This window comes from Frigoribacterium faeni, from assembly GCF_007988805.1.
Lineage (GTDB): Bacteria > Actinomycetota > Actinomycetes > Actinomycetales > Microbacteriaceae > Frigoribacterium > Frigoribacterium faeni.
This window is the reverse complement of sequence record NZ_BJUV01000006.1, coordinates 1-55434: the sequence shown is the minus strand read 5'-3', so window position 1 is coordinate 55434 and position 55434 is coordinate 1. Positions and strand designations below refer to the sequence as shown.

Below are 55434 nucleotides of genomic sequence, written 5' to 3'. Positions count from 1 at the left end.
CGACCTGGTACTCGACGCGGAACGGGTTCTTGAACCCGCGCAGCTTCGGCGTACGCATGTGGAGCGGCATCTGGCCACCCTCGAAGCCGACCTTGACCTGGTACCGGGCCTTCTGACCCTTGGTGCCACGTCCGGCGGTCTTACCCTTCGAACCCTCACCGCGTCCCACGCGGGTCTTCGCCGTCTTGGCACCGGGAGCCGGGCGAAGGTGGTGCACCTTGAGCACCTGGGGACGGGCGACGTCGTCGGACGACTTCGCGGTGGGAGCGGCCTTGGTGGTCGAACCCGTCGAAGCGGCAGCCTTGTCGGCGGCCGGCTTCTTGGCAGCCGCCTTGGGGGCAGCGGCCTTGGTGGTCGTCGCCTTGGTGGCGGCGGCCTTCTTCGGAGCGGCCTTCTCGGCCGTCTCCTTCTTCTCGTCAGCCATTAGTCAATCTCCTCGACCTTCACGAGGTGAGCGACCGTGTTGACGTAGCCGCGGTTCTGCTTGGTGTCCTCACGAACGACCGACTGGCCGATTCGCTTGAGGCCCAGGCTCCGCAGCGTGTCACGCTGGTTCTGCTTCTCGCTGATTACGGACTTGATCTGGGTCACCTTGAGGTTGGCGGCCATCAGGCACCTGCCTTCTCGGTTGCGGCGGTACGCGCTGCCTGCTCTGCACGGACCATGAAGGCCGGCATGACAGCGTCGATGTCGAGTCCACGACGGGCGGCGACGGCTCGCGGCTCTTCGAGCTGCTTGAGCGCCTCGACGGTCGCGTGGACGATGTTGATCGTGTTCGACGAACCGAGCGACTTGCTCAGGACGTCGTGCACTCCGGCGCACTCGAGGACGGCGCGGACGGGACCACCCGCGATGACACCGGTACCGGCCGAGGCCGGACGCAGCATCACGACGCCGGCAGCGGCTTCGCCCTGCACGGGGTGCGGGATGGTGTTGCCGATGCGGGGGACGCGGAAGAAGTTCTTCTTGGCCTCTTCGACGCCCTTGCTGATCGCGGTCGGGACCTCGCGGGCCTTGCCGTAGCCGACGCCGACGAGTCCGTTGCCGTCTCCGACGACGACGAGCGCGGTGAAGCTGAAGCGACGACCGCCCTTGACGACCTTAGACACGCGGTTGATGGTGACGACGCGCTCCAGGAACTGGCTCTTGTCGTCACGGTCACCGCGGCCACGGCCGCCCTGGTTGCGGTCTCCGCGACCCTGGCCGCCACGGCGGTCGGTGCGACCACCCTCGCGGTTGTTGGACTCGGAGCCTGCAGCCGTCTCGACGGGACGCTCGACGACGGCCTCGGCCGGAGCCTTGGTCGCCTCGGGCTCTGCGGGGGGTGTGGTGTTCGTAGCGTCGCTCACAGGTTCAAACCAGCCTCTCGGGCGCCTTCGGCGATGGCCGCGACGCGTCCGGCGTACTTGTTGCCGCCGCGATCGAACACGACGGCCTCGATGCCCGCGGCCTTCGCGCGCTCGGCGACGAGCTCGCCGACCTTGCGGGACTTCGCGGTCTTGTCACCGTCGAACGTGCGCAGGTCGGCCTCGAGGGTCGATGCGCTGGCGACGGTGAAGCCCTTGCTGTCGTCGACGACCTGCACGAAGACGTGACGGGCCGAACGGGTGACGACGAGACGGGGGCGCTCTTCGGTGCCCACGACCTTCTTGCGCAGGCGGGTGTGACGGCGCTTGGTGGCGGCCGACTTGCTCTTTCCTCGTGTACCGAGACCCATGATTACTTACCTGACTTTCCGGCCTTGCGGCGGACGACCTCGCCGGCGTAGCGCACGCCCTTGCCCTTGTAGGGCTCGGGCTTGCGCAGCTTGCGGATGTTGGCGGCGACTTCGCCGACGGCCTGCTTGTCGATTCCGACGACCGTGAGCTTGTTGTTGCCTTCGACCGTGAAGCTGATGCCCACGGGCGGCTCGACGGTGATGGGGTGCGAGTAACCCAGAGCGAACTCGACGTTCGAGCCCTTGGCCTGGACGCGGTAACCGGTACCGACGACCTCGAGACCCTTCGTGTAGCCCTGCGTCACACCGATGATCTGGTTGGCGATGAGGGTACGGGTGAGGCCGTGCAGCGAACGCGACTCGCGCTCGTCGTCGGGGCGGGTCACGACGACCGTGCCCTCTTCGAGCTTGGCTTCGATGGGGCTCTTCACGACGAGCGACAGCTCACCCTTGGGGCCCTTGACGGTGACGGCCTGGCCGTCGATCTTCACGTCGACCCCGGCAGGGATCGAGATGGGGAGTCTTCCGATTCGTGACATGACGAATTACCACACGTAGGCGATGACTTCTCCGCCCACGCCCTTCTTCTCGGCCTCGCGGTCGGTCAGAAGACCGGAGGAAGTCGACAGGATGGCGACGCCGAGGCCGCCCAGAACCTGGGGGATCTCGGTCGACTTGGCGTAGACCCGGAGTCCGGGCTTCGACACGCGCTTGATGCCCTTGATGGAGCGTTCGCGGGCGGGGCCGTACTTCAGGTCGATCGTGAGGGTCTGTCCGACGCGTGCGTCTTCGACCTTCCACGACTCGATGAAACCCTCGCGCTTGAGGATCTCGGCGATGTGGGACTTGAGCTTGCTGCTCGGGAGCGACACGGTCTCGTGGAAGGCCGAGTTCGCGTTGCGCAGTCTGGTCAGCAGGTCTGCGACCGGATCTGTCATCGTCATGCGATTGATCTCTTTCTCATCCGGTTTCGACATCCGGTACACCGGGTGCCGACCTGGACGATCGGTTGGTCGTGGAGCGAATCTCCACGACCTCAGGGGAACGGCCGGCAACTCGACGTGCGAGTTGCCGACCGGACGATCTTAGTTGGCCGAGTCGGCCGAACGGAACGGGAAGCCGAGCGCCTTGAGCAGCGCGCGACCCTCGTCGTCGTTCTTGGCGGTGGTCACGACGGTGATGTCGAAGCCACGCACGCGGTCGATGCGGTCCTGATCGATCTCGTGGAACATGCTCTGCTCCGTGAGGCCGAACGTGTAGTTGCCGTTTCCGTCGAACTGGCGGTCGCTCAGACCACGGAAGTCGCGGATGCGGGGCAGTGCGAGCGACAGCAGCCGGTCGAGGAACTCCCACGCGCGGTCGCCGCGAAGCGTGACGTGGGCGCCGATGGGCTGACCCTCGCGCAGCTTGAACTGGGCGATCGACTTGCGGGCCTTCGTGACCTGCGGCTTCTGACCGGTGATGGCGGTGAGGTCCTTGATCGCGCCGTCGATGATCTTGCTGTCGCGGGCGGCCTCGCCGACACCGGTGTTCACGACGATCTTGACCAGGCCGGGGACCTGGTGGACGTTCGTGAAGCCGAAGTCGCTCTTCAGCTGCGGAAGGATCTCCGCACGGTACTTGGCCTTCAGACGGGGCAGAGCCGGCGTCGTGGTGGTGGTGTCAGTCATCAGAGGTTCTCTCCCGACGCCTTGGCGAAACGGACACGGACGGTCTTGGTGACGCCGTCCTTGGTGACCGTCTCTTCACGGAATCCGACGCGGGTCGGCTTCTTGGTCTTGGGGTCGACGATGGCGACGTTCGACACGTGGATCGGTGCCTCGTGCGTCTCGATGCCACCGGTCTTCGTGCCGCGCTGAGTCTGGCCGACGCGGACGTGCTTGGTGACGAAGTTGACACCCTCCACGACCACGCGGTTGCGCTCCACGAGCACCTCGAGGACCTTGCCCTGCTTGCCGCGGTCTCCGCCGCGGGCCTGCGTGGCGCCGCTGATGACCTGAACCAGGTCACCCTTCTTGATGTTTGCCATGACTTAGATAACCTCCGGCGCCAGCGAGATGATCTTCATGAACTTCTTGTCGCGAAGTTCGCGACCGACCGGCCCGAAGATGCGGGTACCACGGGGGTCCCCATCGGCCTTCAGGATCACTGCGGCGTTCTCGTCGAACTTGATGTAAGAGCCGTCCGGACGACGGACCTCTTTCTTGGTGCGAACGATGACGGCTTTGACGACGTCACCCTTCTTCACGTTGCCGCCGGGGATGGCGTCCTTCACCGTCGCGACGATGACGTCACCGAGACCGGCGTAACGGCGGCCGGAGCCTCCGAGGACGCGGATGGTGAGGATCTCTTTCGCACCGGTGTTGTCGGCGATCTTGAGGCGGGATTCCTGCTGAATCACTTGTGTCTCCTTCTACGCAAGCAGGCCGCGAGGCCTACTTCGCCTTCTCGAGGATCTCGACCAGGCGCCAGCGCTTGGAGGCGCTGAGCGGACGGGTCTCGCTGATCACGACGAGGTCGCCGACGCCGGCCGCGTTGGCCTCGTCGTGCGCCTTGACCTTGGACGTGCGGCGGATGACCTTGCCGTACAGGGGGTGCTTCACGCGGTCCTCGACCTCGACGACGATGGTCTTCTCCATCTTGTCGCTGGTCACGTAGCCGCGACGGGTCTTGCGGTAGCCGCGGACCTCGACAGCTGCCGAGTCGACCTCGGTCTTGTTCTCGGTAGCCATTACTTCTCCTCGGCGGTCTCGGCGGTGTCGGCGGCAGGCGCCTCGTCGGCGGCAGCCTTCTTGGTCGACTTCTTGGTCGCCTTGGGGGCGGCCTCGACCGGGGCGGGGGTGGCACGGATGCCGAGCTCGCGCTCACGCAGGACCGTGTAGATGCGAGCGATGTCGCGCTTCACGGCACGCAGGCGGCCGTGGCTCTCGAGCTGGCCGGTGGCCGACTGGAAGCGCAGGTTGAACAGCTCTTCTTTGGCCTTCTTGAGTTCGTCGACCAGACGCTCGTCTTCGAAAGTGTCGAGCTCGGTCGGACGGAGCTCTTTGGATCCGATCGCCATTATGCGTCGCCCTCCTCGCGCTTGATGATGCGTGCCTTGAGGGGCAGCTTGTGGATCGCACGAGTGAGTGCCTCGCGCGCGATTTCGTCACTGACGCCGCTGAGCTCGAAGAGCACGCGACCCGGCTTGACGTTGGCGACCCACCACTCGGGCGAGCCCTTACCGGAACCCATGCGGGTCTCGGCGGGCTTCTTCGTGAGGGGGCGGTCGGGGTAGATGTTGATCCAGACCTTGCCGCCACGCTTGATGTGACGCGTCATGGCGATACGAGCGGACTCGATCTGACGGTTGGTCACGTAAGCGGGCGTGATGGCCTGGATGCCGTACTCACCGAAGCTGACCTTGGTGCCACCAGTGGCCTGGCCACTGCGACCGGGGTGGTGCTGCTTGCGGTGCTTGACACGACGGGGAATAAGCATGGTTACGCCTCAGCTCCTGTGGTGGCGGGTGCCTTCTGCTCGCGGGGAGCGCGGTCGCCCCCGCCGCGACGGGCACCGTCACGGTCGTTGCGGCGCTCGGGGCGAGACGACTTCTGGTTCGCCTGCTCGCGCGCGAGCTCCTTGTTGGTGATGTCGCCCTTGTAGATCCAGACCTTCACACCGATGCGACCGAACGTGGTCTTGGCCTCGTAGAAGCCGTAGTCGATGTTGGCGCGGAGCGTGTGCAGAGGGACGCGGCCCTCGCGGTAGAACTCCGAGCGGCTCATCTCGGCGCCGCCGAGGCGACCCGACACCTGGATGCGGACACCCTTGGCGCCGGCGCGCTGAGCGCCCTGCAGGCCCTTGCGCATCGCACGACGGAACGCCACGCGAGCAGCGAGCTGCTCGGCGATGCCCTGTGCGACGAGCTGAGCCTCGGCCTCGGGGTTCTTGACCTCGAGGATGTTCAGCTGGATCTGCTTGCCCGTGAGCTTCTCGAGGTCGCCGCGGATGCGCTCGGCCTCGGCGCCACGACGCCCGATCACGATGCCCGGACGGGCCGTGTGGATGTCGACGCGGACGCGGTCGCGGGTGCGCTCGATCTCGATCTTCGCCACACCGGCGCGGTCGAGCGAGGTCTTGAGCAGCGTGCGGATCTTGACGTCTTCGGCGACATAGTCGCTGTAGCGCTGTCCCGGCTTGGTGCTGTCGGTGAACCACCGCGACACGTGGTCGGTGGTGATGCCCAGACGGAAGCCGTACGGGTTGACTTTCTGGCCCATTACTTGCTCGCCTTCTTCGTAGCGTCGGCAGCCTCGACCTCATCCGGCGTCGCGAGGACGATCGTGATGTGGCTGGTGCGCTTCAGGATCTGGAAGGCGCGGCCCTGTGCACGCGGCTGGAACCGCTTGAGGGTGGCGCCCTGGTCGACGAATGCACGGCTCACGTAGAGGTCCTGCTCGTCGAGGAAGCTGTTGTCCTTGTCCGCCTTGACTCGTGCGTTGGCCATGGCCGACGCGACGAGCTTGTAGACGGGCTCGCTCGCACCCTGGGGCGCGAACTTCAAGATGGCCAGTGCCTCCTGGGCCTGCTTGCCGCGGATCAGGTTGACGACGCGACGGGCCTTCATGGGGGTGACGCGGATGTGACGCACGCGTGCGATCGACTCCACCATTTCTCTCCTCCTTACGCCGCCGCGTTAGCGGCGACGACCCTTCTTGTCGTCCTTCACGTGACCACGGAAGGTGCGGGTGGGCGCGAACTCACCGAGCTTGTGGCCGATCATGCTCTCGGTCACGAACACGGGGATGTGCTTGCGTCCGTCGTGCACGGCGATGGTGTGTCCCAGCATGTTCGGGATGATCATCGATCGGCGCGACCAGGTCTTGATGACGTTCTTGGTGCTGGCCTCGTTCTGCGAGACGACCTTGCGAAGCAGGTGGTCGTCAACGAAGGGGCCCTTCTTAAGACTGCGTGGCATCTTCTACAACTCCTACTTACGCTTCTTGCCAGCGTTACGACGACGGACGATGAGCTTGTCGCTCTCCTTGTTGGGGTGGCGCGTGCGGCCTTCTTTCTGGCCCCACGGGCTGACCGGGTGGCGACCACCGGAGGTCTTGCCCTCACCACCACCGTGCGGGTGGTCGACGGGGTTCATCGCGACACCACGGACGGTCGGGCGGACGCCCTTCCAGCGCATGCGGCCGGCCTTGCCCCAGTTGATGTTCGACTGCTCGGCGTTGCCGACCTCGCCGATCGTGGCGCGGCAGCGGGCGTCGACGTTGCGGACTTCACCCGACGGCAGACGGAGCTGCGCGTAGGGGCCGTCCTTGGCGACGAGACGGACCGAGGCACCGGCCGAGCGGGCCATCTTCGCGCCGCCACCGGGCTTGAGCTCGATGGCGTGGATGACGGTACCCACGGGGATGTTCTTGAGCGGCAGGTTGTTGCCGGGCTTGATGTCGGCTCCGGGACCGGACTCGACGATGTCACCCTGCGACAGCTTGTTCGGCGCGATGATGTAGCGCTTGGTGCCGTCCACGAAGTGGAGCAGCGCGATGCGCGCGGTGCGGTTGGGGTCGTACTCGATGTGAGCGACCTTGGCGTTGACGCCGTCCTTGTCGTTACGACGGAAGTCGATCACGCGGTACTGGCGCTTGTGGCCACCACCGATGTGACGCGTCGTGATACGGCCGGCGTTGTTGCGCCCACCGGACTTCGACAGCGGACGGAGCAGCGACTTCTCAGGCGTCGAGCGTGTGATCTCGGCGAAGTCGGCGACCGACGAACCGCGGCGGCCCGGGGTCGTGGGCTTGTAGTTACGAATAGCCATGTTTTATCCCTCTGCTCCCTAGCCGACAGCCGTGAAGATGTCGATGGAACCGGACTTGAGCGTCACGATGGCGCGCTTGGTGTCCTTGCGCTTGCCGGTACCGAAACGGGTGCGACGGGTCTTGCCCGTTCGGTTGAGCGTGTTGATGCTGTCGACCTTGACGTCGAAGATCTTCTCGATGGCGAGCTTGATCTCGGTCTTGTTCGACCGCGGGTCGACGATGAAGGTGTACTTGCCCTGGTCGATCAGGGAGTAGCTCTTCTCGGAGACGACGGGCGCGATGATGACGTCGCGGGGGTCTTTTCCGTAGCCGCTCATGCGGAGGCCTCCTTCTTGGTCTTCGAGGCGACGAAGCCGTCGAAGGCGCTCTTGGTGAAGACGATGTCGTCGCTGACCAGCACGTCGTAGGCGTTGAGCTGGTCGTACGTGATCACGTGGACCGTGGGCACGTTGCGGACGCTCTTGCGGGTCAGCTCGTCGTCGCGGTCGATGACGACCAGGACGTGCTTGCTGGACGCGATCGTCGCGAGCAGGTCGAGCGCGACCTTGGTCGAGATCGTGTCGGCCACGAAGCCCTCGACGACGTGGACGCGGGCACCGCGGGCACGGTCGGAGAGAGCCCCGAGGAGCGCGGCGGCGATCATCTTCTTGGGGGTGCGCTGCGCGTAGTCACGCGGCTGCGGACCGTGGACGATGCCACCGCCGGTCATCTGAGGGGCGCGGATCGAGCCCTGACGAGCGCGACCGGTTCCCTTCTGCTTGAACGGCTTGCGGCCGGCGCCGGAGACCTCGCCACGACGCTTGGTCTTGTGGGTTCCCTGACGAGCGGCGGCCTGCTGGGCGACGACGACCTGGTGGATGAGCGGGACGTTGGTGACGACGTCGAACAGCTCGACGGGCAGCTCGACCGTGCTGGTCTTGGCGCCCTTGGCGTCGACGACGTCGACCGAGGTGGCCGATGCGGTAGTGGTGGCCATGAGCTACTTCCCCTTCACGGCGGTACGGACGAAAACGATGCGGCCACGAGCGCCGGGGACGGCGCCCTTGACGAGCAGCAGACCCTTCTCGGCGTCGACGGCGTGCACCGTGAGGTTCAGGATGGTGACGCGGTCCCCACCCATGCGACCGGCCATGCGCATGCCCTTGAAGACACGGCTGGGGGTCGACGAAGCACCGATCGAGCCGGGCTTGCGGTGGTTGCGGTGTGCACCGTGCGAGGCGCCGACGCCCTTGAAGTTGTGACGCTTCATGACACCGGCGAAGCCCTTGCCCTTGGAGGTGCCGACGACGTCGACCTTCTGGCCGGCCTCGAAGGTGTCGACCGTGAGCTCCTGGCCGAGTGCGTACTCGGCTGCGTCGGCGGTGCGGACCTCGGTGAGGTGACGACGGGGCGTCACACCGGCGGCGTCGAAGTGACCGACGGCGGGCTTGGTGGCCTTGCGGGGGTCGATCTGGCCGGCGGCGATCTGGACGGCCGTGTAGCCGTCCTTCTCGAGCGAGCGGACCTGGGTCACGACGTTCGGGGCGATCTCCACGACGGTGACGGGGATGAGCTTGTTGTTCTCGTCCCAGACCTGGGTCATGCCGAGCTTCTTGCCGAGCAGGCCCTTGACGTTCTTGGTGGTGCTGATGGTCATGGTCGCCTCCCCTAGAGCTTGATCTCGATGTTGACGTCGGCAGGCAGGTCGAGACGCATCAGCGAGTCGACGGCCTTCGGCGTCGGGTCGACGATGTCGATCAGACGCTTGTGCGTGCGCTTCTCGAAGTGCTCGCGCGAGTCCTTGTACTTGTGGGGCGAACGGATCACGACGACCACGTTCTTCTCGGTCGGCAGCGGCACGGGGCCGACCACCGTAGCGCCCGCGCGGGTGACCGTGTCGACGATCTTGCGCGCGGAAGTGTCGATGACCTCGTGGTCGTACGACTTAAGTCGGATGCGGATCTTTTGTCCCGCCATGTGTGACTCTCTCTCATTCGGACGTCGCGCACCTCGAGGGCCGCCTGACGCTGTTTGCTGGGCAAACATCTGGCACTACGTGTCTCTCGCGTACCGCTGTTCTTGTGTCAATCCATCTCGGATTCCCGACGATGGCCGCAGAGAAGACCCGGGGAGGGCAATCATCTTTGTCATCGCCGTGCAGAGCTTCGCCCGTGAGGGCCAGCGTCGCTGGGGATTCCGTTGTGAGATGTGTCCTGCTACCCGCGGCCCAGACGTCTTGCGTCTGTGCACTGCCTGGCAGTGATCCGTGGTCGCGCCCGAGGCGCAACTCGAAATGTTGAACTAGACGATTTTGCCACACGCCTGCATTTGCTGCAACCCGGGCGTGTCGCGACTTTTCCGGGATGCCGCGCGCGCCTCCTCGGCCGACGCGGCACCCCGTCGATCAGGCCTGCTCGACGGGCGAGGGCCGGAACCAGGGCGGGTACACCGCGACGCGCGGCGCGTGTCCGCCGGCGTCGGCGATGAGGCTCTTGACCGCGTCGCGGACCTTGTCGTTCGGCACGCCGACGAGCGTGACGGCGTCGAACGCGACGCGGGTCGGGACGAGCACCTCGGGCTCGAGCAGATCGGGGTCGGCCAACGAGAACCGCCGCACCATGCGCGAGGCGTCGTCGAGGCCGGCTGCGGCACGGACCCCCTGGACGGCCGCGTCACCCTCGGTGATCACGAACTCCTCGCCGAGGGCCGATACGGGCACCACGAGCATGACGAAGTCGGTGGCCTTGGCCGTGCGAGCGGCATCGGACCACTCGTAGCCCTCTGCACCGGTGCGGAGGGTGTCCCAGGCGGAGGCGTGCGGGGACAGCGAGAACGGGACGTGGTCGGCCACCGGCGCTCCGGAGGCGGCGGTCACGGAGGCGCGCAGGGCCCGGGTGGCCTCGGAGCTGACGTCGAGCACCGGGGCGGCGCCCGCGGTCAGCTCGCCGGACTCGAGGATGGCGGGCAGGTTGGAGACGTGCGTCCAGTGGTACACGCGCTGCTGAGCGAACTCGGGCACGGGGGTCATGGCCGACTGCGCCGCCACCGCGGAGGCGGCGGAGTCGCGGGCCAGGGCCGGCGTGCTGCGCAGCGACTCCGGCTTGCGCGAGGCGGCGCGGCGCTTGGTCGGGAGGGTCTTCACCTGCCCGTCGGCGTCGACCTGGGGCTCGCGTTTGCGAGGTGCGCAGATGTCGCAGAGCTCCCTCTCGAATCCGTGGATGCACTCGTCCATCACTGCAGTAGTTCCTCTCGGGCGTCGGACTCGATCCGACGCAACCCTCAACGGTACGTCATCCAGCCATGCGGATGTGAACGCGTCCGGTCGACTCAGCGGTAGAGCAGCGCCCTGACCTCGGATTCCGCGGAGCCGAGCCGCGACGGGTCGATGGTCTCGCCGTGCTCGTACGCGTCGACGAGACGGGGATCGACGTACGACGACCGCGCGACCGTCGGGGTGTTGCCCAGGACCTCGGCGGCCGCCGCCATCGCCCCGCTGAGCGCCCGGCGCCGCGCCGGCGGCCTGTCCTGCGGTCCGGTGCGCGCGAGACTCACCGCCGCGGCCACGGTGCCGTGGAGGGTGCGGAAGTCCTTGGCGCTGAAGTCGCCGCCCGTCTGGTCCTTCACGTAGTCGTTGATCTCGGACGCGTGCAGAGGGCGCCAGCGGTCACCGGGCTCGGGTCGCCAGGCGAGGAGTCGGGCCCGTCCCCCACGCGTCTTGAGTCCGCGCACGACCCCGGCCAGGTCGGCATCGACGATGCGGGACTCCCAGGCCTGACCGCTCTTCGCCGGGAAGGCCAGCGAGACCACGTCGCCCGACACCGAGACGTGCGCGCACAGGAGCGTCGACAGCCCGTGGCTGCCGTGCTGCTCGGCGTACCGCTCGGAGCCGACCCGCAGGGAGCCGGTGTCGAGCATGCGGAAGGCGGCGGCGAGAGCCCGGGCCCGCACGGGCTCGTCGAGGTGGAGGTCGCGGGTGACGCGGCTTCGTGCCGTCGGCAGCGACTCGGCCAGCGCCATGGCCCGGTCGAACTTGAGCCGGTCCTTCTGCTCGCGCCAGGTGGGGTGGTAGATGTACTGTCGGCGTCCGGCCGCATCGACGCCCGTCGCCTGCACGTGCCCGTTCGGGTAGGGGGCGATCCAGACGTCCGTCCAGGCCGGCGGGATGCCGAGGTGCTCGATGCGCGTGCGCAGGTCCGGATCGCCGACGGTGACACCGGCTTCGTCGACGTAGGTGAAGCCCCGACCGGAACGGCGTCGTCGGATGCCCGGAGCGCTGGAATCGGATCGACGGAGGCGCGGCATCGTTCGAGTCAACACCGCCTGCGGTCGGTGCTCCCCGGAAAACAGGAGGAGGCGGTCCGCATCGGTGCGGACCGCCTCCTGATCGCCTGGGCTACTGGTTGCCGATCTTCTTGTCGGCCTGCTGCTTCGCCTGCTCGATCTTGTCGCTGTGCTTGCCGCCGGTCGCCTTGTCGGCGGCCTTGGCGACGGCGTCGAGGATGCCGTCGCTGACACCCTCCGCCTTCTCGCTCTTGAGGGCGTCCTGCACCTTGCCGTCGTTGAGGAAGGCCTGGGCCTTCTTGCTGATGTCGTCGAAGCCTGCCATGAGTCCTCCTGTCGATGCCGGTGGATCCGGCGTCGCCCCATGGTGCACCCGGAGACGAGAAAGAGGCCGGACCCCGGGGGGTCCGACCTCTCTCGAGATCAGCAGTGCTGGAGAACCAGTACTTACTTGACGATCTTGGTGACGGTACCGGCACCCACCGTGCGGCCACCCTCGCGGATGGCGAAGCGGAGGCCCTCTTCCATGGCGATCGGCTGGATCAGCTGGACGGTGATCTCAGTCGTGTCGCCGGGCATGACCATCTCGGTGCCCTCGGGCAGCGTGATGACGCCCGTGACGTCGGTGGTGCGGAAGTAGAACTGCGGGCGGTAGTTCGCGTAGAACGGGTTGTGACGCCCACCCTCGTCCTTGGACAGGATGTAGACGTTCGCCTCGAACTCGGTGTGGGGCGTGATCGAGCCGGGCTTGACCACGACCTGGCCGCGCTCGACGTCCTCGCGCTTGGTACCACGGAGCAGGAGGCCGACGTTCTCACCGGCGCGCGCGTCTTCGAGGGTCTTGCGGAACATCTCGATGGCGGTGACGGTCGTCTTCGACGACTTCTCCTTGATGCCGACGATCTCGACCTCGTCGTTCGGCTTCAGGATGCCGCGCTCGACACGACCGGTGATGACGGTTCCACGACCGGTGATCGTGAAGACGTCTTCCACGGGCATGAGGAAGGGCTGGTCCGTGGCACGGACGGGCTCGGGGACGTTCTCGTCGACCTGGTCCATCAGGTCGGCGACCGTGGCGGCCCACTTCTCGTCGCCCTCGAGGGCCTTGAGAGCGGAGACCTGCACGACGGGAGCGTTGTCGCCGTCGAAGTCCTGGCTGGAGAGGAGCTCGCGCACCTCGATCTCGACGAGCTCGAGGATCTCCTCGTCGTCGACCATGTCGGACTTGTTCAGGGCCACGACGATGTAGGGCACGCCGACCTGGCGGGCGAGCAGCACGTGCTCACGCGTCTGGGGCATCGGGCCGTCGGTGGCGGCGACCACGAGGATCGCGCCGTCCATCTGAGCCGCGCCGGTGATCATGTTCTTGATGTAGTCGGCGTGACCGGGAGCGTCGACGTGAGCGTAGTGACGCTTCTCCGTCTGGTACTCGACGTGCGAGATGTTGATCGTGATGCCGCGCTGCTTCTCTTCGGGCGCGTTGTCGATCTGGTCGAAGGCCGACGCCTCGTTGAGGGTCGGGTACTTGTCGTGCAGGACCTTGGTGATCGCCGCGGTCAGCGTGGTCTTGCCGTGGTCGACGTGACCGATGGTTCCGATGTTGACGTGCGGCTTGGTCCGCTCGAACTTGGCCTTAGCCACTGTGGGTCCTCCTCAGGACTCGGTTGCAGTGGAGCCGGGGGCCGGGTCGATGACCCGGCCTACCGGACACTGCGGATTGGTGTGTGTACATGTTACGCGGTCGAGGTTCGGCCGCGTGGTTCGGGACTATTCGCCCTTGTTCTTCTGGATGATCTCCTCGGCGACAGCCGAGGGGACTTCCTGATAGGACTCGAACGTCATCGAGTAGACGGCACGACCCGAGGTCTTCGACCGAAGGTCACCGACGTATCCGAACATCTCCGACAGCGGCACGCTGGCCCGAACGACCTTCACACCACTGGCGTCTTCCATCGACGAGATCTGCCCGCGTCGCGAGCTCAGGTCGCCGATGACGTCGCCCATGTATTCCTCGGGCGTACGGACCTCGACCGCCATGAGCGGCTCGAGGAGAACGGGCTGGGCCTTGCGAGCCGCCTCTTTGTAGGCGATCGACCCAGCGATCTTGAAGGCCATCTCCGACGAGTCGACGTCGTGCGCCGCACCGTCGAGGAGCAGGGCCCGGACACCGACGGTCGGGTAACCGGCGAGGACACCGACCTGCATGGCGTCCTGGATGCCGGCGTCGACCGAGGGGATGTACTCGCGCGGGACGCGGCCACCGGTGACCTTGTTGACGAACTCGTACGTCGACTCGGCCGTGACCTCGAAGGGCTCGAGCGCGATCTGGACCTTGGCGAACTGACCCGACCCACCGGTCTGCTTCTTGTGGGTGTAGTCGTACCGCTCGATGCCCTTCTTGAGGGTCTCGCGGTAGGCCACCTGGGGCTTGCCGACGTTGGCCTCGACGTTGAACTCGCGCTTCATGCGGTCGACCAGGATGTCGAGGTGCAGCTCGCCCATGCCCTTGATGACCGTCTGGCCGGTCTCGGCGTTGAGCTCGACGCGGAACGTCGGGTCCTCTTCGGCGAGCTTCTGGATGGCCAGCGAGAGCTTCTCCTGATCGGCCTTGGTCTTGGGCTCGATGGCGACCTCGATGACGGGCTCGGGGAACGTCATCGACTCGAGCACGATCTGCTCGGACGGGTCGCACAGCGTGTCGCCGGTGGTGGTGAACTTCAGACCGATGACGGCGTAGATGTGGCCGGCGGTGACGCTGTCGACCGGGTTCTCCTTGTTGGAGTGCATCTGGAAGATCTTGCCGATGCGCTCCTTCTTGTCCTTGGTCGAGTTGATGACCTGAGCACCCGACTCGATCGACCCGGAGTAGACGCGGACGTACGTGAGACGACCGAAGAAGGGGTGCACCGCGACCTTGAACGCGAGAGCCGAGAAGGGCTCCGACGACTCGGGCTTGCGGATGATGATCTTCTCGGCGTCGCGGACGTCGTGGCCCTCCATCGGAGGCACGTCGAGGGGCGAGGGGAGGTAGTCGATGACCGCGTCGAGCATCGGCTGCACGCCGCGGTTCTTGAAGGCCGAACCGCAGAAGATCGGGTAGAGCTCGGAGTTGACCGTCATCTTGCGGACGGCGCCCTTGATCTCGGCGATCGTGAGCTCTTCGCCGCCGAAGTACTTCTCGAGGAGCGCGTCGTCGGACTCGGCGACGGTCTCGAGGAGCTTGGCGCGGTACTCCGCCGCCTTCTCCTTGAGGTCTTCCGGGATCTCCTCGATCTCGTACTTGGCGCCCAGCTCGACGTCACCCTTGGCGTCGCCGCGCCAGGTCAGCGCGCGCATCTCGACCAGGTCGACGACGCCCTCGAAGGAGCTCTCCGAACCGATCGGGAGCTGCATGACCAGGGGCTTCGCGCCGAGGCGGTTGATGATCGTGTCGACCGTGAAGTAGAAGTCGGCGCCGAGCTTGTCCATCTTGTTGACGAAGCAGATGCGCGGGACGTCGTACTTGTCGGCCTGACGCCAGACGGTCTCGGACTGGGGCTCGACGCCCTCCTTGCCGTCGAAGACGGCGACGGCGCCGTCGAGCACGCGCAGCGAGCGCTCGACCTCGACGGTGAAGTCGACGTGACCGGGGGTGTCGATGATGTTGATCTGGTTCTTGTTCCAGAAGCACGTCGTCGCGGCCGAGGTGATGGTGATGCCGCGCTCCTGCTCCTGCGCCATCCAGTCCATCGTGGCCGCACCGTCGTGGACCTCACCGATCTTGTGGGTGATGCCCGTGTAGTACAGGATGCGCTCGGTCGTCGTCGTCTTGCCAGCATCGATGTGAGCCATGATGCCGATGTTGCGGACCTTGTTCAGGTCGGTGAGCACGTCCTGTGCCACGGGTTCCTCCGAAGGGGTAGGTGGGGAAGTTGGGGGGCCGAGGAGGCGCGGGGCGCGGGGTGCGCGACCCGTGCCTCCTCGGACCGGTTACCAGCGGTAGTGCGCGAAGGCCTTGTTCGACTCGGCCATCTTGTGCGTGTCCTCGCGACGCTTGACAGCGGCGCCCAGACCGTTCGAGGCGTCGAGGATCTCGTTCATGAGACGCTCGGTCATGGTCTTCTCGCGACGAGCCTTGGCGTAGCTGGTGAGCCAGCGGAGGGCCAGGGTGTTGGCGCGGTGGGGCTTGACCTCGACGGGGACCTGGTAGGTCGATCCACCGACACGACGCGAGCGGACCTCGAGCGTGGGGCGCACGTTGTCGAGCGCCTTCTTCAGCGTGGCGACGGCGTCCTGGTCGTTCTTGGCGGCGACGCCGGCGAGAGCACCGTAGACGATGCGCTCGGCGAGGCCCTTCTTGCCGTCGAGGAGGATCTTGTTGACGAGCTGGCTGACGATCGGCGCACCGTAGACCGGGTCGGCGACGACAGGGCGCTTGGGAGCGGGTCCTTTACGAGGCATTACTTCTTCTCTGCTTTCGCTCCGTAGCGGCTGCGAGCCTGCTTGCGGTTCTTGACGGCCTGCGTGTCGAGGGCGCCGCGGACGATCTTGTAGCGAACGCCGGGGAGGTCCTTCACACGACCGCCGCGCACGAGCACCATCGAGTGCTCCTGCAGGTTGTGGCCCTCGCCGGGGATGTAGGCGGTGACCTCGGTGCCGTTCGAGAGCTTGACACGAGCGACCTTGCGGAGCGCCGAGTTCGGCTTCTTGGGGGTGGTGGTGTACACACGGGTGCACACGCCACGCTGCTGGGGGTTGGCCTTCAGGGCGGGGGCCTTGGTCTTGACGACCTTCGGCGTGCGTCCCTTGCGGACCAGCTGCTGAATAGTTGGCACTGGTTCTCCTCGTTGGATCTCGACGTGGACGTTCGGCCACGGCGAGTCGCGCTGCTCTCGCATCGCTCTGCTCTGTCCGGCGGGTTCGCCGGCATCCTCGTCTCGATGACCGAGACGGTCTGTACCCGTCTCGACCCGGAGGCCGAGGGGGATTTTTCGGGCGCGCGGCTAAGCGCACACCCGCTAGAGCATATCTTCCACAGGGGGGTTAATCAAATGATCGCGGGGTCGTCGACACGCCCGGAGCGAACACGGTCCGGGCCTCGCGGGCTCCGCCGGCGGGGCTCAGCGAGGCGGCTCGATCCGCGAGACGGCCACGGTCCCGGCCACGACGAGGGCCGCCCAGAGGGCCGATCCGAGCACGAGCGGCGAGACCGCGTACCGGGCCGCGAACAGCGGCAGCCAGACCGCGCCCTCGCGGACGAGGGAGTATCCGACCGACCCCACGACGAGCATCGCGAGGTAGACGGCGACGCCGGTGCCGACGGCTCCGGGAAGCAGCCGGGGAGGCGCGTCACGGCCCGCCGACGTCCCGTCGCCTCCCGCCGGACCCGGTCGCCGAGGAGACGGCTCGGCGGGTTGCGCGGGGAACGCCCCGAGCATCGTGGGCGCATCGCCGTCGGCCGCGTCGGCCAGGGCCGCGGAGCGGAGCAGCGAGAGCAGGACGACGAGGACGGCGACCGCGAACATCGCCGGCCCGAGCAGAGTGCCCGCGTCGGTCTCGGAGATGACGTCACGGTCGAACAGGACGCTCTCGAACGCGGCGGTGGTGATGATCAACGCCGCGTAGAGGACGGTGCCCATCACCGCGTAGACGGCTCGCGACATCCTCCGAGGCTACGCCGGAGCGTGGCCCCGCGCCGCCTCGGACGCGGTCGCCTCCGACTCGGCCTGCTGATCGCGGGCGTGCTGGACGGCGGCGAACGTCACGACGGCCAGCGCGGCGGTGATGACGGGGACGGACTCGGCGAGGGGCGCGACCGGAGCGGACGGGGTCGGGGCCGCGAAGGCGGTGAGGGCGAGGGGGGCGACGGCCCGTGCCTCCTCGGCTCGACGGGCCGCCCGACGGCGACGGGACATGCCGACCAGGACGACGACGGCGATCACGGCCCAGATGGCGTTGACGATCGCGGAGGGGTACGCGCCGTGGCTGGCGACGTTGACCGAGATGCACAGCGCGCCGATCAGATTGGCCCACTGGTAGAGCGGACCGTTCGCCAGACGGCCGAGTGAGAACAGGCCGTAACCGGCGAGGATGACGACTGCGCCGACCCATCCCAGAACCTCGAAGACCACGCCGTTTCCTCCTGATGATCGCGCAGCGGACGATCGATCATACGGCCCGCCCCTACCCGTCCGACACCATGCGCGACCACCCCAGATCGGGGGTCGACCGAGGCGCCCGGATCAGCCGAGGAGGCGGTGGTACAGCACGTGGTCCTCCCACCTGCCGGCGATGCGCAGATAGCTCGCGGCGTAGCCGTACTCGACGAAGCCCGAGCGGCTCAGCACGGCCCGTGAGGCGGCGTTGCGCGGGAGGGCCCCCGCCTCGAGGCGGTGCAGGCGGAGGGTCTCCGCGGCGAAGTCGGCGACCGCCGCGACCGCCGCCGAGGCGAGTCCACGGCCGACGTGCTCGTGGTCGACCCAGTAGCCGACCGTCGCGCGTTGGGCGGGTCCGCGGACGATCTGGTTCAGCGAGATGCCGCCGACGATCTCGTCGCCCTCGACCAGGTGGAACGGCTGCCCCTCCCCCGCCGCCGCGTTCGCCAGACGGGCGGTGAGGAGGGTCCGCTGACCGTGCTCGCTGAAGAAGGACGGCGGGCGCTCCGGGTCCCACGGTGCGAGGTGCTCGCGGTTGCGCGTGTAGGCGGAGGCGAGGGGCGCGGCGTCGTCGACCCGCGCCTCCCTCAGGTGGACCGTGTCGGAGAGCGGACGTTCGTAGCGCACGCCCTCGACCCTAGCCGCCGGGCGGGCGGGTCCGACGGCCGGGTACGACGAAGGGCCCCCGCCCACGCGCGAGGCGTGGGCGGGGGCCCTTCGTCGATCGGGAGGCGCGGTGCGGGATGGACCCTCACCGCGCCTCCGCGGATCAGTTGTAGGTGCCGGGGGTGAAGTCGTCCGACGAGAACGAGTCGAAGTCGACGAAGCTGAGGTCAGCCTCGTTGAACGACGCGTCGTCCGTGAAGACGCGGTTGGGGTACCGCTCGGCCTTCGCCTCCTCCGTCGCCTCGACCGAGACGTCGCGGTAGCGCGACAGACCGGTTCCGGCGGGGATCAGCTTTCCGATGATCACGTTCTCCTTCAGACCGACCAGCGGGTCGCTCTTGCCTTCCATGGCGGCCTGCGTGAGCACGCGGGTCGTCTCCTGGAAGGACGCGGCCGACAGCCACGACTCGGTCGCCAGCGAGGCCTTGGTGATGCCCATGACCTCTTGACGAGCGGACGCGGTCCGCTTGCCCTCGGTCAGCGCCGCACGGTTGATCTCGTTGTACTTCGACCGGTCGACGAGCTCACCGGGGAGCAGGTCGGTGTCGGCGTGGTCGACGACGGTGACCTTGCGGAGCATCTGACGGACGATGACCTCGATGTGCTTGTCGTGGATCGGCACACCCTGCGAGCGGTAGACGTCCTGGACGCCGCCCACGAGGTGCTGCTGAACCGCACGGACGCCCTTGACTCGCAGGACCTCCTTCGGGTCGACCGCACCCGCGATGATCTGCGCGCCGAGCTCGACGTGCTGACCGTCCTCCACGAGGAGGGTCGAGCGCTTGAGCACCGGGTAGATGACCGGTTCGTCGCCGTTGTCGAGGTTGAGGATGACGCGGCGGGCCTTGTCGGTGTCCTCGATCGTGATGCGACCGGCACCGTCGGCGATCGGGGACGCACCCTTGGGGGTACGAGCCTCGAACAGCTCCGTCACGCGGGGCAGACCCTGCGTGATGTCGTCGGCCGAGGCCGAACCACCGGTGTGGAAGGTGCGCATCGTGAGCTGCGTTCCGGGCTCGCCGATCGACTGCGCCGCGATGATGCCGACGGCCTCGCCGATGTCGACCAGGTTGCCGGTGGCCAGCGAACGGCCGTAGCACTGGGCGCAGACGCCGACGGCGGCCTCGCAGGTGAGGACGGAGCGGACCTTGATGGTCTCGACACCGGCCGCCACGAGCTCGTCGATCAGGACGTCTCCGACGTCGGCGCCGGCCTCGGCCAGCACCGTGCCCTCGGCATCCACCGCAGCCGCCGCGAGCGACCGTGCGAACACGGTGTTCTCGACGGTCGCGTCGCGCACCATGACGCCGTTGGCGTCGGGTGCGGCGATCGGCATCTCGAGTCCACGCGAGGTACCGCAGTCGTCTTCACGGATGATGACGTCCTGCGACACGTCGACGAGTCGACGGGTCAGGTACCCCGAGTCGGCCGTACGGAGGGCCGTGTCGGCCAGACCCTTGCGGGCACCGTGCGTCGCGATGAAGTACTCGGCGACCGACAGACCCTCGCGGTACGAGGAGATGATCGGGCGCGGGATGATGTCACCCTTCGGGTTGTTCACCAGGCCTCGCATGCCGGCGATGTTGCGCACCTGCAGCCAGTTACCACGAGCACCCGAGGTCACCATGCGGTTGATGGTGTTGTCGACCGGGAAGTTCGCCCGCATCTCGGCGGCGACCTCGTTCGTGGCCTCCGTCCAGATCTTGATCAGGTCGGCGCGACGCTCCGCGTCCGAGATCAGACCCTTGTCGAACTCGGACTGCACCGCGGCGGCCTGCTTCTCGTAGCCCGCGACGATCTCGGGCTTGCGGGGAGGCGTGAGGACGTCGGACAGGGCGACGGTGACACCGGACCGCGAGGCCCAGTAGAAGCCGGCGTCCTTGATGTTGTCCAGAGCTGCGGCGACCGCCACCTTGGGGTAGCGCTCGGCGAGGTCGTTGACGATCGTCGAGAGCATGCCCTTGTCGGCGACCTCCTGCACGAAGGGGTAGTCGGCGGGGAGGTTCTCGTTGAAGCGAGCGCGGCCCAGCGTGGTCTCGAGCAGGATGTCCTGGCCCACCTCGTAGCCCTCGGGCGCCTGGCCCTCGGCGAAGTGCACACCGTTCATCCGGATCTTGACCATCGCGTTGAGGTCGAGCGAGCCCTGGTCCATGGCCATGATGGCCTCGGACACCGACGAGAACGAACGGCCTTCGCCGGTCGCGCCGGGGGTGACCGTCGTCAGGTAGTGCAGACCGATGATCATGTCCTGCGCGGGCAGGGTGACCGGACGGCCGTCGGACGGCTTCAGGATGTTGTTCGACGCGAGCATCAGGATGCGCGCCTCGGCCTGGGCCTCGACGGACAACGGCAGGTGGACGGCCATCTGGTCGCCGTCGAAGTCGGCGTTGAACGCCGCGCAGACGAGCGGGTGCAGCTGGATGGCCTTGCCCTCGACGAGCTGGGGCTCGAACGCCTGGATGCCGAGACGGTGCAGCGTGGGCGCACGGTTCAGCAGCACGGGGCGCTCGCGGATGATCTCCTCGAGGACGTCCCAGACCTGCGGGCGCGAACGCTCCACCATGCGCTTGGCCGACTTGATGTTCTGAGCGTGGCTCAGGTCGATCAGGCGCTTGATGACGAAGGGCTTGAACAGCTCGAGGGCCATCTGCTTGGGCAGACCGCACTGGTGCAGCTTGAGCGTCGGGCCGACGATGATGACGGATCGACCCGAGTAGTCCACGCGCTTGCCGAGCAGGTTCTGGCGGAAGCGACCCTGCTTTCCCTTGAGCATGTCGCTCAGGGACTTCAGGGCGCGGTTGCCGGTACCCGTGACGGGGCGGCCGCGACGACCGTTGTCGAACAGCGCGTCGACGGCCTCCTGCAGCATCCGCTTCTCGTTGTTCACGATGATCTCGGGGGCGCCGAGATCGAGCAGACGACGGAGGCGGTTGTTGCGGTTGATGACGCGGCGGTAGAGGTCGTTCAGGTCGGACGTCGCGAAGCGGCCACCGTCGAGCTGCACCATCGGGCGCAGCTCGGGCGGGATCACCGGGACGACGTCGAGCACCATCGCGGCGGGCGAGTTGCCCGTGGCGAGGAAGGAGCTGACGACGCGCAGACGCTTGATCGCGCGGATCTTCTTCTGACCCTTGCCCTCCGAGATCTGCAGGTGCAGGTTCTCGGCCTCGGTGGTCAGGTCGAAGCTCTCGAGACGCTTCTTGATCGCCTCGGCGCCCATGTGGGCCTCGAAGTAGATGCCGAAGCGGTCCTGGAGCTCGTGGAAGACGGCGTCCTCGGGCTTGAGGTCGCCGACCTTGAGGCTGCGGAAGTCCTCCCACACGCGCTCGAGGCGGTTGATGTCCTCGTCGAAGGACTTGCGCGTCTGCGACATCTCCTTCTCGGCGCCGTCTTTCGCACGGCGCTTCTGGTCGCTCTTCGCACCCTCTTCTTCAAGAGCGGCGAGGTCCTCTTCGAGCTTCTGCAGGCGGTCCGCGATGCGGGTGTCGCGCTGCGACTCGAGCTGCTTGATCTCGAGGCGGAGCTCGTTCTCGAGGCCGGGCATGTCGGCGTGACGGCCCTCCTCGTCGATCGAGATGACCATGTAGGCGGCGAAGTAGATGACCTTCTCGAGGTCCTTCGGCGCCATGTCGAGCAGGTAGCCCAGACGCGACGGGACGCCCTTGAAGTACCAGATGTGCGTGACGGGCGCGGCCAGCTCGATGTGACCCATGCGCTCACGGCGCACGGACGACTTGGTGACCTCGACGCCGCAGCGCTCGCAGACGATGCCCTTGAATCGGACTCGCTTGTACTTGCCGCAGGCGCACTCCCAGTCGCGGGACGGTCCGAAGATCTGCTCTCCGAAGAGGCCGTCCTTCTCCGGCTTGAGGGTGCGGTAGTTGATGGTCTCCGGCTTCTTGACCTCGCCGTGCGACCAAGCGCGGATGTTGTCGGCCGTTGCGAGGCCGATCCGCAGCTCATCGAAAGTTGTTGCTTCGATCAATGTTTATCCCTTTGTGAAAAAAGTGTCGACGTCGTCTGGGGAGGGCTTAGATCTCGTCGACGTTCGACGACTCGAAGCGGGAGGAGATGTTGATGCCGAGCTCTTCGGCGGCACGGAAGACCTCGTCGTCCGTGTCGCGGAGGCTGACCGTCTGTCCGTCGGCCGAGAGGACCTCGACGTTCAGGCAGAGCGACTGCATCTCCTTGATGAGCACCTTGAAGCTCTCGGGGATGCCGGGCTCCTGGATGTTCTCACCCTTGACGATCGCCTCGTAGACCTTGACGCGGCCGAGGATGTCGTCGGACTTGATGGTCAGGAGCTCCTGCAGCGCGTACGCGGCGCCGTAGGCCTCGAGGGCCCAGACCTCCATCTCACCGAAGCGCTGGCCACCGAACTGCGCCTTACCACCCAGCGGCTGCTGCGTGATCATCGAGTACGGACCCGTCGAACGAGCGTGGATCTTGTCGTCGACGAGGTGGTGCAGCTTCAGGATGTACATGTAGCCGACCGAGATCGGGTTCGGGAACGGCTCACCCGAACGACCGTCGAACAGGCGCGCCTTGCCGGACGAGCCGATGAGGCGCTCCCCGTCACGGGTCGGGAGGGTCGAGTCGAGCAGACCCTCGATCTCGCGCTCGGCGGCGCCGTCGAACACCGGGGTGGCGACCTTCGTGCCGGGAGCGGCGCTGAGCGCCTCCGGGGGCAGGTTCTTGGCCCACTCCTGGATGCCCTCGACGTTCCAGCCCTGCGCGGCGATCCATCCGAGGTGGATCTCGAGCACCTGGCCGAAGTTCATTCGACCGGGCACGCCCAGCGGGTTGAGGATGATGTCGACCGGCGTGCCGTCCGCGAGGAAGGGCATGTCCTCCACGGGGAGGATCGTCGAGATGACGCCCTTGTTGCCGTGACGGCCGGCGAGCTTGTCGCCCGCGGTGATCTTGCGCTTCTGCGCGATGAACACCACGACGCGCTGGTTGACGCCGGAGCCGAGCTCGTCGTCGCCGTCCTGCGAGTCGAACACCTTGACGCCGATGACGGTTCCCTGCTCGCCGTGAGGCACCTTGAGGGACGTGTCGCGGACCTCGCGGCTCTTCTCGTTGAAGATGGCGCGCAGCAGGCGCTCCTCGGCGCTGAGCTCGGTCTCGCCCTTGGGCGTGACCTTGCCGACCAGGATGTCGCCGGGACGGACCTCGGCGCCGATGCGGATGATTCCGCGCTCGTCGAGGTCGGCCAGCAGGTCGGGGCTCACGTTGGGGAGGTCACGGGTGATCTCCTCTTTACCGAGCTTCGTGTCGCGGGCGTCGACTTCGTACTCTTCGATGTGGATCGACGAGAGCGTGTCGTCCTTGATGAGGTTCTGCGACAGGATCATCGCGTCCTCGTAGTTGTAGCCCTCCCACGGCATGAACGCGACGAGCAGGTTCTTCCCGAGCGCGAGCTCGCCGTTCTCGGTCGCGGGTCCGTCGGCGATGACCTCGCCGACCTCGATGCGCTGACCGGCGTCGACGATCACACGGTGGTTGTAGCTGGCGCCCTGGTTCGAGCGGTCGAACTTGCGGAGGTAGTACTCCTGCGTTCCGCCCTCGTCGAGCTGCACGACCACGACGTCGGCCGAGACCTCGGTGACCACGCCGGCGGCGTCGGCGGTGACGACGTCACCGGCGTCGATCGCGGTGTAGCCCTCCATGCCGGTGCCGACCAGCGGGCTCTCGCTGCGGACCAGCGGCACGGCCTGACGCTGCATGTTCGCACCCATGAGGGCGCGGTTCGCGTCGTCGTGCTCGAGGAACGGGATGAGCGACGTGGCGACCGACACCATCTGGCGCGGCGAGACGTCCATGTAGTCGACCTCGTCCTTGCCGACGAGCTCGACCTCTCCGCCCTTCTTGCGGACCAGCACCTTGTCGTCGACGAAGTCGAACTTGTCGTCGAGGGGGGCGTTGGCCTGCGCGACGACGAACTCGTCTTCTTCGGAGGCGGTGAGGTAGTCGATGGTCGTGGAGACGTTGCCCTTGACGACGCGACGGTACGGGGTCTCGATGAACCCGAACGAGTTGATGCGCGCGAAGGACGCGAGCGAGCCGATCAGACCGATGTTCGGGCCTTCAGGGGTCTCGATCGGGCACATGCGGCCGTAGTGCGAGGGGTGGACGTCGCGGACCTCGACGCCGGCACGCTCACGCGACAGACCACCGGGGCCCAGCGCGGAGAGACGACGCTTGTGCGTCAGACCCGACAGCGGGTTGTTCTGGTCCATGAACTGCGAGAGCTGCGAGGTTCCGAAGAACTCCTTGATCGCGGCGACGACGGGGCGCACGTTGATCAGGGTCTGCGGCGTGATCGCCTCGATGTCCTGCGTGGTCATGCGCTCGCGGACGACGCGCTCCATGCGCGACAGACCGGTGCGGACCTGGTTCTGGATCAGCTCGCCGACCGCACGGATGCGACGGTTGCCGAAGTGGTCGATGTCGTCGACGTCGAGGCGGAGCTCGACGGCCTGGCCGTCGCGCGTGCCGTCGATCGTCTTCTGCTCGGCGTGCAGCGAGACGAGGTACTTGATCGTCGCGACGATGTCGTCGACGGTCAGGACCGAGTCGCCGAGGGGCGCGTCGATGCCGAGCTTGCGGTTGATCTTGTAACGACCCACCTTCGCCAGGTCGTAGCGCTTCGGGTTGAAGTAGAAGTTGTCGAGGAGCGCGCGCGCGGCCTCGGCGGCGACCTGCTCGCCCGGACGGAGCTTGCGGTAGATGTCCTTGAGCGCCTCCTCCTTGGTGAGGATGGCGTCCTTCTCCAGGGTCGCCTCGATCGACGCGAAGCCCTTGAACTTCTCGGTGATCTCCTCGCTCGTCAGGCCGAGGGCCTTGAGGAACACGGTGACGCTCTGCTTGCGCTTGCGGTCGATGCGGACGCCGACCTGGTCGCGCTTGTCGATCTCGAACTCGAGCCAGGCACCGCGGCTCGGGATGACGCGAGCCGAGTAGATGTCCTTGTCGGAGGTCTTGTCGGAGGCGCGCTCGAAGTACACGCCCGGGCTGCGGACGAGCTGCGACACGACGACGCGCTCGGTGCCGTTGATGATGAAGGTGCCGCGCTCGGTCATGAGGGGGAAGTCGCCCATGAAGACCGTCTGGGTCTTGATCTCACCGGTGAGGTGGTTCATGAACTCGGCGTTCACGTAGAGCGGCGCGGCGTAGGTCTTGCCGCGCTCCTTGCACTCGTCGATCGAGTACTTGGGCTCTTCGAGCTCGGGAGCCGTGAACGACAGCTGCATCGTCTCGCCGAGGTCTTCGATCGGGGAGATCTCCTCGAAGATCTCCTCCAGGCCGGAGTGGAGGGCGAGGTCGGTGCGACCCTGCTCGGTCGCCTCGGCCAGGCGGTCCTTCCAGACGTCGTTGCCGACGAGCCAGTCGAAGCTCTCGGTCTGCAGCGCCAGAAGGTCGGGGACCGTCAGCGTGTCGGTGATCTTGGCGAACGAGAGTCGCGATGCGCCTCGGCCGTTCTTGGGTGAGTTGGTGGATGCGGTGTTCGCAGCAGCCAAGGAAGTTACCTCCGTGGACCCCGTCGGGTCATCACTGTCGGACAGTATGGTGAGTGGTTGAACGGCCCTCCCGGTAGCCGTCGGACATCGACGTGGAGCCGATGGTCGAGGCCGAGCACACCCCCGCCGCGATATTCGGGGGCCTGGTCTCGGAGGTGCGTCGTCGACCGCAATATGACGACAGGACGCACGGGGAGCGCAAAGGTCAATACTATGCAGCCGGGACACGCCTGGCAAGCCCTGTCGTTGACCTTCTGTGCCGGATTCGGTATAACCCGTGCCAGGGTTGACCCCATGGCCGCACAGCACGACGAACCCCCCGCCGAGATCTCGATCGGCGCCGGTCTCGCGCGCATCGACGAGGACCGCCACCGCCCCGGCGCCTACACGCTGATCGTCGACGGGACGCCGCAGTCGCACGTCGACCTCGACGACCCGACCCACCTCGCCTTCGAGTACGTGCACCGCATCGGCCACGCCATCGATCTGCTCCCCGAGGGCCCCGTGACGGCGCTGCACCTCGGCGCCGGCGCCCTGACGCTTCCCCGGTACGTCGAGGCCACCCGGCCCGGATCGCGTCAGCAGGTGATCGAGCTCGAGGCTGATCTCGTGGCGCTGGTACGGGAGCGGCTGCCCTTCCCGCGGGGCGCCTCCATCCGGGTCCGGTACGGCGACGCCCGGGAGGTCATGGTGAAGCTGCCGGCCGGACTGCGGGGCACGGTGGATCTGCTCGTGGTCGACGTGTTCGGCGGGTCGCAGATCCCCGCGCACGTCACCTCGCTCGAGTTCTACTCGGCCGCGGCGGAGTTCCTGTCGCCGACCGGGATGCTCATCGTCAACTCCGCAGACGGCGCCGGCCTGGCCTTCGCCCGGGGGCAGGCGTCGACCCTGGCGACGGTCTTCGAGCACGTCGCGGCCGTCGCGGACCCCGCCACGCTGAAGGGCAGGAGGTTCGGCAACGTCGTGCTGATCGGCTCGCCGTCACCGCTGCCCACCGACCGCATGCCACGGCTCTACTCGTCGGACCCGCTGCCGGCCAAGGTCGTGCACGGCCGTGAGCTGCGCGACTTCATCGCCGGGGCGCCGGTCGTCACCGACGCCACCGCCGTGCCGTCGCCCGAGCCCTCGCGGAGCGTGTTCGGGGCGCGGTAGCTGCGAGCCGACTCAGAGCCGCACCACCGGTCAGAGCGATCACCGCGAGGGACGCAGCGGCCAAGACGGGTGTCGGGTTCGGCGGATGAGGTGCAACAGCGGTCCCGTCCGCGGTCGCGATCGCGAACGTCAGGGCGGTCGACATGCTCACGGCGATAAGGACGGGAACCGCGGCGGTGACGACGATCACGACCGCTTCGACGAGAGTCACCACGCGCCCGAGGGACGGCGGGGCGCCGTGGGCTGCCAGGATCACCCAGTCGGGATCCCGGCGGGGACCGGACAGCGACCGGGCTGCCGATGCGCCAGTCAACGCCACGGCAGCCGCCGGGCCGAGCGCCAGCGCCATGTCGCTCCAGGCGGCGGCTGACGAACCGCCGGGCACGGCACCGATCATGGACCCCAGTTCGAGCGTGGACTGCTGGGCCGCGACGAGACCGATCACGAGTCCTGCCATGGTCGCTGCCGACATGCTGGCGACGGTGGACAGCCCGGTCCGAGCGCGGACGAGCCTCCAGACGAGACCGCGACCGACGGGGACCGCGTGTGTCCACCGGCGCAGGAGACGAGGGCCGAACAGAGGGAAGACGAGGACGAGACTGGTGATCGCGCCGAGCACCATCGTCGAGTGGAGGGCTATGACGCGGAGCGCCGGCGTGAACATCTCGAAGGCCTGGAGGTCCGTGGCGTCGAAGAGATCGAATCGGGCGCTCGACAGAGTGAGCAGAGCATCCCAGAGGACCACGGCCCCCACGACGGGCAGGACGAAGACCACCCAGATCGCGAGGACGGCCGTGACACGCCAGCCACGGGACGGTGCGGCCTCGGCGCGATCGGCATCGTCGCCCCGGAGGACTCGAGCGGGCAGACGGACCGCGGCCACGGAGGCGACCCGGCCTGCGGCGAGGGAGCCCACGGCTGTGACGAGGATGGCGCTGCAGGACCAGGCGAGTGCGACGCTCAGGACCAGTCCCCACTGAGCCACGAGTGCTCCGACGTAGAGTGGCAGGACCGCCCACGCCAGGACGGCGACGACTGGAACAGCGCAGACGGCGCCGATCAGGGAACCGGCGACTGTCGTGACGTGGGCGATCCGGACGAGGCTCGCGGGCCTGAGACCTGCCGCCAGGAGGATGGCGCCGTCGCGCTCCGCATCCCGGCGGATGAGCGCCTGCACGCGGATCACCGCGACGGTCGCCACCAGCGCCGTCATGGAGACCACCGGACCGAAGTCGCCCTGGGAGCGCTGCGAAGCCGACAGTGCCAGCGCCTCGGAGGCGAGGAAGGTAGCGGTCAGCACCAGCGTGAGTGCCACCGTGGCCGCCGCGCTGGTCACAGCGATGGCCAGGATTCCGCGGGGATCGTCTCGCGCCGACCCCCAGGCGAGCCAGACCGCGACGTCGTGTCGACTCACGAGAACAGCGCCTCGAGCTCGGTGGGCGATGGGTTGACGAGTTCGCGCCGGACGAGTCCCCCGGCGAGGAAGACGACCCGATCGGCCCGACTCGCGACGGCATGATCGTGAGTCACGACGACCACGCCAGCACCGGCATGCGCACGACGCATGATCATGTCGACGACCCGACTGGCAGAGCGGTGATCGAGCCCGTCGGTCGGCTCGTCGAGCAGGGTGAGCCGGGGAGGTTGTACGGCGACTCGAGCCAGAGCGACACGGCGTCGCTCCCCTCCGGAGAGACCCTCTGGCAACGCCTGCGACCGAGGGAGCAGACCCATGTCATCGAGAGCGCCGTCGATCACCGATGCTGGTGGCCGCTCCCGGCGGAGACGATGGATCAGCTCGACGTTCTCTTTGACGGTGAGCGAGGGTAAGAGGTCATCACCCTGGAGAAGCAGCGCGACGTTGCCGACTCGGAGGTCGGCGCGCTCTGAGGCGTTCAGCGTCCAGGGGTCGACCCCGACGATCTCGACCCGACCCTCTGAGCACTGGTCGAGGCCGGCGAGGCAGGACAGCACCGAGGACTTGCCCGCTCCAGACGGGCCGACCACCGCGACCACTTCACCCACGGAGACGTGCAGAGAGATGCCGCTCAGGACCCGTCTGCGCTCGCCTCGCGCATCGACCGTGGTCAGACCCACCTCGGTCAGCGACGCCGCGATCATCGTCCGCCTGCGCAGAGGGAGAGGTAGTCGGGTAGCGAGGCGAGAGCGTCGCCGCCCCTCAGTAATCTGCTCGCGGCGTCGAGACCGATGAGGACTCCAGCAGCACCATGCGCCAGACCCGTCGAGGTCCTCTCGAGATCTCGCGCGGGAAATGTGATCCCCTCAGGTGTCCGGACAGCACTCCATAGGAGACGCTGGGCGTGGCGCAAGACGATCTGAGAGATTTCCGCCGACCCACGTCCCGACCTGGCGAGTTCGACGAGGAACAGCATCATTCCCGCTCTGCCGTCGAAGAGTCCCGCGTGGATGACGAGCTCGGCACTGCAAGCACGCTCGATGCCTGGCAGGGCTCGTTCGAGTTCGGAATCGTCGACTTCGGCAAGGTAGAGGAGTATGGCCAATCCCAGCCCCGCTGAGCCATCGGCGAGGGTCGGCAGTGTGCGCGAACCGTCTCGTACCTCGAGACGCCCGTCTGGTGTGGACGCGCACCGACCGAGTGCCTGAACCAGTAGCGCGCGAGCCTGCGCAAGCGACGCCGCGCATCCTCGTTCTCGGGCGTAGGCGACGTGGAACACAGCGATGCCGGCGAGCCCGTCGAGAAGTCCGGGTAGCCACGTGTCCCCTGAGACGACTTCATTCGAGAGTCGACGAGAGATCTCGTCGACAGCTCCGACGGTCGAAGGGGAGGAGCTTCGAACCTCATGCGCTAGGAGAGAGAGCCCGATGCCGGCGAGGCCATCCCGAAGCCCGAAATCATCGGTCTCGGCGAGCGAATCCCTGAGCCTGGACACAAGGGCTTCCACCCCGGGCGACTTCTGACCGGCGAGCAGCTCGACGTGACTCGCCAGACCTCCTGGCAGCCCGAACGTGAGGGAAGGTCGGGCTGCACTGCTCTTGAGCCGACCCGCACTGCTCATGAGAAGGAGTCGCTCGTCTCGACTGAGACCACCGGTTGCCTGTAACGCTGATATCTCATCGAGCCATGGGGCTCCGTCGGCGTGCATCAGCCAGACAGCACCCGCCGGCCGGACGGCCTCGGCGCTCGCCGCGGACCCGTCGATGCACGCCGACAGGCACTCTCGAACACGAAGGGTGAGGTCGTCGATCTCGTAAGGCCGTGCGGCTCGATTCGAGTCCGCGGGCCCTGGGTCCAGATCGTCCGCGTTTTCGATCGAGCGGGCGTGCCAGACATCCAGCGCGGCATGAAGCGACGCGCAGAGACCATCGTCGAGCCGGAATGCTTCACGTGCCGCAGCGAGATGAACCCCCAAGAGGCCAGGGTCGAGGTCGTGAAGGAAGGACAGCGGGACGAAGGCGTTGAGCGTCATGGCGGCGAGAGCGTACTCATCACGCTTCGCACCTCGGATCGTAGCGGGGGCTGCGTAGCCATGGACCCCGATGACGGCGGCCTCGGAGATCACATCGCGGGAGTCCGACGCGGCTTCGAAATCTATGATCACAGGGCGGTCACCGCCACCGACGATCACGTTTCCGGGGTGCAGGTCCCCATGGACCAGACCCTGGGCATGCAGCCGATGGACGATTCGGGAGACTCGTCGCATGAGGGCCAGTACGCGATCCCGGTAAGCGACGCGTTCGGCGACACTGGAATCGGCCGAGATCAGGGGGTTCTGCGAATAGAGGACCCTGTTGAGAGTGTCACCCTCGACGGCTCGGAGTACGAGAAAAGCGTGACCACCAGCCGTGAACGACGCGACCTTCGTCACAGCCCCTTCGACGTCGATCAGCTGCTCGAGGATACGACTCTCGTGAGACAGGCGCGCCGTCGCCTCACCTGAGGCCACACCGATGAATGGGCGCGCCTCTTTGATGATCACACGGACACCATCCACGCGCCGAACGGCGCGGTATGTCCCGCCCGCAGCGGTCATGGCGATCGCGGACTCGAAGTCGTAGTCGGCGAGACCCTCTGGGTCGGCAGCCCGGGATTCGTCTCGCTGGACCACGAGGAACGATGGCAGCTCGACCCAGGCAGGTGGATGAAATGCGGTGCCTCGCACATCGGGCACGAGGCGGCTCTCTGGCCCCAAGATGGCAGGCACCAGACGACCGTCGGAGCCCAGAACCTTTCGCAGCCGGAAACCTCCGTAGCGAACATGAAGCGGCCCGCCTCTCCATCGGAGGTCGCCGAGAATGGAGGGTGCGGCGACATCGCCGATCTGCTGGTGCAGCTCCACCAGCCACTCCTCGAGCTGTTCGGGTCGAGGGTAGAGGGTGATGAACTTGGCAGCGGCCTCCGCCGGCGCCTGCTTCGAATTCCGCCATGCGAGACGTCCGACTGTTGGGACGTACTTGAACGTCGCCGATCGCTCGTGGCAGAAGCGCGAGACGGTGTCCAGGACCGCTTGCGCGGCAGATTGCTCTGACGAGCAGTGGATCTTCCACCCCTGGTCAGGAAGGGAACCGCCATCAGTGAGCCTGACCCATTCCTCATCTGCCTGAAGCGTCCATGAGGACCAGTCCAGTTCGGGAAGGGCGAAGGCCTCGCCCCTTGGACCCGAGCCGCCGATGCCCTCCTCGTGACGGCGGCGCCTCATGAGCACCATGGATTCATTCGCAGCTCGCTTCATCTGACGAGACTAGCAATAACGACTGGTTGACATGTCGCATGTTGTTAAGTTAGGTTTTGCTCGGGCGAACGCCCGATGTGGATCACATCACCGGAGAAGGAGCACCATGAACATCTTCGATTTGCAAACTCTCAAGGTCGAGTCAGCGGGAGTCGACGGAGACTTCGACCTCCTGAAGAGCTCCGTCAGCTTCTTCCTCTGCTTCTGACCTGGACGACAGAGCGCCCTTCCATCACTGCGATGGGAGGGCGCTCTGTCATCGACGGACGAGTGCGGCGCGGGTCAGCGGGGGGCGGGGCCGCCGAGGGCGGCTCGGAGGCGGGCCTCGGCGTCGTCGGGCGCCGCCGCGGCCTCGGCGTTGGCCTCGATCACGGCCTTGACGACCTCTTCGCGCTGGATCTTGACCCCGCGCGGGGCGTCGATGCCGATGCGCACGCCGTCGCCCCGCGAGTCGAGCACGGTGATGACGATGTCGTCACCGATGAGGATCCGCTCCCCGACCTTGCGCGTCAACACCAGCATCCGACCACCTTACCGACGCGGACCGGTCAGGACTGCTCGCGCCACCCCACGGCGACGCCGAGCAGGTGCACCGTCCCGGGGGTCGCCGTGTCGGCCTCGCCGACGACCGCCGCGGCCGCGACCGTCTGGACGGCCCGCACCTCCTCGACCCACCGGGCGGTGTCGTCGTGCTTGCGCCCGACGTCGACCGCCACCCACACCTGGTCGGCGGCCATCGACCGGAGCGACTCCGCGGCGGACGGGTCCCAGCCGAGGGCCGTCACCACCGCGGTGCCGCCGTGGACGCCCTCGGCGCGGGCCAGGATCGCGCCCCGTCGGTCGGACGCGTCGACCGACCGCAGGCCGAACGTCGACGCCATCTGCGCCGCCACCCGGAACGCGTCGCCCGGGCGGCCCACGACGACGATCAGATCGCCGGCGCCGCTCAGGACCGCAGGAGGCGCGGGGACGTCCCCGGCCCGCCTCGCGACGAGCGCGGGGGACGAGGAGGCGGCGGCCGCGGCGAGGAACTCCGCGGCGTTCGTCAGGGGGCCGGGTCGCGCCTCCTCGGGGCGGACGCTCTGCTCCGGCGACGTCGACGCCGCCGTCGGGGCGATGCCGTTGAAGGTGAAGTCGTCCATGATCTCGGCGAACGCGTCGCTGCGGGTCGCGGGCTCCGGAGCGGCGCCGAGCGGGGCCTGCCCCGACGACGACGGCGACGGCAGGGGGCGGACGTCCGCCGACGCCGCGGCCGCACGAGCCGCTCGACGCGGGCTGGTGGCGCGTGCGGCCCGCGCCGCGGCTCCCGAGAGGACGTCGTCGAACGGGTCGGACGCGACCCCGTCGGCGGGACGCCGCCCGCCGGCCGACGCGGCGTCCGGACCCGCACCGGCACCGGCACCCGCGGCGGGCGAGAAGCCGTCGGCGGCGTCGGCGTCGGCCAGCAGCGCGGCGATCCCCGCCCGCGACGCCGGCGGCGAGATGGTCACGCGCGCGGAGGGGGTGTCGTTCGTCGGGTCGGGAACCTCAACGGTCGCCTCGACGTGCTTGCGGGCGAAGAGCCCGCCGACTCCCCCGACGGTCACCCGCTGGGCGGCCACGATGCGCGCCCCGGGCCCGTGGACCTCGCGCACGCGGCGGCGCAGGACCTCGATGGACTCCCCCGTCATCACCACTCGAGTCGGCGACATCTCAGGCCACGATCGCGTCGGTCGCGCGGACGACGCCGACGGTCTCGATGGTCGAGCCGGCGGCGGTCGCCTCCTGGTACGACAGCACCGGCAGCCCGTTCTGCTGGGCCGAGACGAGGCGGTGGATGGCCGGCCTCAACGCGGGCGCGCAGACCAGCACGGCGCTCAGGCCCTGCGTCTCGACGGCGGCCACCGAGTCGCGCAGCGAGCCGAGCACCTGCTCGACCCGGTGCCCGTCGAGCAGGATCTGGGTGCCCTGGTCCGACGGCCGCAGCCCCTCGAGCATCGACTGCTCGAGACCCGGGTCGATCATGATCACGCGCAGCACCGCGCCGTCGAGGTGCCGGGCGCTCAGCGCCGGACCCAGGGAGGCGCGGGCCGCCTCCACGAGCCCCTCGGGGTCGGTAGACACCTTCGCCCGCAGAGTCAGCCCCTCGCAGATGCGTCCGAGGTCGTTGATCGGCACCCGCTCGGCGAGCAGGCCCTGGAGCACCCGCTGCAGCTCGGCGAGCGAGAGCATGCCGGGCACGAGGTCGTCGACGGCCGACGGGTTGACCTGCTTGAGGCCCTCGGTGAGCACCCGGACGTCCTCACGGCTGAGCAGTCGGGCCGCGTTGTCGCCGATGATCGACGACAGGTGGGTGACGAGCACCGACACCCGGTCGATGACGGTCGCTCCGGTCATCTCGGCGCTGTGCCGCATCTCGGCGGGCACCCACTTGCCGGCGAGGCCGAAGACCGGCTCGACCGTCGGCGTGCCGGGCAGCCCGTCGAGCCGGTCGCCGAGGGCGAGCACCGACCGCGCCGGCGCCTGCCCGCGACCGGCCTCGACCCCGGCGATGCGGATCGAGTAGGTCGACGGCGGCAGGTCGATGCTGTCGCGGGTGCGCACCGGCGGCACGACGATGCCGAGGTCGACGGCGATCTTGCGTCGCAGCGCCTTGACCCGGCCCAGCAGGTCGTCGGACGAACCGCCGACCATGTCGACGAGGTCGGGAGCGAGGAGGATCTCGAGCGCGTGCACCCGCATCTGCTCGAGCAGGTCGTCGGTCGTGTCCGAGGGGGCGACGATCGCGGCCTGCCGGCTCTCGAGGTCCGCGCGCGCCTCCTCGGCCTTGGCCTTCGCCCCGAGGCGCTGGGCGATGATCAGCAGCGTGGCGCCGACCACGAGGAACGCCATGATCGGCATGCCGGGGATGAACCCCATGCCGATGGCCGCGACGCCCGCGATGGCGATCGCGATGCGCGACTGGCCGAGCTGGCTCGCCGCCTGCGAGCCCATGTCGCTGTCCGCGCCCGAGCGGGTGACGATCATGCCGGTCGACACCGCCATGAGCAGCGCGGGGATCTGCGTGACGAGACCGTCGCCGATCGTGAGCAGCCCGTAGTGGCCGAGGGCCTCGCCGATCTCCATGCCGTTCTGCAGGGCGCCGATCGCGACGCCGCCGACCAGGTTGATGATGATGATGATGATGCCGGCGATCGCGTCGCCCTTGACGAACTTCGAGGCGCCGTCCATCGCGCCGTAGAAGTCGGCCTCGGCGCTGACGTCGGCCCGGCGCTGCTTCGCGACCTCGTCGGTGATCAGGCCGGCGTTGAGGTCCGCGTCGATCGCCATCTGCTTGCCGGGCATCGCGTCGAGGGTGAAGCGCGCGCCGACCTCGGCGACCCGCTCGGCGCCCTTCGTCACGACGACGAACTGGATGACGACCAGGATGAGGAAGATCACCGAGCCGATGATGATCGACCCGCTGACGGCGACGTGCCCGAAGGCCGCGATGACGTCGCCCGCGTAGCCCTCGCCCAGCACGAGACGCGTCGAGGCCACGTTCAGGCCGAGTCGGAACAGCGTCGCCACGAGCAGCAGCGACGGGAACACCGAGAAGTCGAGCGGCTTCTTGACGAACAGCGTCGTCAGCAGGATCACCAGCGCCAACAGGATGTTGAGGATGATCAGCACGTCGAGCATCGGCGCGGGCACCGGCACCACGAGCAGCAGCACGATCCCGACGATGCCCACCGGGACGGCGAGCTTGGGGAGTGTCTTCTTCATCAGGCGGTTCCTCCGGTGGCGGACGGACGGGGAGCGGGGCGGGCGGGGGCGAGCTGCCCCGGAGGCGCGGGTCGGGAGTCCGGGTCGCGGGCCGTCCGCAGACGCTGCGGCACAGCCTCGGCCTCGAGCGAGCCGGGGGCGAGCACGGCGGCGACCTCGTCGGGCGTGGTCGGACGCGGGTTGACGTGCGTGCCGGTCACCGCCGAGGAGCCGCGGGCCCGGAGGGCCATGACGAAGGTGAGCACCCGGGCGACCGGCGTGTAGAGGTCGACCGGGATCTCGTCGCCGAGACCGCAGGAGGCGTGCAGGGCGCGGGTCAGCGGGACGTCCTGCACGAGGGGCACGCCGTCGGCCTCGGCGCGCTCGCGGATGCGCGCCGCCACGGAGCCGGCTCCCTTGGCCACGACGCGGGGGGCCGACCTGCCGGGCTCGTAGCGGATCGCCACGGCGTAGTCGGTCGGGTTGACCATGACCACGTCGGCGTCCGCGATCGACGCCATCATGCGGTTGCGGCTCATCGCCAGCTGCCGCGAGCGCCGCTGCGACTTGACCAGCGGGTCGCCGTCGGTGCTCTTGTTCTCGTCCTTGACTTCCTTCTTCGTCATGCGGGTCTTCTTGCGGTTGCGCCGCATGACGACGAACACGTCGGCGGCGGCGAGCACCAGGCCGGCGACGACGGCGGCCTGGAGCAGCACCGCGGTGCCGGACGAGGCCTCCTCGATCAGCGCCGAGACGCTGAGACCCCCGCCGCTCATCAGCACCGGCATGAGGCCCTGCACGGCGAACCAGAGCACGAGCCCGACGACGGCGGTCTTGATCAGGGCCTTGGCGCCGTTCCACAGCGCCTGCCCGCCGAACGTCGTCTTGAGTCCGTTGATCAGGTTGAACTGCTGGTAGCTGCCCGTCATCCGCTTGATGTGGACGCCGCCCTGGACCACCGCGGTGATCAGGACGACGACGCCCACGACGGCGAGCATCGGTCCGATCGTGGCGGCCACGGAGCCGACCCCGTCGCCGAGCAGGGTCACCACGGTCTGCGCGTCGGGGTGGCGGATCGCCTGCCCGATCGAGAACAGCTGGTCGGTGCCGGCCTCGGCGCCGCGCTGGATGGTCGTCGGGATCATCACGGCGGCGGCGCCGACGCCGAGCCACGCGCTGAGGTCCTGCGACCGGGACAGCTGCCCCTTGGAGTGGACCTCCTTCATCCGCTTCTGGGTGGCGTCCTCGGAGCGCTCGCCGGAGTCGTCGGCCATGGCTACCTCACCCCCATCAGCAGGTCGGCGGCGTCGCCGGAGAGGTTCTGCACCACGCTCGGCAGGGCGAGGAAGACCCCGCCGGCGAGCATGACCGTCATGAGGATCTTCAGCGGGAAGCCCATCGCGTAGGCGTTGAGCGCGGGGGCGACGCGGCTGAGGAGCCCCAGGCCGACGTCGGCCAGGAACAGCACGACGCAGAGCGGCCCGGCGATCTGCAGCGTCGCGAGGAACATCTGCGTGACGCCGTTCGCCATGAGGCCCACCGGGTCGGCGAGATCGATGCCGAGTCCCAGCGGGACGGCGTCGAACGACCGGGTGAGTCCGCCGATGATCAGCTGGTAGCCGCCGCTGGCGAACATCAGGGCGAGGGCCGTCATCTGGAACAGCCGGGTGAACTGGGCGCCGTTGATCATCGACTGCGGGTCGAAGGCCTGAGCGAGGGTGAACCCGCCGAACAGGTCGATGAGGCTGCCCGCGGACTGGACCGCCGAGAACACCAGGTAGACGAGGAACCCCAGCACGGCGCCGACGACGATCTCGAGCACGAGCGCCACGACGAACGGCCCGGTGGCGAGCGACTCGTAGCCGGGCGAGACCCGGGGCGCGACGGCCAGCGCGAGGCCGAGGGCGAGCATCGCCTTGACCCGTCCGGGGAACGCCCGGTACGAGAACGGAGGCGCGATGACGATGAACGCGGTCATGCGCACGGCGGCGAGCAGGGTCGCCTCCAGCCCGCTCAGGTCGATGTCGAGATCCATGGTGGTCCGGCCCTCAGCCGCCGCTGAGCAGCTGGGGGATGCGGTCGAAGACGACGTGCGTGAACGTCACCATCTCGCTGATCATCCAGTGGCCGCAGACGAGGAGGGCGATGCCGACGGCGACGGCCTTCGGCACGAACGAGAGCGTGACCTCCTGGATCTGCGTGATCGACTGCAGGAGCGAGATCGCGAACCCGACGACGAGCGACGTGATCAGCACGGGGGCCGCGAGCTTGCCCGTGATGATCAGGGCCTGCATCGACAGGTCGAGGACGGCGTTGGAGTCCATCAGGCGGTCACCTGGTAGCTCTCGATCAGGCTCGTGATGATGAGCCCCCAGCCGTCGACGAGCACGAACAGCAGGATCTTGAACGGCAGCGAGATCATCACCGGCGGCAGCATCATCATGCCCATCGACATCAGGGCGGCGCTGACCACGAGGTCGATCACCAGGAACGGGATGAAGATGACGAAGCCGATGATGAACGCGGCGCGCAGCTCGCTGATCATGAACGACGGGATGAGCGTCAGCATGGGCACGGCGGCCTGGTTCTCCGGGTTCGGCTGGTTCGCCGACCGGGTCATCAGGGCGAGGTCCTCCTGGCGGGTGTGGGCCAGCATGAACTCGCGGAGCGGCGCGCTGCCGGCGTCGATCGCCCCCTGGAAGTCGATCTGGCCGTTCAGGTAGGGCTGCACGGCGTCGTCGTTGATGTGCCCGAGGACCGGGGCCATGATGAACAGGCTGAGGAAGAGCGCGAGCCCGGCCAGCACCTGGTTCGGCGGGATCGACGGCAGGGCGAGGGCGTTCCGGGTCATCGCGAGCACGACGAAGATCTTCGTGAACGAGGTCATCATCAGCAGCAGGGCGGGCGCGACGCTCAGCAGCGTGATGCCGAGCAGCGTCACGACGGCCGTGCTCGGCGTGCCGTCGGGGCCGTTGATGTCGATGTTCAGACCGCCCGTGCCGGTGCCGTCGGACTCGGTCTGATCGGTGTCGGTGAAGTCGGTCGGGGTGCTGCCGGTCGTGCCGTCGGTCTCGGTGTCCGTCCCGGTCCCCGGCTCGACGGGAGCGGTCGGCGCGGTGGGCTCGACCGGGGCGGCGAGCGCCTGCTGACCGATCAGCATGATGAGCCCGGAGGCGACGATCATCGCGAGCAGCGCGACGACGACGCCCCGCGCGAGGCGGGTGTCGGCGAACCGGACGGGTGCGGTCCCGACGGCGGCGGAGCCGACCACGTGGCGGGCGATGGACCGGCGCTCGGCGTGACGGCCGGTCGTGCGACCGGCGACGGGGGCGCCGTGCAGGCCGTCGCGCAGGGTCGGGCCGGCGAGCCGACGGATGGAGGAGGCGAAGGAGGCGCGGGTCGTCCGGGTGGACGGGGCGCGGCCGGTCATCCGGCTCGTCCGCTGCGCAGGGCGGCGGCCGCCTGACGCCAGGTGTCGGGGGCGAGGATCGAGCCGTCGAGCGCCTTCGCGGCACGGCCGCCGCGGCGGGCGTCCAGGTCGCGCGGTGCGCGCCGGCGCGCCGTCGCGGCACGGCGTGCCGCCCCGCGCGGCCGCAGCATCGCGGGTTCCACGGTCGACGACGTGACGCTCCGGGGGCGGTCGGGGGCGGCGAGGGCCCCGGACGAGGCGCCTCGATCGGCGGAGAGGACGTCCGAGAAGGTCGGGACGGGCGCGATCGGGGTGACCCGCGCCTCCTGGGCCGCCTGCTCGGCCGGGGCCGCGACGAGCTCGAGCGCGGCCGGCTCGACGGGGCGGTCGGCGGCGGCGAGGACCGTCACGGAGGCGTCGGTCACGCCGAGCACGAGCCGCTCGCCCTCGACGTCGACGACGACGACGCTGGCCTTCGCGCCGATGCCCTGACGGGCGACGACCGTGACCGGGGAGGTCCGACGGCCGGTGCGACCGCCCTTGGCGATGCGCTTCTGCAGGACGTAGAGCAGAGCGAGCACGACGCCGAGCGACAGGACGACCCGCAGGCCGACGAGGACGGTGTCCATGCTCAGAGGGCGCCGTCGGCGACGTCGAGGATCTTCGTGATGCGGACGGCGTAGTCCTGGTCGACGACCACGACCTCGCCGTGCGCGATCAGCCGGCCGTTGAGCAGCACGTCGGCGGGTGCGCCCGCCGAGCGGTCGAGCTCGACGACGGCGCCCGGCTCGAGTCCGAGCACGTCGCGGACCGACATGCGGGTGCGGCCGATCTCGACGGTCAGGGCCATCTCGACGTTGTTGATGCGGCCGAGGTTGCCGGCGATCGACGAGAAGAGCGGGGTGGCGTGATCGACGGGCGCCGCGCCTCCCACCGTGCCGTTCTCGCGGATGCGGATGGCGAACCAGCCGGCGGGCGCTCCCGCGGCGGTGAGGTCGAACACGACCGTGTCGGGGTCGGCGAGCAGCGCCTCGGCCGGTTCGCGGCGGCTCTCGCCGAGCACGCCCGCGCCGAGCACCGAGGTGGCCGACTCGAGGGCGGGACGCAGCACGTCGCTGACCGAGACGAGCGGGTTGTCGGTGCCCGCCGCGGCCCCGAGGTGGTCCATGTCGACGAGCACGAGAGCGGTGTCGGCCGACACCGAGCCGACGAACGACGTGACGATCACCGTGGAGGCGGCGGTCCGGCGACCGGCGGCCAGAGCGGCGTCGAGGGGCACGGCCCGCAACGGCGTGGGCGTCGGCAGCTTCGCGACCAGGGCCTCGGCCGCCGCGGTGTGCAGGGTGATGGTCGTGGCGGTCATGAGGTTCCTTCTTCGATGCCGGTCAGGGAGGTGGAGACGACGATGCCGGCCAGGCGGGAGCCGTTCGCGCCGACCGCGGCCCGGCCGACGGCCTGCCCGTCGACGCTGATCTCGAGCGGTCGCGACTGCGGGTGCGGCAGCGGCAGCACGTCGCCGACGGCCAGGCCCAGCACCACGCTCGGCAGCACCGCGGCCGGCGCGAACTGCAGCGAGACGCCGACCGGCACCGAGGCGAGCTGGGCTCCGAGCAGACGGCGGGCGTCGGCGGCGTCGACCGTGGGGTTCGCCTCCCCCAGCTGCGGCAGCAGCACGTCGGCGGGGATCGCGACCGTGCCGACCGCGGACCCATCGCCGACCTCGATGTCGAAGGTGGCGACGATCATCAGGTCGGACTTCTGCGCGGCCTGGGCGAACTGCGAGTTGTACTGGAAGCCGCCGACGCCGATCGCGTCGACCAGCAGGCCGCCGAACGAGTAGCGAAGGTCGTCGAGGGCGTCCTCCATCAGGCGGCGCACGAGGGCCTGCTCGATGGGGGTGAAGGTGCGGTCGGGTGCGGGAGCCGGCTTGACGGCGCCGAGCATGTGGCTGACCCAGGCGAGGGCCGCCGAGGTCGGGAACTGCACGACGGCCTTCGGCGCGACGCCCTCGATCGGGCAGAGCACCATCGCCGTCGTCGCCGGCAGGGACGCGGCGTACTCGTCGTAGGTCAGCATCTGCAGCTGCTCGCAGGTGACCTGCGAGAGGACGCGGACCTTGGCGGTCAGCTGGGTGCCCCACTGCCGGGCGAACGTCTCGAAGGCGAGCTCGAGCACCCGTGAGTGCTCGCGGGCGAGCGTCGTCGGGCGCCGGAAGTCGTAGACCTCGACCTGCTTCTGCGGGCGCGCCGACGGACCGGCCGAGGGGGCCGGTGCGGAGACGTCGAGGATGGTCACGGACGGACCTATCGACCCGCGCCTCCCGGGCGTTAGCGAAGTGCGATCAGTGCCCCCCGGACTGGGCCCCCTCCGATTCGGCGCCGGCGTCGGTCGCTTCGACCTCCGCGGCCTCGCTCCCGGTCGCGGCGGGCCCGGCCTCGGCCGTGGTGGTGGCGTCGTCGTTCCGGCCGGCGGTCACCGAGCCCCCGGCCCCCTCCGCGGCCTTCTCGAGTTCGGGCAGGAGGGCGCTGACGTCGTCGGACTGGTTCGACAGCACGACGATGTCGACCCGGCGATTCGCCGCGAGGTCGGCGGCGGTGCCCCCGGCGGCCAACGGCCGGGACGAGCCGAAGCCGACCGCCTGGATGTGATCGACCGGCATGCCGCCGCGCTCGACCAGGTCGCGGAGCACCTGCGTCGCCCGGGCCGACGAGAGCTCCCAGTTCGTCGCGAACGGCGCCGTCGAGCTGCGCTGGTCGGCGTGGCCCTCGACCGAGACGTCGTGGTCGGCGCCGCGCAGCACGGGTGCGATGGCGTTCATCACGCGCGTCGCCTCGCCGCTCAGGTCGGCGCTGTTCGTGCCGAAGAACGTCTCGGAACCGACCAGGCGCACCGTCAGGCCGCGGGCGTCGGTCGCGAACTGCACGTCGGCGCTCAGCCCCGACCCCTCGAGGTTGCCCGCGATCGCCTCCTTGATGGCGGTGAGGTCGTCGAGCTCGTCCTTCGCGAGGTCCTCGGCGGTGTTCGCCTGGCCCGAGGCGGCCGCCTCGCTCATGTCGGTCTCGTCGCCGACGGAGTAGCCCTCGCCCTCGGGGGTGACCTGGTCGACCGGGACGACGGTGCCCGAGGCCGAGTCGACCGAGCCGACGTCGGTCTGCCCGAAGCCGGTGGCGAGCGAGTTGCGCAGCGCGATGTACTTGTCCTGGTCGACGCTCGACATCGCGAACAGCACGATGAACATGCACATCAGCACCGTGATCATGTCCATGTACGAGGCCATCCAGCGCTCGTCGGGGTGCTCGTCCTCGGCGTGCGCCTTCTTCCGTCGACCCCCGCGGGCGCCGCTCACGCCTTCACGCCCTGATCGGCCCGGGCGTCGGCCTTGCCGCCCGCCTTCGCGTCGGTGAGCGAGTGCGTGGGGACCATCGCCTTGAGGCGCTCGCCGAGGAGGCGCGGCTGGCTTCCCGCCTGCACCGCCAGGACGCCCTCGAGCAGCAGCGTCATGCGCCCCTCGTCGAGATCGGCGAGCTTCTTGAGCCGGGCGCCGATGGGCAGCCAGAGGAAGTTCGCGGTCAGCAGGCCCCACAGGGTGGCGACGAACGCCGCGGCGATCATGTGGCCGAGCTTGTCGGGCTCGGCGAGGTTCTCGAGCACGTGCGTGAGGCTGACCACCGTGCCGACGATGCCGACCGTGGGGGCGTAGCCGCCGAGGCTCATGAAGAACTTGCTCGCCGTGCGGTCGGCGGCCAGTCGGGACTCCATCTCGTCCTCGAGCAGGATCCGCAGCTCCTCGCCGTCGGTGCCGTCGGCGATGTTCTGCAGGGCGCCCTTCATGAAGGGGTCGTCCATCTTCTCGGCCTCGGCCTCGAGCGAGAGCAGACCCTCGCTGCGCGCCTTCTCGGCGAGGCTGACGACGCCGTCGATGACCGACTGCGGCGGGACCACCTTGCCCGTGAAGGCGCGGGGGATCTTCTTGAAGCTGAGGATCGCGTCCTTGATCGTGGTCCCGGCGATGCCGACGCCGATCGTCGCGCCGAACACGAGGATGATCGGCGCGGGCAGCAGCAGCCCGGCCAGGCTCACGCCCTCGAGCTGGATCATGCCGAAGAGCGCGCCGAAGGCGAGCAGGATCCCGATGATCGTCGCGGGATCCACGTCAGCGCTCCGTCTCGGCGGCGTGGCCGGCGAACCGCGCGGCGTCCTGCTCGGCGGGGGCCGGTGCGGGGGTGGCGGCGACCGGGGCGTCGGGTGCGCGGAGGTCGCTGACCCGGCCCGCGCCTCCTGAACCCCGCACCAGGCCGAGCTGCGGGCCGGTGCCGTTCCGCGAGCCCATCGGCTGGGCGGACGGCGACGTGGCGTGCGGCTCGTCGTAGGCGATCGAGACGATGCGGGCCCGGTAGCGGGCGATCATCTCGATGACCTCGGACATCGGCTCGGTCACGATGTACTTCGCCCCGTCGACCATGATCAGCGTCGTGTCGGGCGTCTCGTGGATGCGCTCGATGAGGTCAGGGTTGACAGCGAATCTGCTGTCGTTGAGTCGCGTGACGACGATCATCGGCCCGTCCTAGGTCTGTGTTCTCCGCCTCCATCCGTGGGGGCGGGTGGCCTCCCGTCCTGGGTGGCTAGAGGGCACTATCGGCAGGAGGCGGGTAGCCGTTAGGCACGTGGTGGCGGCATCGAGGTGACCCGTTCGGGGCCTTCGTCGGGCAGGAGGGCCCCCGACGGGTCACATCGACGCCTGGGCGGGTGGCGACACATGCGCGCAACACCGGCCTGGCAGGATGCTGCGGTGACCGATACCCCCGCGAACGACGGCACGCGCGACGCCACCCCTGTCGCCCGGCCCTCCTCCCCCTCCGACGCCTCCCCCGCGAACGGCCCGTCCGGCTCGCCGGGCCACTCGACGCCCGCTTCGACCGGGATCGACGCCGCCCTGTCGCCCGACACGGCGACGCCGATGGTCGACGACCCCGCCCTGACCGAGAACGCCGCGACGGCCGACGCCAACCGGCACAGCTTGGCCGAGAACGTCATGGGCGTGGTCACCGGGGTGTTCCTCGCCTCGTTCGGTCTGTACCTGCTGAAGGAGAGCGGCTCGGTCTCGGGCGGCACCGCGGGGCTCGCGCTGCTGCTCAGCTACGCCACCCACATCTCGTTCGGCGTGCTGTTCTTCGTCGTGAACGTGCCGTTCTTCGCCCTCGCGCTGTGGAAGAAGGGCCTCGGCTTCACCCTGCGGACCGCCCTCACGGTCGCGCTCGTCTCGGCCTTCTCGTACCTGCACCCTCTGGCGTTCGGCATCGACGCCCTCAACCCGGTCTACGGCACGCTCGGCGGCAACCTCCTCGTCGGCGTCGGCCTGCTCATCCTGTTCCGCCACGGCGCGAGCCTCGGCGGCATCAACATCCTCGCCCTCGTCCTGCAGGAGAAGCTCGGCTGGCGGGCCGGCTACGTCCAGATGGCCGTCGACGTGGTCATCATCGCCCTCTCGCTGACCGTCGTGTCGCCGTGGGTCGTGCTGCTCTCGGCCGTCGGCGCCGTCGTGCTCAACCTCGTGCTCGCCATGAACCACAAGCAGGGCCGGTACCTCGGCCGCACCTGATCGACCGGGCCGGTCGACCTCGACCGGCCCGATCGACTCAGACCGGCGATCGGCTCAGACCAGCCCGATCGACCGCAGCACCGTCGCCAGCCAGGCCACGACGACGTCGCGCTGCAGGGCGGCCGCGATCGCGATCGCCAGCTGCAGCAGCGCCATCACGTTCGCCAGCGCGATCCGCGGCAGCGCCGTCGACGGCGGCACCAGCGCGATCGCGGCCAGGGTCACCAGCAGGAACGTGTTGCCCGCCGAGTTCTCGGGGATCGTGCCGATCACGAAGCCGAGCAGCACCGAGGCGAGCAGCAGGGTCGCGATGATCCCGCCCGCCGGTCGCCGCACCACCGCCGACATCAGCCAGCCGCTCGCGACCGGCGCCAGCAGGAGCAGCCCGAACGGGGTCGTGAACAGGGCGTCGAAGATGAGCCACCGCGACGGGTCGTAGTCGAGCGCGCTGCGGAAGGCGCCGAGCGGGTCCCCGCCGAAGCTCCACTGCACGAACATCAGGGCGGCGAGCGCCGACAGCGTCGGGAACACCAGGACGAGCGCGTGCGCCCGATGCACCCCGACCTGGTGCCGCCCGTGCGTGAGGAACGGCACCGTCAGCACCGCGGCGGTCGCGTAGAGCAGACCGTTCGGGTCGGTCAGCGTCGCGAGCATCAGCAGGATCCCCGCGCGGAACCCGGACTGCGTGTTGCGGTAGGTGACGAACCGCACGACGTCGGTCATCGCCAGTCCGAAGAGCGCGATTCCGAGGAAGGCGGGCAGGTTCTCGGTCGCCATGAAGAAGAACAGCGGGTTGGCGACCAACGCGAGGGTGAGCGCGGTGACGGTCGACGGGTGGAAGCCCCGCTGGACCATCAGCTCGACCATCGCGTGCACGACGATTCCGGCGCAGAGCGCGCCCACGAGGGACAGGCCGAACGCGCCTCCCGGGGTCACCGCGGCGATCACGCCGGTGATCGGCGGGTACAGGTCGCCGATCCAGGCCGCTCCGGCGCCGGTCCAGTCGACCGTGGCGGCCCGGGCGACGAGCAGGCTGTTCGCCGAGATCCCGGCGGGAACGCCCACGACCTCGAGCAGGATCGCGATCGCGACGAACGGGGCCGCGAACACGAGCCGCAGCGCGGTGCGCCCCCCGAGCGTGCCCGGGAACGCCTCGTGCTTCATGCCCGCGAGGACCGACGCGAACCGGCGCTCCTCGACGAGCGCCCGCAGCGCCCGGGTGCGGGCGGTGCCGCGCGGCCGCCGGTCGGGTTCCACGGCAGGAGGCGCGGGTCGCCGCAACCGGACCGGCCGCCTCGCCGGGACGGTCGGCACGGGCGACACCGGGGGCGACGTCGGGGCGAGCTCGGGCGCCAGCTCCGCCGAAGTGGCCGCGGCTCCGCTCAGGGCGAGGGAGGAATCGGCGGACGGGGCGCGCAGCGCGCCGTCGGCGGCGGGGAGCACCGCGTCGCCGGCGGTCCGCACCGCACCGGCGTCGGGCAGGACGGCGTCGGCGCCCGGACCCTCAGGACGTGCGAGTGGTGAGGCCATGCTCGGTCTTCTCCCAGTAGTGCGGTCGGGTCAGCAGCTGGGCGAGCGCCTTGTACGAGGCGACCGAATGCAGGATCCAGTAGACGGGGTTCAGCAGCGCCCAGTGGATCAGGTGGAAGGTGCCCCGCTTGTACGGCCCCATCATCGAGAGGTAGACCATGATCCCGTTGCCGATCACGAAGTTGAACAGGCAGATCCAGAGGACCCACGGCGGGAACAGCGCCGACAGCCACGCCGACGGCAGCACGAGCGCCACGACGGTGCCGATGTACGACGGCAGCACGCCGAGGAACGTCGCGGGCGTGCCGCCGATCAGCAACGCGAACGAGGCGAAGCGCACGATGCCGATCTCGCGGATCAGCTGCAGGGGCCGGCGGGCGTGCACCAGCGTCGTCTGCATGTAGCCCTTGATCCAGCGGCTGCGCTGACGGACGAAGTTCGGGATCGAGGTGTTGGCCTCCTCCATCGTCGTCGAGTTGATGACCCCCACGCGGTAGCCGAGGGCGCTGGCCCGGATGCCGAGGTCGGCGTCCTCGGTGACGTTGTACGGGTCCCAGCCGCCGAGCCGCACCAGGGCGTCGGTGCGGAAGTGGTTGGAGGTGCCGCCGAGCGGGATCGGCAGGTCGGCGTGGTCGAGACCGGCGAGCATGTAGTCGAACCAGTAGCTGTACTCGAGCGTGAACATGCGGGTGAGCGCGTTCTCGGTCGCGTTGAAGTAGTTGAGCGACGCCTGCACGCAGACGGTGCGCTCGCCGCCGCGGCCGAACGCGATCACGGCCTTCTTCAGCTGGTCGGGGTCGGGGGTGTCCTCGGCGTCGTAGATCACCAGGAAGTCGCCCGAGGCGAGGTAGAGCCCGACGTTGCAGGCCCGGGGCTTCGTCTGCGGGTGCCCCTTCGGCACCGTGACGACGTGGAAGTGCGCGGGCGGATCGGCGGCGGCGATCGCGTCGCGCGTGGCGTGGTCCTCCTCCTCGATCAGGATCAGCACCTCGAGCTTCTCGAGCGGGTAGTCGAGGCCGCCGAGGTTGTCGATCAGCTGCGCGACGATGTTCGCCTCGCGGAAGACGGGCACGAGCACGGTGTACTTCGGCAGGTCGGCGTCGTCGAGGTCCGCGACCTCGGCGTCGCTGATCCGCTCGACGACGTCGAAGCGGGCGCCGCGCATCGCGACGACGAACTTGAACCCCGTGCCGAGCAGGAACACCACGCTGGCGATCGCGATGACGCCGCTGGCGAGCCCGGCGGGCCAGAGGACGCCCAGCGCGACCAGGCAGGCGGCGAGCACGGCCCCGCCGACCTTCTGGCCCCGGGAGAAGACCACCCGGGCCGAGAGGGCGGGGTTGGCCCGGTAGAGGTCGTTGGCGGCGCTGTCGGCGACGATGTCGTCGAAGATCCGCAAGGTGGCGTCCTTGATGCCCCAGGTCGACGCGACCCGGAACTCGACCCGGGCGTCGAGCTCCTCCTCGAGGTCGGCCTGCCAGTCGGGGCTCGGGCGCCGCGCCGAGGCCACGATGATGCTGCCGTCGCGGCGGCGGTGCACCGGCATCCAGTCCTCGGCGATGTAGCGCTGGCCGGAGCCGGCCCGGACGAGATCGGCGTCGAAGTGCACGGTGGCGGTGTCGACGATGTCGAGCCCCCACGACCGGGCGACGAGCCGCTGCAGCTCGAGGGCGTCCACCACGCCGAGCTGCACGAGCATCTCGTCGAGGCCGCTGCCGGTTCTCGCGGCGGCGAGCAGCGCCTCCTCGATCTCCCCCTCGGTGGCGATGCCGGAGGCGAGCAGGAGGTCCGTGTAGTCGGAGTCGCCTGTCGCGAGACGGGTCGGGTCGAGGGTCATGGGGTCGATGGTGTCCCCGTAAATGCGGACACGGCACCCCTCGAACGAGCCTCTGCGCCCTTTGTGCCCCCCTCTGGGGCCAGGAACATACCCCGTGGAGGAACGGTCTGTCCCCCGAACGAACCGGGAGTCCCGCAGGCGAATCGGTCGGCCGCCGAACGAACACGGATGGTCCCGGTGGACGACGAGACCGACCCCGTCCGGTGCTCCGGGCGGGGTCGGTCTCGTGTCTGCGGCGGGACGGGTGTCAGCGCTTGAGGTTGGTGAGCTCCTGCAGGACCTCGTCGGAGGTCGTGATGATGCGGGCGTTGGCCTGGAAGCCGCGCTGGGCGACGATCAGGTTCGTGAACTCCTGCGAGAGGTCGACGTTGCTCATCTCGAGCGTGCCGCTCGTGATCGAGCCGACGCCGGGCGAGCCGGGCGCGCCGACCTGCGCGTCGCCCGAGTTCGCGGTCGCCCGGTAGCCGGACGAGCCGGCCTTCTCGAGGCCGCCGGCGTTCGCGAAGGTCGCGAGCGCGATGCGGCCGACGGCGAGCGACTCGCCGTTCGAGAACTGGCCGACGAGCGTGCCGTCCTTCGAGAGCGAGAAGCCCTGCAGCGTGCCCGCCTCGCGCCCGTTCTGGCCGGAGACCGCGACGGTGTTCAGGGCGGCGAAGCCGGTGACTCCCCCCAGCTCGACGGTGATGCCGCCCACGGCGAGCTGCCCGCCGCCGGTCAGCGTGCCGTTCGCGCCGAAGGTGAGGTTCGTGGTGCCGCTCTGGGTGCCCCGCTCGCCCTCGACGGTCCATCCGCCGGCGGTCCGCGTGAAGGTCAGGGCGAGGGTGCTCTCGTTGCCGGCGGCGTCGTAGACCTTGACGTCCCGCTCGAGGGTGCCGTTCACGGCGGTGTCCGAGGGCAGGTTGCCGCTCAGCGTCGCCTGCGTGGTCACCCGGGCCGGGGAGGCGCCGTTCAGGGGCAGCGTGATGTCGCCCACCGCGCCTCCCTCGTTGACGACCCCGTCGGTGGCCGAGTAACCCTGGACGATCTTGCCGTCGGCGGAGGTGAGACGCCCCTGGGCGTCGAAGTCGAACGAGCCGGCGCGGGTGTAGACGGTGTCGTTGCCGAGGCGGGTGACGAAGAAGCCGTCGCCCGAGATCATCAGGTCGGTCGCCTTGCCGGTCGCCTGGGCCGAGCCCTGGGCGAAGTTCGTCGAGATGCCCGCGACCTGGACGCCGAGGCCGACCTGCGCCGGGTTGGTGCCGCCGACACCGGTCTGCGGGCCGCCGGCGCCCTGGGTCATCTGCGACAGCGTGTCCTGGAACTGCGTGGTCGACGCCTTGAACCCGGCGGTGTTGACGTTGGCGATGTTGTTGCCCGTGACGTCGAGCATGGTCTGGTGCGAACGGAGGCCGGAGATCCCGGAGTAGAGCGAGCGGAGCATGGTGACTGCCTTTCGGAAGAAGAGAGGGGAGAAGGAGGAGGGGGTCAGTTCGAGGTCGACGCGGAGATGCCGGAGATGAGATCCAACGCGATCTCCTTCCCGGCGACGGTGACCTTCGGGACGGCGTCGGCGAACGAGACGCTCGTCGCGGTGCCGGTGACGGGCTTGCCGTCGGCACCGGTGTAGCTGACCTCGCGGCCGACCATGTTCGACGCGGCGATGCGCATCTGCAGCGAGAAGCCCTCGTTCGCCGTCGTGGTCTGGTTCGTGATCTGCTCCATCATCGCCAGCTGGGTGGTCTGGCCGATCATGGCGTTGGTGTCCATCGGCGACGACGGGTCCTGGTTCTTCAGCTGCGAGACGAGCAGCTGCATGAACATCTCGCTGTCCATCGTCTGCTTCGGGGTGCGCGACGCGCTGTTCGAGGAGGCGAGGGCGTTCGCCACGCTCGAGGCGTCGACGTTTCCGCTGATCTGGTCGATCGAGGGCATGTCGTGGGTCCGTTCAGGCCAGGACGTCGAGCGACGTCGGTCGGTGAGAGGGGTCTCGGGGTGCGGCGGCGGCTCCGCCGTCTGTTCCGTCGGTTCCGCCGTCGGCTGCCGAGGAGGCGCGGGTCGCGTCGCCGAGGAGCCCCCGGTCGGGCGTCGGCCCGGATCCGCGACCGTCGGAGAACGCGGCGGCGCCGTGCTGCCCGCGGGGGTCGGAGGGCTGGTTCTGGCTGGACAGGTCGATGCTGGTCTGCAGACCCGCGCCTCCCATGTCCCGTCGGAGGTCGGGGATGATCGACCGGACCGCGTCGCGCCCCGCGTCGGAGGCGGCGAACATCTCGATCTGCATGCCGGACGCCGAGACGTGGGCTCGGACCGTGACCGGGCCGAGGGCGTCGGGGGCGACCGTCACGGTGACCGTGTGCGTGCCGTGGCCGGCCGCGGCGAGCGTGAAGAGCGGGCGGGCGAGCTGCTGGGCGAGCGGCGCAGGGGCGGCGGATGCGGCGGACGCGGCCGCCGGGGCCGGCGCCGGTGCGACGGCGGGGGCGGCGGGTGCGGCCGCGGGGGCTGCCGCGGTCGCCGCCGCGAGCGTGGACGCGGGGGCCGGGGTGACGGGGGGCTCGTCCGCTGCGGTCCGTGCGGTGGTCGATGCGGCGGCTGCCATGGTCGGGCTGCTCGCGGACGGTGCGCCTCCGGCCGCCTTCGCGCCGTCGGCCGTGGACGGGCCGGCCGTCGGCCGGGCGGGTGCCATGGGGGCCGCAGGCGGAGGGGACGCGGTGGTCGCGGTGGTCGCGGTGGTCGTGGTGACGGGAGCGGAAGGCGCTGATCCCGCCGCTGCCGACGACGGGGCCGGAACCGCGAGCGGCGGCGTGGCCGCCTGGGCGGTGGCTGCCTGGGCGGTGGCCGCCTGCGGGGTGGCTGCCGACGGCGACGAGGTCGTGTTCGCGGGGGTCGTCGCTGCGGCGGTCGCGGTGGCGGTCGTGAGCGAGGCGGCGGTCGCGGTGGCGGGGGCGGAGAGCGACGCGGTGGCGGGCGACGCGGTGGCGGGCGACGTGGACGAGGTGGGAGCGACGGGGCCGGGCTCCGGGGTGGGTGCCGTCGCGGCGGCTCTTACGCCTGCATGCGCAGCGGAGGGTGCCACGAGAGCTGGAGTGGCGGCCGGCGTGGGCGGGGTCGGGGCGGACGACGAGGCCGTGAACGCGGACACCGTGGCGGCGGAGCCTGCGGCGGCGGAACCGGAGACCGAGGCGATGGCTGTGGCGGTGCTGGCGGGGGCGGTGGCGGACGCGGAGCCCGGCAGACCGGCGCCGGAGGCCGAAGCGGTGGCGGCGTTCGCGTACGCGGAGCCCGGCAGGCCGGCGCCGGCCGCGACCGGGTCGGGGAGGGTCGATGTCGTCGCGGGGGCTGTTACGCGTGCGTGCGCAGCGAGTTCCGGAAGGGCAGGGGCGGTGGCGGGTGCGCCGGAGGCGGGAGCGGTCTCTCCGGCGGTCGGGGTCACGGTGTGCGGAGTCGGGGCGGCGCCGACGGTCGCAGCGGCGGCGGTCGCAGCAGTGGCAGCTGCAACGGCGGCAGTCGCAACGGCGGCAGTCGCGGCGCCGACCGCGGTGCCCGCAGCCGGGACCGGTGCCAGGAGCTGAGCCGACGCCGGAACCGGAACCGGAACCGGGACGATGCCCGCATCCCCGCCGGCGGACGGGATCGACTCGCCGTCCCCCGCAGCGGCAGCCTCGGCCGACGCGTCGGAACCACGCGGATGCGTCGCGCGGACGACCGCCGCCTCGGCGGCCGAGTCGTCGAGGGCCGACCGCATCGCCGCGCCGAAGCCGGCGCCGGCGTCGTCGCGCGGACCGCCGGCCGACGGGTCGACACGCACGGCCGAGCCGCCGACGCGAGCACCCGCACCGTCGCCGCGCGCGACCGCCCCGCCACGACCGGCGAAGGTCTCCCCCGCCCCCGCCGGGACCACGAAGGGCAGCGTCCGCATCACCGTCACGAGAGCGCTCCCCCGCGGATGAGCTGCTGCAGCGCGGCCGTCGTCATGTCCGTCCCCGAGACGGCGGACAGGGCCGAGGAGGCGCTGCTCACCGCACCGGCGGGCTCGGCGGTGGCCGGCACGATCCGCCGGATCGTCGAGAGGTCGGCGTCGCTGTACCAGTTGTTCACGATCTGGACGTCCTTGCCGGGACGCGGCGCGTGCAGCACCTTGCCGTCGCCGACGTAGATCACGATGTGCCCCTCGCCCTTCGGCACGATCAGGTCGCCCGGCTGCGCGTCGGCCAGCGACGCCACCTCGGTGCCCATGCGCGCCTGATCCGGGACGACCCGGGGCATCGCGACCCCGAGGTCCTTGAACACGGTCTGCACGAGACCCGAGCAGTCCATGCCGCTGCGGTCCTCTCCTCCGAACACGTACGGCACGCCGAGGTACTTCTCGGCGCTCGTGACGACGTCGGAGCCCGAGGCCCCGCTGCCCGTCGCGATCGCGCCCTTCACGGCGTCGACCGACGCCGTGGTCGTCGTGCTCGCGCCCGTCGCCGGCGTCGCGCCGAGGGCGGCCGCCAGAGCGGCGGCGGTCGACGACGTCCCCGCCGACGTCCCGGTCGCCGACAGGGCCGACGCGAACGCCGACGCCGAGGCGGCCTCGGCCGCCGTCGAGGTCGCGGCGGACGTCGCCCCGGTCGTGCCGGCGCGGATCTGCTCGATCTGGCTCTGGATGTCCTGGATCCTGGACAGGACCTCGCTCACGGGGCTCACGGTGTGCCTCCTCGGTTCCGGGCTGCGATCTCGTCGAGCACGCTCTGCTCGGTGCGGAGGTCGTCGGCGGCCACCTCGTCGGCGTGCTTCGCCTCGAGCTTCTCGAGAGCGAGGGCCGCTCGTCGGGCCTCGTTGAAGGCCAGCTGCGCGGCGTCGGCGTCGGCTCGTCGGCGCTCGGTCACGGCGTCGAGCTCGGTCAGCATCCCCCGCGTCGACGCCCGGGCCGCGGCCAGGGCGCTGAGCATCGCGGCGTCGGTGACCTCGATCGGGCCGTCGTCGAGCGTGCGCCGGGCGGCCATCCGCCGGTCGGACGCCTCGCGCAGACGCTCGTTGGCGTCGGCGAGCGTCGCCGCCGCCTGCCCCTGCTGGGCGTGCCGCAGCCGGAGGAGGCCGATCAACGAGAACGGACGCGCCATCACGCACCCCCGAGTCGCGAGGTGAGCTGGGCGAGGCGGTTCCACGAGTCGTCGGCCGTCGCCCGCTCGTCCATGCCCTGCTGCAGGAACGCGTCGATGGCTCCCTGGTGGTCGACGGCCGCGTCGACGAGCGGGTTCGCCCCGCGCTGGTAGGCGCCGACGTCGAGGAGGTCCTGCGCCGACCGACGGGCCGCCATCACCTTGCGGAGCGCCGTCGCCGCCGCCCGCTGCGGCTCGCTCGTCACCTTCGACGCCACGCGGGAGACCGAGCCGAGCGCGTCGACCGACGGGAAGTGCCCGGTCACGGCCAGCTTGCGGTCGAGCACGACGTGCCCGTCGAGGATGCTCCGGGCGGCGTCGGCGATCGGCTCGTTGTGGTCGTCGCCGTCGACCAGCACCGTGTACATGCCCGTCACCGAGCCGACGCGGTCGGTGCCGGCCCGCTCGAGCAGCCCGGCGAGCACCGAGAAGGTCGACGGCGGGTAGCCGCGGGTCGCCGGCGGCTCGCCGACCGAGAGCCCGATCTCGCGCTGCGCCATCGCCACGCGCGTCAGCGAGTCCATCATCAGCATGACGTCGGCGCCGGCGTCGCGGAACGACTCGGCGATCCGGGTGGCGACGACGGCCGCGCGGAGGCGCATCAGGGCGGGCTCGTCGCTGGTCGAGACCACGACGATCGACCGGGCGAGGCCCTCGGGTCCGAGGTCGTCCTCGAGGAACTCCCGCACCTCCCTGCCGCGCTCGCCGACCAGCGCGATGACGCTGACCTGCGCGTCCGAGCCGCGCGCGATCATCGACAGCAGCGACGACTTGCCGACGCCCGAGCCGGCGAACAGGCCGACGCGCTGCCCCTTGCCCACCGTCGTCAACGTGTCGAGCACGCGCACGCCGAGCTGCAGGGGCGTGTCGATGCGGGCCCGGTGCATCGCGGACGGGGTCTCGTGGTCGAGCGGCACGAGGTCGACCGGTGCGCAGCCGGGTCCGGTCAGCGGCCCCTTGCCGTCGATCGGCCGGCCGAGCCCGTCGAGCACCCGTCCGAACAGGCCGGCTCCCGTGGGGACGAGCAGCGGACGGCCGGTCGAGCGGGCGGGCGTGCCGGTGGTGATGCCGGTCAGGCGACCGAGCGGCATGCACCGCACGCCGTCGGGCGTCGTCGCGACGACCTCGGCCAGGTTCGAGCCGTCGGCGGCGTCGCCCACGCTGACCACGTCGCCCACGGCGGCGTCCAGGCCCTCGACGGTGATGCCGAGGCCGACCGCGCTGCTGACCCGTCCGACGCGCTGCGGACGCGCCGCGGCCCGAGCGGCGGCGAGACGGGGAGCCAGGGAGGCGCGGGGCGCGGTCGAGCGCGGAGCGACCGGAGGCGCGGCGAGGGTCATGCGGTTCCCCCCTGCACGGGTGCGGCCGAGGGGGCCTCGAGGAGGGCCCGGCGGGCGCGGTCGAGCGCGGAGCCCAGCCGGGCGTCGATCAGGCCGGCGGGCAGGTCGGCCTCGGCGTCGCCCCGCCCGAGGGCCGGGTCGGACGCGAAGACGACACCCGGAGCCGTGGAGGCGCGGGTCGACTCGTCGAGCTGCGCCAGGTCGAGCGGGTGCAGGCGGACGGTCGTCACGGCGGCGGCGCCCGGTGCCGCCAGGGCGCGGGCGACGGCGGCGCGGGCGGTCCTGCCCTCGCGCGGGTCGTCCGTCGCGCGGGATTCGCCGGCCCCGGTCGGGACTCCGGCGGCGGTGCGGGCCGAGGCCTCGTCGACTACCGGCTCGGAGGCGCGGAGCTCGTAGCCGACCACCGCCTCGGCGAGGTCGAAGGCGGAGGCGACCAGCGCCTCCTCGGCGTCGGAGACCGACTCGACGACACGGGCGTCGAGGGCCCGGGCGGCGGCGGCGAGAGTGGCCAGCGCGGCGACCGTGGCGGACTGGATCCGGTCGAGCAGGTCGGACTGCTCGGCTTCGAGCACGGCCCGACGGGCGGCGAGCTCGAGCTCGGCGGCGCGGAGACCGGCGGCGTATCCGGCGGCGTGACCGCGGGCCTCGGCTCGGGCGTCGGCGGCCTCGCGAGCCGCGGCGTCGGCCCCGGGGCGGGTGACCGACGGGTACACGACACGCGCGAAGGCGCCCGGCGCGGAGGCCTGGGGATTCATCACGGGATCGAGCATCACGAGCCGTTCGGCGTTCGAGGACGACGGCCGATCCGTGGCCGGGGTGGAGCGAGCGATCCATGCTCAGCGGGGACTCTCGACCGGCGGCGGGCCCGCGTTAGCGTCCGCCCCGAAGGGGGGACGCGAGCC

Annotated in this window: 60 protein-coding genes (1 of these 60 only partly in view); 3 read left to right on the top strand and 57 right to left on the bottom strand. The window is 69.5% G+C overall.

Translation table 11 applies throughout. The features are described from left to right. From rplO to rpoB, 32 genes are all read right to left on the bottom strand, one after another. On the bottom strand, positions 1–424 hold the 5' portion of the coding sequence (gene rplO / locus FFA01_RS04375; protein WP_146853365.1) for a 50S ribosomal protein L15. 209 nt of this gene lie to the left of the window's left edge; only the first 424 of its 633 coding nucleotides appear in the window; its start codon is at positions 422–424; its stop codon lies off the left edge, out of view. Continuing rightward, positions 424–609 carry a 50S ribosomal protein L30 gene (gene rpmD, locus FFA01_RS04370; RefSeq protein ID WP_043593338.1) on the bottom strand — a complete coding sequence of 62 codons (186 nt, stop codon included), beginning with the start codon at positions 607–609 and terminating at the stop codon, positions 424–426. Before rpmD ends, rplO begins: the two co-directional genes overlap by 1 nt. Continuing rightward, complete coding sequence (gene rpsE, locus FFA01_RS04365) at positions 609–1349, bottom strand: 30S ribosomal protein S5 (protein WP_146853363.1); 741 nt, start codon at positions 1347–1349, stop codon at positions 609–611. The genes rpmD and rpsE overlap by 1 nt, the downstream gene beginning before the upstream one ends. Continuing rightward, on the bottom strand, positions 1346–1717 hold the full coding sequence (gene rplR, locus FFA01_RS04360) for a 50S ribosomal protein L18 (protein ID WP_043593341.1): 372 nt from the start codon (positions 1715–1717) through the stop codon (positions 1346–1348). The genes rpsE and rplR overlap by 4 nt, the downstream gene beginning before the upstream one ends. 2 nt (positions 1718–1719) lie before the next feature. After that, complete coding sequence (gene rplF / locus FFA01_RS04355; RefSeq protein WP_146853361.1) at positions 1720–2256, bottom strand: 50S ribosomal protein L6; 537 nt, start codon at positions 2254–2256, stop codon at positions 1720–1722. Between the two features lie 6 nt (positions 2257–2262). Then, positions 2263–2661, bottom strand: a complete 399-nt coding sequence (rpsH, locus tag FFA01_RS04350) for a 30S ribosomal protein S8 (protein ID WP_146853359.1) — start codon at positions 2659–2661, stop codon at positions 2263–2265. Positions 2662–2802: 141 nt separating this feature from the next. Then, positions 2803–3387, bottom strand: coding sequence for a 50S ribosomal protein L5 (rplE, locus tag FFA01_RS04345; protein ID WP_146853357.1), 585 nt, complete (start codon positions 3385–3387; stop codon positions 2803–2805). Next, a complete protein-coding gene (rplX, locus tag FFA01_RS04340; protein ID WP_146853355.1) occupies positions 3387–3746 on the bottom strand; it encodes a 50S ribosomal protein L24 in 360 nt (119 codons plus the stop codon). The genes rplE and rplX overlap by 1 nt, the downstream gene beginning before the upstream one ends. Positions 3747–3749: 3 nt before the next feature. Next, on the bottom strand, positions 3750–4118 hold the full coding sequence (rplN, locus tag FFA01_RS04335) for a 50S ribosomal protein L14 (RefSeq protein ID WP_043593350.1): 369 nt from the start codon (positions 4116–4118) through the stop codon (positions 3750–3752). A gap of 34 nt (positions 4119–4152) precedes the next feature. Beyond that, positions 4153–4449, bottom strand: coding sequence for a 30S ribosomal protein S17 (gene rpsQ, locus FFA01_RS04330; RefSeq protein WP_146853353.1), 297 nt, complete (start codon positions 4447–4449; stop codon positions 4153–4155). Then, entirely contained in the window at positions 4449–4778 is a 330-nt protein-coding gene (gene rpmC, locus FFA01_RS04325) for a 50S ribosomal protein L29 (RefSeq protein WP_146853351.1), read from the bottom strand. The genes rpsQ and rpmC overlap by 1 nt, the downstream gene beginning before the upstream one ends. Then, the gene (gene rplP, locus FFA01_RS04320; RefSeq protein ID WP_146853349.1) at positions 4778–5197 is read right to left on the bottom strand and encodes a 50S ribosomal protein L16; all 420 of its coding nucleotides are present in this window, start codon (positions 5195–5197) and stop codon (positions 4778–4780) included. The genes rpmC and rplP overlap by 1 nt, the downstream gene beginning before the upstream one ends. Positions 5198–5199: 2 nt before the next feature. Beyond that, positions 5200–5979: a 30S ribosomal protein S3 gene (gene rpsC, locus FFA01_RS04315; RefSeq protein ID WP_123355174.1), complete on the bottom strand. Its 780-nt coding sequence runs from the start codon at positions 5977–5979 to the stop codon at positions 5200–5202. After that, the gene (gene rplV / locus FFA01_RS04310; protein ID WP_146853347.1) at positions 5979–6371 is read right to left on the bottom strand and encodes a 50S ribosomal protein L22; all 393 of its coding nucleotides are present in this window, start codon (positions 6369–6371) and stop codon (positions 5979–5981) included. Before rplV ends, rpsC begins: the two co-directional genes overlap by 1 nt. 24 nt (positions 6372–6395) lie before the next feature. After that, positions 6396–6677, bottom strand: a complete 282-nt coding sequence (gene rpsS, locus FFA01_RS04305; protein ID WP_055799891.1) for a 30S ribosomal protein S19 — start codon at positions 6675–6677, stop codon at positions 6396–6398. Between the two features lie 12 nt (positions 6678–6689). Continuing rightward, positions 6690–7529, bottom strand: coding sequence for a 50S ribosomal protein L2 (gene rplB / locus FFA01_RS04300; protein ID WP_146853345.1), 840 nt, complete (start codon positions 7527–7529; stop codon positions 6690–6692). A gap of 18 nt (positions 7530–7547) precedes the next feature. After that, on the bottom strand, positions 7548–7847 hold the full coding sequence (gene rplW, locus FFA01_RS04295) for a 50S ribosomal protein L23 (protein ID WP_146853343.1): 300 nt from the start codon (positions 7845–7847) through the stop codon (positions 7548–7550). Next, positions 7844–8506: a 50S ribosomal protein L4 gene (rplD, locus tag FFA01_RS04290; protein ID WP_146853341.1), complete on the bottom strand. Its 663-nt coding sequence runs from the start codon at positions 8504–8506 to the stop codon at positions 7844–7846. Before rplD ends, rplW begins: the two co-directional genes overlap by 4 nt. A gap of 3 nt (positions 8507–8509) precedes the next feature. Further along, a complete protein-coding gene (gene rplC, locus FFA01_RS04285; protein WP_167627285.1) occupies positions 8510–9160 on the bottom strand; it encodes a 50S ribosomal protein L3 in 651 nt (216 codons plus the stop codon). A gap of 17 nt (positions 9161–9177) precedes the next feature. Then, on the bottom strand, positions 9178–9486 hold the full coding sequence (rpsJ, locus tag FFA01_RS04280) for a 30S ribosomal protein S10 (RefSeq protein ID WP_043593369.1): 309 nt from the start codon (positions 9484–9486) through the stop codon (positions 9178–9180). Between the two features lie 427 nt (positions 9487–9913). Further along, entirely contained in the window at positions 9914–10741 is an 828-nt protein-coding gene (locus FFA01_RS04275; RefSeq protein ID WP_220478432.1) for a DarT ssDNA thymidine ADP-ribosyltransferase family protein, read from the bottom strand. A gap of 95 nt (positions 10742–10836) precedes the next feature. Continuing rightward, positions 10837–11811 carry a DNA topoisomerase IB gene (locus FFA01_RS04270; RefSeq protein ID WP_146853339.1) on the bottom strand — a complete coding sequence of 325 codons (975 nt, stop codon included), beginning with the start codon at positions 11809–11811 and terminating at the stop codon, positions 10837–10839. 91 nt (positions 11812–11902) lie between these two features. Next, positions 11903–12115, bottom strand: a complete 213-nt coding sequence (locus FFA01_RS04265; protein WP_146853338.1) for an Rv0909 family putative TA system antitoxin — start codon at positions 12113–12115, stop codon at positions 11903–11905. A gap of 122 nt (positions 12116–12237) precedes the next feature. After that, the gene (tuf, locus tag FFA01_RS04260; RefSeq protein WP_055811942.1) at positions 12238–13431 is read right to left on the bottom strand and encodes an elongation factor Tu; all 1194 of its coding nucleotides are present in this window, start codon (positions 13429–13431) and stop codon (positions 12238–12240) included. A 126-nt stretch (positions 13432–13557) separates the two neighbouring features. Next, positions 13558–15672 (bottom strand): elongation factor G, encoded by a 2115-nt coding sequence (gene fusA, locus FFA01_RS04255; RefSeq protein WP_146853336.1) that lies wholly within the window; start codon positions 15670–15672, stop codon positions 13558–13560. A gap of 87 nt (positions 15673–15759) precedes the next feature. Then, positions 15760–16230 (bottom strand): 30S ribosomal protein S7, encoded by a 471-nt coding sequence (rpsG, locus tag FFA01_RS04250; RefSeq protein ID WP_146853334.1) that lies wholly within the window; start codon positions 16228–16230, stop codon positions 15760–15762. Beyond that, the gene (gene rpsL, locus FFA01_RS04245; RefSeq protein WP_056043579.1) at positions 16230–16604 is read right to left on the bottom strand and encodes a 30S ribosomal protein S12; all 375 of its coding nucleotides are present in this window, start codon (positions 16602–16604) and stop codon (positions 16230–16232) included. Before rpsL ends, rpsG begins: the two co-directional genes overlap by 1 nt. A gap of 285 nt (positions 16605–16889) precedes the next feature. Beyond that, positions 16890–17432: a DUF6121 family protein gene (locus FFA01_RS04240; protein WP_146853332.1), complete on the bottom strand. Its 543-nt coding sequence runs from the start codon at positions 17430–17432 to the stop codon at positions 16890–16892. 9 nt (positions 17433–17441) lie between these two features. After that, complete coding sequence (locus tag FFA01_RS16085) at positions 17442–17900, bottom strand: CBU_0592 family membrane protein (RefSeq protein ID WP_182501202.1); 459 nt, start codon at positions 17898–17900, stop codon at positions 17442–17444. Between the two features lie 111 nt (positions 17901–18011). Next, positions 18012–18551 carry a GNAT family N-acetyltransferase gene (locus FFA01_RS04230; protein WP_182501201.1) on the bottom strand — a complete coding sequence of 180 codons (540 nt, stop codon included), beginning with the start codon at positions 18549–18551 and terminating at the stop codon, positions 18012–18014. 142 nt (positions 18552–18693) lie between these two features. Next, positions 18694–22575 carry a DNA-directed RNA polymerase subunit beta' gene (locus tag FFA01_RS04225; RefSeq protein ID WP_146853330.1) on the bottom strand — a complete coding sequence of 1294 codons (3882 nt, stop codon included), beginning with the start codon at positions 22573–22575 and terminating at the stop codon, positions 18694–18696. Positions 22576–22621: 46 nt separating this feature from the next. Beyond that, positions 22622–26113, bottom strand: a complete 3492-nt coding sequence (gene rpoB / locus FFA01_RS04220) for a DNA-directed RNA polymerase subunit beta (RefSeq protein ID WP_146853328.1) — start codon at positions 26111–26113, stop codon at positions 22622–22624. Between the two features lie 294 nt (positions 26114–26407). Between rpoB and FFA01_RS04215 the strand changes: the two genes are divergently transcribed. Beyond that, entirely contained in the window at positions 26408–27265 is an 858-nt protein-coding gene (locus tag FFA01_RS04215; protein WP_146853326.1) for a spermidine synthase, read from the top strand. Here FFA01_RS04215 and FFA01_RS04210 read toward each other — a convergent pair. From FFA01_RS04210 to FFA01_RS04135, 16 genes are all read right to left on the bottom strand, one after another. Next, positions 27204–28679, bottom strand: coding sequence for a hypothetical protein (locus FFA01_RS04210; RefSeq protein WP_146853324.1), 1476 nt, complete (start codon positions 28677–28679; stop codon positions 27204–27206). The genes FFA01_RS04215 and FFA01_RS04210 overlap by 62 nt on opposite strands. Beyond that, positions 28676–29386 carry an ABC transporter ATP-binding protein gene (locus tag FFA01_RS04205; RefSeq protein ID WP_146853322.1) on the bottom strand — a complete coding sequence of 237 codons (711 nt, stop codon included), beginning with the start codon at positions 29384–29386 and terminating at the stop codon, positions 28676–28678. Before FFA01_RS04205 ends, FFA01_RS04210 begins: the two co-directional genes overlap by 4 nt. Beyond that, a complete protein-coding gene (gene lanKC / locus FFA01_RS04200) occupies positions 29383–31977 on the bottom strand; it encodes a class III lanthionine synthetase LanKC (RefSeq protein WP_146853320.1) in 2595 nt (864 codons plus the stop codon). Before lanKC ends, FFA01_RS04205 begins: the two co-directional genes overlap by 4 nt. Before the next feature lie 282 nt (positions 31978–32259). After that, positions 32260–32499: a carbon storage regulator CsrA gene (csrA, locus tag FFA01_RS04195; protein WP_146853318.1), complete on the bottom strand. Its 240-nt coding sequence runs from the start codon at positions 32497–32499 to the stop codon at positions 32260–32262. 26 nt (positions 32500–32525) lie between these two features. After that, entirely contained in the window at positions 32526–33668 is a 1143-nt protein-coding gene (locus FFA01_RS04190; RefSeq protein ID WP_146853316.1) for a hypothetical protein, read from the bottom strand. A gap of 1 nt (position 33669) precedes the next feature. After that, complete coding sequence (locus tag FFA01_RS04185) at positions 33670–35721, bottom strand: flagellar biosynthesis protein FlhA (RefSeq protein ID WP_146853314.1); 2052 nt, start codon at positions 35719–35721, stop codon at positions 33670–33672. After that, entirely contained in the window at positions 35721–36974 is a 1254-nt protein-coding gene (locus FFA01_RS04180; RefSeq protein WP_146853312.1) for an EscU/YscU/HrcU family type III secretion system export apparatus switch protein, read from the bottom strand. The genes FFA01_RS04185 and FFA01_RS04180 overlap by 1 nt, the downstream gene beginning before the upstream one ends. 2 nt (positions 36975–36976) lie before the next feature. Next, positions 36977–37735 (bottom strand): flagellar biosynthetic protein FliR, encoded by a 759-nt coding sequence (locus tag FFA01_RS04175; RefSeq protein ID WP_146853310.1) that lies wholly within the window; start codon positions 37733–37735, stop codon positions 36977–36979. A gap of 13 nt (positions 37736–37748) precedes the next feature. After that, positions 37749–38024 (bottom strand): flagellar biosynthesis protein FliQ, encoded by a 276-nt coding sequence (fliQ, locus tag FFA01_RS04170; RefSeq protein ID WP_146853308.1) that lies wholly within the window; start codon positions 38022–38024, stop codon positions 37749–37751. Further along, positions 38024–38884 carry a flagellar type III secretion system pore protein FliP gene (fliP, locus tag FFA01_RS04165; RefSeq protein WP_244289693.1) on the bottom strand — a complete coding sequence of 287 codons (861 nt, stop codon included), beginning with the start codon at positions 38882–38884 and terminating at the stop codon, positions 38024–38026. Before fliP ends, fliQ begins: the two co-directional genes overlap by 1 nt. A 242-nt stretch (positions 38885–39126) precedes the next feature. Then, entirely contained in the window at positions 39127–39738 is a 612-nt protein-coding gene (locus tag FFA01_RS04160; RefSeq protein WP_146853306.1) for a FliO/MopB family protein, read from the bottom strand. Between the two features lie 2 nt (positions 39739–39740). After that, positions 39741–40472: a flagellar motor switch protein FliN gene (gene fliN, locus FFA01_RS04155; protein ID WP_146853304.1), complete on the bottom strand. Its 732-nt coding sequence runs from the start codon at positions 40470–40472 to the stop codon at positions 39741–39743. Then, positions 40469–41404 (bottom strand): flagellar motor switch protein FliM, encoded by a 936-nt coding sequence (locus tag FFA01_RS04150; RefSeq protein WP_244289688.1) that lies wholly within the window; start codon positions 41402–41404, stop codon positions 40469–40471. Before FFA01_RS04150 ends, fliN begins: the two co-directional genes overlap by 4 nt. Before the next feature lie 46 nt (positions 41405–41450). Further along, positions 41451–42455, bottom strand: coding sequence for an OmpA/MotB family protein (locus FFA01_RS04145; RefSeq protein WP_146853302.1), 1005 nt, complete (start codon positions 42453–42455; stop codon positions 41451–41453). Next, on the bottom strand, positions 42452–43261 hold the full coding sequence (locus FFA01_RS04140) for a motility protein A (RefSeq protein WP_146853300.1): 810 nt from the start codon (positions 43259–43261) through the stop codon (positions 42452–42454). Before FFA01_RS04140 ends, FFA01_RS04145 begins: the two co-directional genes overlap by 4 nt. Position 43262: 1 nt before the next feature. Beyond that, on the bottom strand, positions 43263–43664 hold the full coding sequence (locus tag FFA01_RS04135; protein ID WP_146853298.1) for a flagellar FlbD family protein: 402 nt from the start codon (positions 43662–43664) through the stop codon (positions 43263–43265). A gap of 402 nt (positions 43665–44066) precedes the next feature. On the opposite strand from FFA01_RS04135, the gene FFA01_RS04130 reads away from it, so the two are divergent. Next, complete coding sequence (locus FFA01_RS04130) at positions 44067–44708, top strand: YitT family protein (protein ID WP_146853485.1); 642 nt, start codon at positions 44067–44069, stop codon at positions 44706–44708. Positions 44709–44762: 54 nt separating this feature from the next. On the opposite strand, the gene FFA01_RS04125 is transcribed toward FFA01_RS04130, so the two are convergent. The 5 genes from FFA01_RS04125 to FFA01_RS04105 form a co-directional block, all read right to left on the bottom strand. Continuing rightward, the gene (locus FFA01_RS04125; protein ID WP_146853296.1) at positions 44763–46238 is read right to left on the bottom strand and encodes a hypothetical protein; all 1476 of its coding nucleotides are present in this window, start codon (positions 46236–46238) and stop codon (positions 44763–44765) included. Continuing rightward, positions 46213–48075, bottom strand: a complete 1863-nt coding sequence (locus FFA01_RS04120; RefSeq protein ID WP_146853294.1) for a glycosyltransferase family 2 protein — start codon at positions 48073–48075, stop codon at positions 46213–46215. The genes FFA01_RS04125 and FFA01_RS04120 overlap by 26 nt, the downstream gene beginning before the upstream one ends. Positions 48076–48322: 247 nt before the next feature. Beyond that, on the bottom strand, positions 48323–49495 hold the full coding sequence (locus FFA01_RS04115; protein ID WP_146853292.1) for a flagellar hook protein FlgE: 1173 nt from the start codon (positions 49493–49495) through the stop codon (positions 48323–48325). 44 nt (positions 49496–49539) lie between these two features. Next, entirely contained in the window at positions 49540–49986 is a 447-nt protein-coding gene (locus FFA01_RS04110) for a flagellar hook assembly protein FlgD (RefSeq protein ID WP_146853290.1), read from the bottom strand. A gap of 13 nt (positions 49987–49999) precedes the next feature. Then, positions 50000–50647 (bottom strand): flagellar hook-length control protein FliK, encoded by a 648-nt coding sequence (locus tag FFA01_RS04105; RefSeq protein ID WP_167627281.1) that lies wholly within the window; start codon positions 50645–50647, stop codon positions 50000–50002. Between FFA01_RS04105 and FFA01_RS04100 the strand changes: the two genes are divergently transcribed. Further along, positions 50646–51620 (top strand): hypothetical protein, encoded by a 975-nt coding sequence (locus FFA01_RS04100; RefSeq protein WP_167627280.1) that lies wholly within the window; start codon positions 50646–50648, stop codon positions 51618–51620. The two genes, FFA01_RS04105 and FFA01_RS04100, sit on opposite strands and share 2 nt — an antisense overlap. 352 nt (positions 51621–51972) lie before the next feature. On the opposite strand, the gene FFA01_RS04095 is transcribed toward FFA01_RS04100, so the two are convergent. Genes FFA01_RS04095 through FFA01_RS04080 form a run of 4 tightly spaced genes read right to left on the bottom strand, consistent with a single transcriptional unit; the run spans position 51973 to position 55290 of the window. Further along, on the bottom strand, positions 51973–52737 hold the full coding sequence (locus tag FFA01_RS04095) for a C40 family peptidase (protein ID WP_244289687.1): 765 nt from the start codon (positions 52735–52737) through the stop codon (positions 51973–51975). Continuing rightward, on the bottom strand, positions 52734–53153 hold the full coding sequence (locus FFA01_RS04090) for a flagellar export protein FliJ (protein WP_146853284.1): 420 nt from the start codon (positions 53151–53153) through the stop codon (positions 52734–52736). Before FFA01_RS04090 ends, FFA01_RS04095 begins: the two co-directional genes overlap by 4 nt. Beyond that, a complete protein-coding gene (locus FFA01_RS04085; RefSeq protein WP_146853282.1) occupies positions 53153–54532 on the bottom strand; it encodes a FliI/YscN family ATPase in 1380 nt (459 codons plus the stop codon). Before FFA01_RS04085 ends, FFA01_RS04090 begins: the two co-directional genes overlap by 1 nt. Next, complete coding sequence (locus tag FFA01_RS04080) at positions 54529–55290, bottom strand: FliH/SctL family protein (protein WP_146853280.1); 762 nt, start codon at positions 55288–55290, stop codon at positions 54529–54531. The genes FFA01_RS04085 and FFA01_RS04080 overlap by 4 nt, the downstream gene beginning before the upstream one ends. Positions 55291–55434 lie beyond the last annotated feature (144 nt).

Coding starts and splice junctions, on each gene's coding strand:
- rpmD (WP_043593338.1), bottom strand. CDS start 609: ATGGCCGCCAACCTCAAGGTGACCCAGATCAAGTCCGTAATCAGCGAG.
- rplR (WP_043593341.1), bottom strand. CDS start 1,717: ATGGGTCTCGGTACACGAGGAAAGAGCAAGTCGGCCGCCACCAAGCGC.
- rplF (WP_146853361.1), bottom strand. CDS start 2,256: ATGTCACGAATCGGAAGACTCCCCATCTCGATCCCTGCCGGGGTCGAC.
- rpsH (WP_146853359.1), bottom strand. CDS start 2,661: ATGACGATGACAGATCCGGTCGCAGACCTGCTGACCAGACTGCGCAAC.
- rplE (WP_146853357.1), bottom strand. CDS start 3,387: ATGACTGACACCACCACCACGACGCCGGCTCTGCCCCGTCTGAAGGCC.
- rplX (WP_146853355.1), bottom strand. CDS start 3,746: ATGGCAAACATCAAGAAGGGTGACCTGGTTCAGGTCATCAGCGGCGCC.
- rpsQ (WP_146853353.1), bottom strand. CDS start 4,449: ATGGCTACCGAGAACAAGACCGAGGTCGACTCGGCAGCTGTCGAGGTC.
- rpmC (WP_146853351.1), bottom strand. CDS start 4,778: ATGGCGATCGGATCCAAAGAGCTCCGTCCGACCGAGCTCGACACTTTC.
- rplP (WP_146853349.1), bottom strand. CDS start 5,197: ATGCTTATTCCCCGTCGTGTCAAGCACCGCAAGCAGCACCACCCCGGT.
- rpsC (WP_123355174.1), bottom strand. CDS start 5,979: ATGGGCCAGAAAGTCAACCCGTACGGCTTCCGTCTGGGCATCACCACC.
- rplV (WP_146853347.1), bottom strand. CDS start 6,371: ATGGTGGAGTCGATCGCACGCGTGCGTCACATCCGCGTCACCCCCATG.
- rpsS (WP_055799891.1), bottom strand. CDS start 6,677: ATGCCACGCAGTCTTAAGAAGGGCCCCTTCGTTGACGACCACCTGCTT.
- rplB (WP_146853345.1), bottom strand. CDS start 7,529: ATGGCTATTCGTAACTACAAGCCCACGACCCCGGGCCGCCGCGGTTCG.
- rplW (WP_146853343.1), bottom strand. CDS start 7,847: ATGAGCGGCTACGGAAAAGACCCCCGCGACGTCATCATCGCGCCCGTC.
- rplD (WP_146853341.1), bottom strand. CDS start 8,506: ATGGCCACCACTACCGCATCGGCCACCTCGGTCGACGTCGTCGACGCC.
- rpsJ (WP_043593369.1), bottom strand. CDS start 9,486: ATGGCGGGACAAAAGATCCGCATCCGACTTAAGTCGTACGACCACGAG.
- FFA01_RS04275 (WP_220478432.1), bottom strand. CDS start 10,741: ATGGACGAGTGCATCCACGGATTCGAGAGGGAGCTCTGCGACATCTGC.
- FFA01_RS04270 (WP_146853339.1), bottom strand. CDS start 11,811: ATGCCGCGCCTCCGTCGATCCGATTCCAGCGCTCCGGGCATCCGACGA.
- FFA01_RS04265 (WP_146853338.1), bottom strand. CDS start 12,115: ATGGCAGGCTTCGACGACATCAGCAAGAAGGCCCAGGCCTTCCTCAAC.
- rpsG (WP_146853334.1), bottom strand. CDS start 16,230: ATGCCTCGTAAAGGACCCGCTCCCAAGCGCCCTGTCGTCGCCGACCCG.
- FFA01_RS04240 (WP_146853332.1), bottom strand. CDS start 17,432: ATGTCGCGAGCCGTCTACGCGGTGATGGGCACCGTCCTCTACGCGGCG.
- FFA01_RS04215 (WP_146853326.1), top strand. CDS start 26,408: ATGGCCGCACAGCACGACGAACCCCCCGCCGAGATCTCGATCGGCGCC.
- FFA01_RS04205 (WP_146853322.1), bottom strand. CDS start 29,386: ATGATCGCGGCGTCGCTGACCGAGGTGGGTCTGACCACGGTCGATGCG.
- lanKC (WP_146853320.1), bottom strand. CDS start 31,977: ATGAAGCGAGCTGCGAATGAATCCATGGTGCTCATGAGGCGCCGCCGT.
- csrA (WP_146853318.1), bottom strand. CDS start 32,499: ATGCTGGTGTTGACGCGCAAGGTCGGGGAGCGGATCCTCATCGGTGAC.
- FFA01_RS04190 (WP_146853316.1), bottom strand. CDS start 33,668: ATGTCGCCGACTCGAGTGGTGATGACGGGGGAGTCCATCGAGGTCCTG.
- FFA01_RS04185 (WP_146853314.1), bottom strand. CDS start 35,721: ATGAAGAAGACACTCCCCAAGCTCGCCGTCCCGGTGGGCATCGTCGGG.
- FFA01_RS04180 (WP_146853312.1), bottom strand. CDS start 36,974: ATGGCCGACGACTCCGGCGAGCGCTCCGAGGACGCCACCCAGAAGCGG.
- FFA01_RS04175 (WP_146853310.1), bottom strand. CDS start 37,735: ATGGATCTCGACATCGACCTGAGCGGGCTGGAGGCGACCCTGCTCGCC.
- fliQ (WP_146853308.1), bottom strand. CDS start 38,024: ATGGACTCCAACGCCGTCCTCGACCTGTCGATGCAGGCCCTGATCATC.
- fliP (WP_244289693.1), bottom strand. CDS start 38,884: ATGATCGTCGCCTCCGGGCTCATCATGCTGATCGGTCAGCAGGCGCTC.
- FFA01_RS04160 (WP_146853306.1), bottom strand. CDS start 39,738: ATGGACACCGTCCTCGTCGGCCTGCGGGTCGTCCTGTCGCTCGGCGTC.
- fliN (WP_146853304.1), bottom strand. CDS start 40,472: ATGACCGCCACGACCATCACCCTGCACACCGCGGCGGCCGAGGCCCTG.
- FFA01_RS04135 (WP_146853298.1), bottom strand. CDS start 43,664: ATGATCGTCGTCACGCGACTCAACGACAGCAGATTCGCTGTCAACCCT.
- FFA01_RS04130 (WP_146853485.1), top strand. CDS start 44,067: ATGGTCGACGACCCCGCCCTGACCGAGAACGCCGCGACGGCCGACGCC.
- FFA01_RS04125 (WP_146853296.1), bottom strand. CDS start 46,238: ATGGCCTCACCACTCGCACGTCCTGAGGGTCCGGGCGCCGACGCCGTC.
- FFA01_RS04120 (WP_146853294.1), bottom strand. CDS start 48,075: ATGACCCTCGACCCGACCCGTCTCGCGACAGGCGACTCCGACTACACG.
- FFA01_RS04115 (WP_146853292.1), bottom strand. CDS start 49,495: ATGCTCCGCTCGCTCTACTCCGGGATCTCCGGCCTCCGTTCGCACCAG.
- FFA01_RS04110 (WP_146853290.1), bottom strand. CDS start 49,986: ATGCCCTCGATCGACCAGATCAGCGGAAACGTCGACGCCTCGAGCGTG.
- FFA01_RS04100 (WP_167627280.1), top strand. CDS start 50,646: ATGGTCGGGCTGCTCGCGGACGGTGCGCCTCCGGCCGCCTTCGCGCCG.
- FFA01_RS04105 (WP_167627281.1), bottom strand. CDS start 50,647: ATGGCAGCCGCCGCATCGACCACCGCACGGACCGCAGCGGACGAGCCC.
- FFA01_RS04090 (WP_146853284.1), bottom strand. CDS start 53,153: ATGGCGCGTCCGTTCTCGTTGATCGGCCTCCTCCGGCTGCGGCACGCC.
- FFA01_RS04085 (WP_146853282.1), bottom strand. CDS start 54,532: ATGACCCTCGCCGCGCCTCCGGTCGCTCCGCGCTCGACCGCGCCCCGC.